The organism is Geobacillus sp. LEMMY01 (assembly GCF_002042905.1).
Lineage (GTDB): Bacteria > Bacillota > Bacilli > Bacillales > Anoxybacillaceae > Geobacillus > Geobacillus proteiniphilus.
This window is the reverse complement of the sequence record NZ_MVKA01000004.1, coordinates 45,001-97,773: the sequence shown is the minus strand read 5'-3', so window position 1 is coordinate 97,773 and position 52,773 is coordinate 45,001. Positions and strand designations below refer to the sequence as shown.

Below are 52,773 nucleotides of genomic sequence, written 5' to 3'. Positions count from 1 at the left end.
GGACGCACCGCTGGTGTACCAGTTGTCCCGCCAGGGGCACCGCTGGGTAGCTATGTGCGGACGGGATAAGCGCTGAAAGCATCTAAGCGTGAAGCCCCCCTCAAGATGAGATTTCCCACCGCGCAAAGCGGGTAAGATCCCTCGAAGATGACGAGGTCGATAGGTCCGAGGTGGAAGCGTGGCGACACGTGGAGCTGACGGATACTAATCGATCGAGGGCTTGACCTATGAGCGGCTTCTTCCGACGGTTATCTAGTTTTGAAGGAATGAATTTCCTTCTTGACATTGTTTATTTTTCAAGTATAATAAATGATGTCAAAATCCAAACGCTTGCCTAGTGGCTATGGCGGAGGGGAAACACCCGTTCCCATCCCGAACACGGAAGTTAAGCCCTCCAGCGCCGATGGTAGTTGGGGCCAGCGCCCCTGCAAGAGTAGGTCGCTGCTAGGCAATAAACGAGCAGCCAGTTGCATTGGTGCAATTGGCTGCTTTCGTTTTTTGAGGAAAAAACGATAAGGACCCGCTCAATGTCTCTCTTCCTTTCATCTACTAGTATAGAATGTTAGCAATGTGGGAAACATAGAGGATGGGAGGTGGAGAGCGTGAGGACATCAATAGCAGACCGGAATCAACGCGAACATGTATGCATCGTTTGTGAACAGGAAAAAAAGGAAGGGATTTTCCTTTTTGGCCATTTTCTTTGTTTGGACTGCAATCGGGCGATTGTGCAAACGAATACGGATGACCCGAACTACTCGATTTATGTGCGGCAGTTGCGCAAAATGTTTACATCGAAAATTCACTCGTAATCAGGGCCTGCATTTGGGCCTGTTTTTATTTGCGATTGACGCGACTCGTGCGTTTTTTCGGGCGTTTGTGATACTATATGTTTGATGTTTCTCCTGTATATCCCATGCATTTCGGCAGTCTGCCCGGATGATGGCCGTTCTTGGACAGACAGCAAGGAAAGAGGATGATGATGGATCAAACGAAAACTCCTTTATATGACGCCCTCGTGCACCATTGGGCGCGCCGCCCGGTTTCGTTTCACGTGCCGGGACATAAATACGGCGCTTTGTTTTCGGAACGAGGGAGAGATATGTTTGCGCCGCTGTTGGCGTTGGATGCGACGGAAATTTCCGGTTTGGATGACTTGCATCATCCTGAGTCGGTGATTGCCGAGGCGCAGGCGCTGGCGGCGGAGCTGTATGGCGTTAGGGAGACGTTTTTCCTTGTGAACGGTTCGACGGCAGGGAATTTGGCAATGATCGCCGCCGTGTGTGATGGAAAGAGGAAGAAAGTGATTGTGCAACGCAATTGCCATAAATCGGTGATGCATGCATTGCAACTCATGGGGGCCACTGCTGTTCTACTTGCCCCCGAGTTTGATCGTGATGTGTGTGTCGCTTCGCACATTCGTCCTGAAGCGGTCAAAGAGGCGTTGGCGCTTCATGGTGATGTTGCTGCGGTTGTATTGACGAACCCAAATTATTATGGAATGGCCGCCGATTTGACAGAAATCGTCCGTCTAGTTCATGAACATGGCATTCCGGTGCTGGTTGATGAGGCGCATGGCGCCCATTTCGTTGTCGGTCCCCCGTTTCCGACATCGGCGCTTCGCTATGGCGCCGATGTCGTCGTGCAGTCGGCGCATAAAACGTTGCCGGCGATGACGATGGGAGCGTTTTTGCATGTGAACAGCGAGCGGGTTGATCTTGAACGATTGAAGTATTTTTTGCAGTTGTTTCAGTCAAGCAGCCCGTCTTACCCGATTATGGCGTCGCTCGATTTGGCGCGGAGTTATGTCGCCCAGCTTTCAAAAAGCGATGCGGCGGCGATCGTGGCAGAAATTGAGGAGTTTAAAGCAGCCCTGGCGGATATTGACGGGGTGGCAGTCGTTTGTTCCCGCCATTTTGGCGTACAGACCGACCCGCTGAAAGTAACGGTGCAGACGCGCTGTTCCTTGACCGGGTATGAACTGCAGCGTCGGCTTGAGCGCGAAGGGGTGTTTGTCGAGCTCGTTGATCGAATGAACGTGCTTTTCGTTTGCCCGCTGGCGGTAACCGGGCGGCTTCAGGAAGCGGCGGAGAAAATCAAACGAGCGTGGCGCGATTTGCCAGATGGCGAGGCGCCGGTGTGTGACGCTTCGCCTTTTCTCGGCCCGCCGCTATCGGTTTTAGTCCCGTATGATGAATTGCGCCATTTGCGGACAAAAGCTGTGGCGCTCGAGGAAGCTGAAGGACATATAGCGGCGGAAACGGTTATTCCATATCCGCCTGGGGTGCCGCTCGTGTGGATCGGAGAACGGATCGGCCGCAGCCATATTGAACAGATCCGCCAGCTTCTTTGTCAGCGGGCGCACATACAAGGCGGAAGCCGGCTGAAAGATGGTCAATTGGTTGTATACGAATAGGGAGGATGGAAAGGATGCCGCGAGTGATGAACGGATGCTTTTTTTCGTTTGAAGGGCCGGAAGGAGCGGGCAAAACGACGATGATCAGCAAATTGGAGTCGTTGTTGCGTGAGCGGGGGATTGACGTCGTGGCGACGAGGGAACCGGGCGGAGTGCGCATTGCCGAGGCGATTCGCTCAATCATTTTAAACCGCGATTATACGGAGATGGACGGGCGGACGGAGGCGCTTTTGTATGCGGCGGCGCGCCGACAGCATTTGCTTGAGAAAATCGTGCCGGCGCTTGAGGCTGGGTGCGTCGTCCTTTGCGACCGGTTTGTTGATAGCTCCCTCGCCTACCAGGGATTTGCCCGCGGGCTTGGCATTGAAGAAGTATGGAAAATTAATGAGTTCGCTATTGATGGGTATATGCCGTCGCTGACGATTTATTTTGATATCGATCCGCAAATTGGGCTTGAACGAATCCGGCGAAATCGCGGCCGGGAAGTGAATCGGCTTGACCTTGAAACGTTGTCTTTTCATGAGAAGGTGCGAGAAGGGTATCGGGAACTCGCCAGACGGTTTGCCGACCGCATTGTCGTCATCGACGCGAACCGCCCGCTTGATGATGTATTCGCCGAAACAACGGCCGCGGTGCTTTCCCGCTTGAAAGGAAGATGACAGCGCCATTTCCATGAATCCGACCGTGATGATTCCTAGCGGACATGATAGAATAGAAATAAGAAATAAGGAAGAGTGATGGCGATGCGATGGGAACAGCTAGCGAAACGCCAGCCGGTGGTGGCGAAAATGCTGCAAAGCGGCTTGGAAAAAGGGCGGATTTCTCATGCGTACTTGTTTGAGGGGCAGCGGGGGACGGGCAAAAAAGCGGCCAGTTTGTTGTTGGCGAAACGTTTGTTTTGTCTGTCCCCAATCGGAGTTTCCCCGTGTCTAGAGTGCCGCAACTGCCGGCGCATCGACTCCGGCAACCACCCCGACGTCCGGATGATCGGCCCGGATGGAGGATCAATCAAAAAGGAACAAATCGAATGGCTGCAGCAAGAGTTCTCGAAAACAGCGGTCGAGTCGGATAAAAAAATGTACATCGTTGAGCACGCCGATCAAATGACGACAAGCGCTGCCAACAGCCTTCTGAAATTTTTGGAAGAGCCGCATCCGGGGACGGTGGCGGTATTGCTGACTGAGCAATACCACCGCCTGCTAGGGACGATCGTTTCCCGCTGTCAAGTGCTTTCGTTCCGGCCGTTGCCGCCGGCAGAGCTCGCCCAGGGACTTGTCGAGGAGCACGTGCCGTTGCCGTTGGCGCTGTTGGCTGCCCATTTGACAAACAGCTTCGAGGAAGCACTGGCGCTTGCCCAAGATAGTTGGTTTGCCGAGGCGCGAACATTAGTGCTACAATGGTATGAGATGCTGGGCAAGCCGGAGCTGCAGCTTTTGTTTTTCATCCACGACCGCTTGTTTCCGCATTTTTTGGAAAACCATCAGCTTGACCTTGGACTTGATTTGCTTTTATATTTATACCGCGATTTGTTGCATATTCAAACCGGGCAAATGGACGGCGTGTTATACCGCGATCAGCTGAACCGCCTGCAACGATGGGCGCTTGCTTGCCCGCAGCGGCGGATTGTGGCTGGCATGGAAGCGATTTTACAAGCGAAAACGCGTTTAAATACAACGAATATGAGCACGGCGTTGCTTGTTGAGCAGCTCGTTCTTCAATTAAAGCGGTAAAGGAGGGAGAGCCGTTGTATACGGTAGTCGGCGTTCGTTTTAAAAAAGCAGGGAAAATTTATTATTTTGACCCTGGCGATGCCGTTATTCCCGTCGGCGAATTCGTCATTGTTGAGACGGCGCGCGGCATTGAGTACGGAAAAGTCGTCATCGCCAATAAACAAGTCGACGAAAACGACATCGTGATGCCGCTCAAAAAAGTGATCCGTGTGGCGAATGAGAAAGATAAATGGGTTGTGGAAGAAAACAAAAAGGCGGCGCGCGAGGCGTATGACATTTGCTTGCGCAAAGTGGAGGAGCACGGGCTCGAAATGAAGCTCGTCGATGTGGAATATACGTTTGACCGCAATAAAGTGATCTTTTATTTCACTGCCGATGGGCGCGTCGATTTCCGCGAGCTTGTGAAGGACTTAGCGTCGATTTTCCGCACGCGCATTGAGCTGCGGCAAATCGGGGTGCGCGACGAGGCGAAAATGCTTGGCGGCATCGGGCCGTGCGGCCGCATGCTTTGTTGTTCGACGTTTTTAGGCGATTTTGAACCGGTGTCGATCAAAATGGCGAAAGATCAAAACTTGTCGCTCAATCCGACGAAGATTTCCGGGCTGTGCGGCCGGCTGATGTGTTGCCTGAAATATGAAAACGAAGAGTATGAGACGGCGAAAGAACAACTCCCGGATTTAGGGGAATATGTCGAAACACCGCACGGCTTCGGCAAAGTCGTCGGCTTGAACATTTTAGAGCGGGTGCTGCAAATCGAGCTTCCAGAATTCGGACGGGTCGTCGAATATACACTCGATGAGCTGATGAAAAACGGGACGTTGTCCATTCGCGTCGCAGATTAATTTGGGGTGGGGCCAGTGGAAAAAGTAGATAAAAAAGAAGTGTTTCGATCAGTGGCCAATATGGAAGAGCAACTTAGTTATTTTTACCGCGAGCTGGTGCAGCTGAAACAGCGCGTAACGGAGCTGTTAGAAGAGAATCACCAGCTGCAAATCGAAAATGCTCATTTGCGCCGTCGGCTTGAACAATTGTCAGAAGCATGGGAAGAAGGCAAACGAAAAGGGGACAAACATGGCAAAAAACTCATCGACATTGGCGAAGGGTATGACAATTTAGCCCGCCTTTACCAAGAAGGGTTTCATATTTGTCACATCCATTACGGAAGCGTTCGCACCGAGGGCGATTGTTTGTTTTGCTTGTCGTTTTTGAACAAAAACTAAAGGCAGCGCCACCCTTTCCGTTTCGGAAAGGTTATTTTTTTCAATGGAGGATCGTGCGTCATGGTGAAATTGTACGAGGATGAACGGCTCGATTATTTGTTTAACGAAGAGCTCCGCATCATTCAAAGTCCATCTGTATTTTCGTTTTCCCTTGATGCCGTGCTCCTTGCTCATTTTGCCTATATGCCGATTCAAAAGGGGCAGATTGTTGATTTGTGCACGGGCAACGGGGTGATTCCCCTCTTGTTGAGCCGGCGAACAAAAGGGACGATCATCGGCATTGAAATTCAAGAACGGCTTTGCGACATGGCGAGGCGAAGCGTGCAATACAACGGGCTTGAAGGACAAATCGAGATTATACACGGCGACATTAAAGAAGCGCCGCAACGGATCGGTTACAGCCGGTACGATGTCGTCACGTGCAACCCCCCGTATTTTCCGGCAGTCGGCAAAGACGAACTGAGCAAAAATGAACATATCGCCATCGCCCGCCATGAAATTTATTGCACCCTAGAGGATGTGATTCGCGTCAGCAGCCAGCTGTTGAAGCAAGGAGGGAAGGCGGCGTTCGTCCACCGGCCCGGGCGGCTGCTTGACCTTGTGACGCTCATGCGCCAATACCGTCTTGAGCCGAAACGGCTCCGCTTTGTGTACCCGAAAGCGGGCAAAGAGGCGAACATGATTTTAATTGAAGGGACAAAAGATGCAAGCCCGGACTTAAAAGTGTTGCCTCCGCTTGTCGTGTATGATGAGAATAACGAATATACCGAGGAGACGAAGCGGATCTTATATGGCATTATTTCATCTTAAAGGGGCGGAACAAGGATGCTTTGGCAGCAAAAAAGTTTTACCGAACAAACGGAACAAGGGACACTGTACATCGTGCCGACGCCGATCGGCAATTTGGAGGATATGACGTTTCGTGCGGTTAGGACGCTTCAGGAAGCTGACGTCATCGCCGCCGAAGACACAAGGCAGACGAAAAAGCTGCTCGCTCATTTCGACATCCATACGCCGCTCGTCAGCTACCATGAGCATAATAAATACGCGAGCGGCCGGCAGCTTGTCGAATGGCTGAAGGAAGGAAAAACGGTGGCATTGGTGAGCGACGCCGGGATGCCCGGCATTTCCGATCCGGGCTATGAGCTTATTGCTGCGGCGCTTGCCGAGCGCTGCCGCGTCGTCCCTCTTCCTGGAGCGAACGCGGCATTGACAGCGCTTGTCGCCTCCGGGCTGCCCACGGACCGCTTTTTGTTTGTCGGCTTTTTGGAACGGGCGAAAAAAGAGAAAAAAGAGCAGTTGCTGTCGTTAAAAACAGCGGCGGAGACGTTAATTTTTTATGAGGCGCCCCACCGCCTGAAAGAAACGCTCGCTCTCATGTATGATATATTCGGCAATCGGCGCATCGCTCTTGGCCGCGAGCTGACGAAACGGTTTGAGGAGTTCATCCGTGGCGATTTAAGTGATGTGGTCGCCTGGGCGGAAGAACATGACATCCGCGGCGAATTTTGCCTCATTGTCGAAGGGGCGCGAGACGGGAATAAACAAGAGCAAGAGGGAGAGGAATGGTGGCAGCCGCTTTCGCTTGTCGAACATGTCGATTATTATATTCGCGAGCACAGCCTTTCCGTCAAGGAGGCGGTGAAACAGGCGGCCAGTGATCGAAATATGTCGAAACGCGACGTTTATCGGCAGTATCATCAACAGCAAGAAGAAGAAAAAAAAGAGTTTCTCTGAAGCCAGAGAAACTTTTTTATTCTTTTTCTTTGTCCGCTGCTGCTTCTAGATGCTGTTGGATCTCCTGCAGCAAAATTTCCGCGCCTTCGCGGCTTAAAATGATTTTGCCGCCGGCCAGTTTGAAGTTGTCGTCCGACACTTCGCCGGTGACGACACACGTCATGTTCGGCTTATACTTTTTCAAAATGATGCGGTCATCGTCAACATAAATTTCCAACGCATCTTTTTCGTTAATATCCAACGTACGTCGCAGCTCAATCGGAATGACGACGCGGCCTAACTCATCGACTTTACGCACGATCCCTGTCGATTTCATCGTCGATTCTCCTCTCCGCAAAAAAGTTTTTTGTCGTTTATTCGTCAATATTCGACAAATTTCCTACAACCTAATCATATCAGTGTTTCCATTAAGCGTCAATCCTTTAATATGTAAAATTTTAAAAAAATGTATATTGTTATTTCAAAAAAAAGTTTGTTTAGAAAGAAAGGAGAAAACGAATAAATTTGCCTATCTAAACTCTATCCTTATATAATAAATTCGCAGCGAAGGTTGAAAATGCAGCGGTATTTTTGCTGGTTTGGGTATATTTTTTCAGCCCACGAGAAATAGATGTTTTTGTAGAATGAAAAAATTATGTAAAATAGAAGTAACGCCGCTCTCGTCGCCGGACGAGGGCTTTTGTGCTCAACAGTACGAGGGAGGGCCTAACCGATGGAGAAAAAAACGTTTTATTTGACGACGCCGATTTATTACCCGAGTGACCGCCTGCATATCGGTCATGCTTACACAACGGTGGCGGGGGACGCCATGGCTCGCTATAAACGGCTGCGCGGCTACGATGTCATGTATTTGACCGGCACCGATGAGCATGGGCAAAAAATTCAGCGCAAGGCGGAAGAAAAAGGAATAACGCCGCAGCAATACGTCGACGAGATCGTCGCTGGCATTCAGGAGCTATGGAAGAAGCTCGACATTTCCTACGACGATTTTATTCGCACAACGCAGGAGCGGCATAAAAAAGTCGTCGAACAAATTTTCGCCCGTCTTGTCGAACAAGGCGATATTTATTTAGGCGAATATGAGGGCTGGTATTGTACGCCGTGCGAATCGTTTTACACCGAGCGGCAGCTTGTGGACGGCAACTGTCCGGACTGCGGCCGGCCTGTTGAGAAAGTGAAAGAAGAGTCTTATTTCTTTCGGATGAGCAAATACGTCGACCGCTTGTTGCAATATTACGAAGAAAACCCCGATTTTATCCAACCGGAATCGCGGAAAAATGAGATGATCAACAACTTCATTAAGCCGGGGCTTGAGGATTTGGCCGTGTCGCGGACGACGTTCGATTGGGGCATTAAAGTGCCAGGCAATCCGAAACATGTCATCTATGTCTGGATCGACGCGCTCGCCAATTACATCACAGCGCTCGGCTACGGCACGGACAACGATGAAAAGTTCCGCAAATATTGGCCGGCCGACGTCCATTTGGTCGGCAAAGAAATTGTCCGTTTCCATACAATTTATTGGCCGATTATGCTGATGGCGCTCGGCTTGCCGTTGCCGAAAAAAGTATTCGGCCATGGCTGGTTGCTGATGAAGGATGGAAAAATGTCCAAATCGAAAGGCAATGTCGTCGACCCAGTGACGCTCATCGACCGGTATGGGCTTGATGCGCTCCGCTATTATTTGCTGCGGGAAGTGCCGTTCGGCGCTGATGGCGTGTTTACGCCGGAAGGATTTATTGAGCGCATCAACTATGACTTAGCCAACGACTTAGGCAACTTGTTGCACCGTACCGTAGCGATGATCGAGAAATATTTCAACGGTGTTATTCCGCCATACCGCGGGCCGAAAACACCGTTTGACCAAGAGTTGGCGCAAACGGCGCGCGAAGTGGTGCGTCAATACGAAGAAGCGATGGAGGGGATGGAGTTTTCCGTCGCTCTCGCCGCTGTTTGGCAGTTGATTAGCCGGACGAACAAATACATCGATGAAACGCAGCCATGGGTGTTGGCGAAAGACGAACAGAAACGGGATGAGCTTGCCGCCGTCATGACCCACTTGGCTGAATCCCTTCGCCATACGGCGGTGCTGCTTCAGCCATTTTTGACGCGCACGCCGGAGCGCATCTTCGCCCAGCTCGGCATCACGGACCGTTCGTTGAAAGAGTGGGACAGCTTATACGATTTCGGCCTCATTCCGGAAGGGACAAAGGTGCAAAAAGGAGAACCGCTCTTCCCACGCCTCGACATCGAAGCGGAAGTGGAGTACATTAAGGCGCATATGCAAGGGGGCAAACCGGCCGCCGAGCCGGTAAAAGAGGAAAAAAAAGCAGCGGAGGCGGCGGAAATTTCGATTGACGAGTTTGCCAAAATCGATTTGCGCGTCGCTGAAGTCATCCATGCCGAACGGATGAAAAACGCCGATAAGCTGTTGAAGCTTCAGCTTGACCTTGGCGGCGAGAAGCGGCAAGTGATCTCCGGCATTGCTGAGTTTTACAAGCCAGAAGAACTCGTCGGCAAAAAAGTCATTTGCGTCGCCAATTTAAAACCAGCCAAGCTTCGCGGCGAATGGTCGGAAGGCATGATTCTAGCCGGAGGCAGCGGCGGGGAGTTTTCGCTGGCGACGGTTGATCAATACGTGCCGAATGGAACGAAAATCAAATAATCGTTTGCTTGGCAGGGGGGTGTTGCGCTTGACACCTCCTTGTCGCTATTTTGTAATGGAAATGTTAACGAATTGTGACGTATGTAACCAATTTCTATGCTACACTTAACATCAAGGTGGAAAAGAGGGCATTGGTATGCTGTTTGATACGCACGCACATTTGAATGCGGTCCAATACGAAGAAGATTTGGAACAAGTCATTGAACGCGCTCGCGATGAAGGGGTTTCACACATTGTCGTCGTCGGATTTGACCGTCCGACGATCGATCGGGCGATCGAGCTGGCCGAGCGGTATCCGTTTATTTATGCGGCGGTTGGCTGGCATCCGGTCGATGCGATCGAGATGACGGACGATGACTTGCAGATGATTGAACAGCTCGCCGCCCACCCGAAAGTCGTGGCGCTCGGCGAGATGGGGCTTGACTACCATTGGGATAAATCGCCGAAAGACGTGCAACAAGAGGTGTTTCGGCAGCAAATCCGGCTGGCTAAAAAGGTGAAGTTGCCGATCATCATTCATAACCGTGAGGCGACGGCGGATATTTTAAAAATTTTGCAGGAGGAAAACGCCGCCGAAGTCGGCGGGATTATGCATTGCTTCAGCGGCAGCGTCGAGGTGGCCAAACAGTGCATGGACATGAATTTTCTCATTTCCCTTGGCGGACCGGTCACGTTTAAAAACGCGAAAAAACCGAAGGAAGTGGCGAAGGAGATTCCGCTCAGCCATTTATTGATCGAAACCGACTGTCCATATTTAACGCCTCACCCTTTCCGCGGCAAACGAAACGAGCCGAGCTATGTCAAATACGTTGCCGAAGCGATCGCACAGATCAAAAACATTTCTTTTGCCGAAGTAGCGGAAACAACGGCGGAAAATGCCAAAAAATTGTTCGCCATCGACCGCTAAAATTAGGCGTCGGATCATCGGGAGGCTTGTCGAAAAAGCGGCGAAAACGAAAAAGTTCTACAAATTCGGCGAAAATGAGCTAATTGTCTGTCGACAAGTCTTCCTTCCTTTTTCACTGAATTTTCTGCATAATAGAGTATGCTTGTGCGTACATGTTAAAGGGAGAGGGGAATTCCAGAGGAAAAGGAGGCGTTTCTTCTGATGTTGCCGAATAGGAGGAAATGGATGGACTTATGGAGGAAAAACGTGACCGTCACAGCGGGTGGGTTTCTCGCCATCTCCGCGACGACAGGGGTTGCCGGATATGAGATGGCCAAAGATGATGTGACGCTGATCAAAAACGGAAACAAACAAGAAATTCGCACTCATGCGAAAACGGTGAAAGAACTGCTTGCGGAGCAAAACATTCAACCGCGCAAAGAAGATTATATTTATCCGTCTCTGCATTCGCCGATCACCGACGATCTCCATATCATTTGGGAAGCGAGCAAAGAAGTGACGCTGACGGTCAATGGGAAAAAGAAAAAGATATGGACGACGGCCGATACAGTCGCGGAGTTGCTCCGTTCGCAGCACGTGGCGGTCGGGCCGCATGACAAAGTGGCGCCGGCGCTTTCGGCGAAAATTCAAAAAGGTATGGACATCGGCGTTGAAAAGGCGTTTCCAGTCCACGTCAATGTCGGCGGTAAACAACAGCAGGCATGGACGACTTCGACTACGGTCGCTGACTTTTTGAAGCAGCAAGGGATTCAGCTAGGTCAACTCGATCGGATAGAGCCCTCCTTGCAGGAAACGGTCAAAGAACAGATGACCATTCGCGTAATCCGAGTAAAAAAAGTCACCGATGTAGTGGAAGAACCCGTCGACTTTGCCGTGGTGACAAAACGGGACGACTCATTGCCGAAAGGAGAGCGGCGCGTCATTCAGCCTGGGGAAAAAGGAACGGTTCAAAAAATGTATGAGGTGACGTTGGAAAACGGCAAAGAAACGGCGCGCAAACTGATCGCTACGAAAACGTTAAAAGAAAGCAAGGCGCGCATTGTCGCCATCGGCACGAAAACTGTGCGCCCGGCTGCCGCGCCCGACCGCCCGTCCTCGCGCGGCTCGGACCATGCCGCGAAGGAATTTTACGTCACCGCCACCGCCTACACCGCTTATTGTGCAGGCTGTTCAGGCATAACAAGCACAGGCATCAACTTGCGCAAAAATCCTTCCGCTAAAGTGATTGCGGTCGACCCGTCCATCATCCCCCTTGGGTCGAAAGTGTATGTGGAAGGATACGGATATGCCATTGCCGCTGACACCGGCTCAGGCATCCGTGGATATAAAATTGATGTGTTTTTCCCGGAACGGTCGGATGCGTTTCGTTGGGGCAGAAAGCGCGTGAAAATACGGGTATTGCCATAGAGATGCGATAGGAGAACGAAGCGGAGGGTTTTTTCCCTCTGCTTTTTTTCGCTATAATGGCATTGTGCCGCGACAGTGCGCGCCGTTTCTGCTAAATTAGACGGCGCAAACGGAAAAAAAGTTTCAGCGAAATTCAAAAAATAATAAAAGGAATAAAGCGGCTTTCGGCGATGATCCGCCTTACTTTTGATTTTACCGGAAAGGAGGCATTGCAGAAATAGGAAAAAGGGACGATTCCGTTGTTTCTGCAATGGGAGGATGAAGATCAAAGAAGTGATCGTTGTGGAAGGAAAAGATGATACGGCGGCGATCCGGCGCGCCGTCGATGCTGATACAATCGAGACAAACGGAGCAGCGGTGGGCGCGGATGTCATTGAGCGGATCAAGCTGGCGAAAGAGCGCCGCGGCGTAATCATTTTTACCGATCCCGATTTTCCCGGCGAAAAAATTCGCCGCACGATTGCCGAACAGGTGCCGGGGTGCAAGCATGCCTTTTTGCCGCGCGAGGCGGCCAAAGCGAAAAACGGCAAAGGCATCGGGGTTGAGCACGCGTCCCCTGACGAAATCCGTCAGGCGCTCGCCAACGTGTATGAAGAGGCGTCGGATTGGAAGGAAGAAATTACGTTTGCTGAACTGATCGAGGCTGGGTTGATCGGCGGCGCGATGGCGCGCCAGCGGCGGCAGCGTCTCGGGGAGGAGCTGAAAATCGGCTATGCGAACGGTCGGCAGTTTCATAAGCGGCTGCAAGTGTTCCGCATTTCCCGTGATGCTTTTTATGCCGCGTTAGCGCGCGTGATGCAGGAGGAGGCGGACGATGTATAAAGATATTGCAACACCGGGGCGGACGAAAGAAATTTTGGATCGATATGGCTTTTCGTTTAAAAAGAGCCTTGGGCAAAACTTTTTGATCGATGCGAACATTTTGCGGAAAATCGTGGATGTTGCCGACATCTCCCCTGATACAGGAGCGATTGAAATCGGACCGGGCATCGGAGCGTTGACGGAACAATTGGCGCGGCGGGCGAAAAAAGTCGTCGCTTTCGAAATCGACGGCCGACTGTTGCCCATTTTGGCCGACACGCTGTCTCCTTATGACAATGTGCGCATCTTTCACCAAGATGTATTAAAGGCCGACTTGCATGCCGTCATCGCCGAGGAATTGGCTGATGTAAGCGACCGGATGGTCGTCGCCAACTTACCTTATTATGTGACGACACCGATCATTATGAAGCTGCTAACCGAGCGGTTGCCGATCCGCGGCATGGTCGTCATGCTGCAAAAAGAAGTCGCCGACCGTCTTGCCGCCAAGCCGGGGACGAAAGATTACGGCTCGCTGACGATCGCTGTGCAGTATTATACTGAAGCGGAAGTCGTCATGACGGTGCCGCGCACCGTCTTTATGCCGCAGCCGAACGTTGATTCTGCTGTCATCCGGCTCGTAAAGCGGCAGCGTCCGCCTGTTGTTGTCGACGATGAGGGCGTGTTTTTCCAAGTGGTGCGGGCAAGCTTCGCCCAGCGCCGCAAAACGCTGTTCAACAACTTAACAAACAATTTGCCGGGAGGAAAAGAGAACAAAGAGCAAATTGAACGAGCGCTCGCTGCTTTGGGCATTGACCCGCGCCGCCGCGGAGAGACGCTTGACATCGCTGAGTTTGCTTCATTAAGCAACGCGTTGGCGCCGCTTTTCGGCAAGTGAAGGAGTCGCAAAGAAAGCGCTCCTCTGGGGGGCAGCGGTCTTTTCGTCAAGCAAAGCCATTCAAACAGGCGTCTATCACCTATTGTCCGCACGTGCATATCGTATGGATGACAACGATTATGCAATGGAGTGAGCGGTGATGGACGTCATTAAAATCGGCGATATTGTCGCCCGCAAGTCTTACCAATGTGATTTATTGTTCCGAGTCATTGATATGAAAGAGAAAAACGGCGAGTGGGAAGCGATTTTGTATGGTGAAGATGTGCGCCTCGTCGCGGACGCTCCGTGCAGTGATTTAGTCGTCATCGATGAGCGGGAGCAGCAGGAACGGAAAAAGCGGGAAATCGAGCTGATCGAACAATCGTATCGGCTTTTTCGCCAAGATTATCAGGCGATCAAGCAAAAAGTCGAATATCGGGCGACCGGCGGATACCGGGTGGAGAAAGATTTTTTTCAAATTCCGGGGCGCGTCCTCCATTTGGATGGCGACCCGTTATATTTGCGCAAATGCATGGATTTGTATGAACGGATCGGCGTGCCGGTGCACGGCATTTACTGCGAGGAAAGCGAAATGCCGGAAAAAGTCGGCTACTGGATTGAGCAGTTTCGCCCTGATATTTTAGTCATCACCGGGCATGATTCGTATTCGAAGTCGAAAGGAAAGGTGCATGAGTTAAAAGCGTACCGCCATTCGCGCCATTTTGTGCAAACGGTGAAAGAGGCGCGCAAAAAAGTGCCCCATTTGGATCAACTGATCATTTTCGCCGGCGCCTGCCAGTCGCACTTTGAATCGCTCATCCGCGCTGGAGCAAATTTTGCCAGTTCGCCGGCGCGGGTGAACATTCATGCTCTTGACCCCGTCTACATTGTGTCGCGCCTCAGCTTCACCCCGTTCACCGAAACGGTCGACGTATGGGATGTGCTGCGCAACACGTTAACCGGGGAAAAGGGGCTTGGTGGGGTGGAAACGAAAGGCGTGCTCCGCACCGGGATGCCGTTTCGCCTTGTTGAGGATCGAGAGGAAAACCGCCGCAGTTGATGGGCGGTTTTTTCTATACGTCCGTCGCATTTTTTTACAAAAAAGTTCCACATCACACATAAAAAGAAGGATATTGTAGAAAAATATACATTGACAGAAATAAAAATGCCCTGATATAATCTTTATTTTTTGACTTTAGACGCCATCTTTGTTATAATTGCAAATAGTGAGGTGGATGATGAATGCCAAAGACTTTATCCGATATTAAAAAAACGCTGGATTCGAATATCGGGAAACGGTTGACGCTGCGGGCCAACGGCGGACGCAGAAAAATGATTGAGCGTTGTGGTATTTTGGCGGAAACATATCCATCCGTATTTGTCATTGAGCTGGATCAAAAAGAGAATTCGTTTGAACGCGTATCGTTCAGTTACGCCGACGTATTGACAGAGACGGTAAAGTTGACGTTTTGGGATGATGAGCAAGCAGGGGGGCAGTAGACAGATTTGTTTGCTGCTTTTTGTTTTTTCATAAAACCGCCCCCTTTATTTCATACTAAAACTGCCGCAGCCGCCTTTTGCCTTGACAAATGCAAAGCCGGCTTGTTGATGCGCCGGCGGGTTGCCAAACGTTTCATGCCATAGCGCCAATGAACATGGAAAGGGGTTGCTGACATTGGGTCGACGCCGCGGGGTTATGTCGCAACGCTTGAAAGAAGAGCTGGCGAAAGAGTTGGGCTTTTACGATGTCGTGCAACGTGAGGGATGGGGCGCCATCCGCGCGAAAGACGCAGGGAACATGGTCAGATTGGCGATTGAACGGGCGGAACGGCAGCTGGCCGGAACAACGGAATAGCGCCGGCAGCGGGGCGTGTTGCGGCGAGGGTGTCCCGAACGGGGCGCCCTTTTTTGCATACATATATTGTTTGGCGTCGTCGCCAGAACATGGTAATATGATAAAATGGGTTGACGAAAGAAAGGCGGATGAGACGGGGCAAAGACGGCGGAGACGGAAAGCAGCCGATGGATGCCGATCCGCTTATTCATGATTGCGCGTGGAAGTAGGTGAGGATGAGTGAGGTTGTCGATAAAAGCGCCGGCGAAAATCAATTTATCACTCGACGTTCTTTATAAGCGCCCGGATGGTTACCATGAAGTGAAAATGGTGATGACGACGATCGATTTGGCCGATCGCATTGAGCTTGTCGCGCTGCCGGAGGAAGATGCGATCCGCATCGTTTCGCAAAACCGCTTTGTGCCGGATGATTGCCGCAACTTGGCGTATCAGGCGGCGAAGCTTCTTAAAGAGACGTTTTCGATCCGCCAAGGGGTGGCCATTTCGATTACGAAGCATATTCCGGTGGCTGCCGGATTGGCGGGAGGAAGCAGCGATGCAGCGGCGACGCTGCGCGGGTTGAACAAGCTTTGGCAACTTGGATTAACGATGGATGAACTGGCAGAGCTCGGGGCGAAAATCGGTTCGGATGTCGCTTTTTGCGTCTACGGCGGAACCGCCTTGGCGACGGGGCGCGGGGAAATCATCACTCCGATCGCTTCACCGCCGCCGTGCTGGGTTGTGCTGGCCAAGCCCCCGATCGGTGTATCGACGGCGGAAGTGTACCGAAACTTGGAACTTGAGCGTGTCAGCCATCCGGACGTCGATGCGATGGTGAGAGCGATCGAGCGGCAAGATTATGCGGCGATCTGCCGGTTGGTCGGCAATGTTCTTGAGGAAGTGACGTTGAAAAAATATCCGGAAGTCGCGCATATTAAAGAACAAATGAAGCGGTTTGGCGCTGATGCGGTGCTGATGAGCGGCAGCGGGCCGACCGTGTTTGGACTGATCGAGCACGATTCCAGAATGCAACGGGTATACAATGGGCTGCGCGGCTTTTGCGACCAAGTGTTTGTGGTGAGAATGTTAGGAGAACGGCATTCTCTTGATTAAACACGTACATTTTTGTTAAAATATATTTATAATATTCGGTTTCGGGAGGTCGGCTATGAAGCTAAGACGAAGCGGCCGTTTAGTCGATATGACGCATTATCTTCTTGAACGGCCACATCAGCTCATTCCGCTGACATTTTTTGCGGAGCGGTACGAATCGGCCAAATCGTCGATCAGCGAAGATTTGGCCATCATTAAGCAGACGTTCGAGCAGCAAGGAATCGGAACCGTTCGGACGCTGCCCGGCGCTGCTGGCGGCGTGCAATACATTCCAAAAATGGCTGCCGAGGAAGCAGACGAAGTGGTTGCGTATTTGTGTGAACAACTGTCGCGCCCCGATCGGCTTCTTCCCGGCGGATATTTGTATATGACCGACATTCTTGGCGATCCCCGTATTATGAACAAAATCGGCCGCCTTTATGCGTCGATGTTTGCCGACCGTCCGGTGGATGTCGTCATGACGATCGCCACCAATGGGATTCCGTTCGCGTATGCCATCGCCAACTTTTTGTATGTGCCCGTTGTCATCGTTCGCCATGACAATAAAGTGACAGAAGGACCGATGGTGAGCATCAATTACGTATCCGGTTCGTCCAAGCGCATCCAAACGATGGTCCTATCGAAGCGCAGTTTAGCGGAAGGAGCCAATGTGCTCATCGTTGACGACTTTATGAAGGCGGGGGGCACAATCAACGGCATGATCAGCTTGCTGCAGGAGTTTAACGGCAATGTCTCCGGCATCGGCGTGCTCGTCGAGTCAGAGGAGGCGAAAGAACGGTTGGTCGACGAATACATTTCGCTCGTCAAACTGTCCGAGGTAGATGTGAAAGAAAAGCGGATCGCTGTCAAAGAAGGCAATTACAAAGCGTTTTTATAGCAGCTTGCTGCTTGACATAAAAATCAAGAAAGGAGACTGGCTAATGAGAAAGGTAGAGACAACGAAGGCGCCGCAAGCGATCGGCCCATATTCGCAAGGGATCATCGTCAACAACATGTTTTACAGCTCGGGGCAAATCCCGCTCACTCCAGAAGGGGAATTGGTGAAAGGCGACATTCAGGCGCAGACGCATCAAGTGTTTCAAAACTTGAAAGCCGTATTGGAAGCGGCCGGCGCTTCGCTCGATACGGTGGTGAAAACGACCGTATTTCTGAAAAGTATGGATGATTTTGCGGCCATGAACGAAGTGTACAGCCAATACTTCCCGAACCATAAGCCGGCGCGCTCGTGCGTGGAAGTAGCCCGGCTGCCGAAAGACGTCCTTGTCGAAATTGAAGTCGTTGCCCTCGTTCCGTAATGATCAGACCCACTTTTTCCCTACATAAAAATTTATAAAAAATTTTTCGAAAAAAAGAAGGAAATGACTCGAGCACGTGGAATTAATTACATCGAGTCTCATATAGGGAAAAAGGTGGTGAGCAAAATGGAAGTGACAGACGTAAGATTACGCCGCGTCAATACCGAAGGACGGATGAAAGCGATCGCCTCCATTACGTTGGACAACGAGTTCGTCGTCCATGACATCCGCGTCATCGACGGAAACAATGGGCTGTTCGTCGCGATGCCGAGCAAGCGCACACCAGATGGGGAGTTCCGTGATATCGCTCATCCGATCAATTCCGCCACGCGCGGGAAAATCCAGGAGGCGATCCTCGCTGAATATCACCGCCTCGGGAAGTTGGAAGAAGAACTTGAAGAAGCTGGCGCTTCGTAAACATATGAAAGGGAGCTTGGGTGAAATTCACCAAGCTCTCTATTTTTTGGCAACCGCATTGTTTCCTTGAAAAGTGCCACTGATTCATATATATTCAATTATGGATAAAAGGGTAATTGGAGGCCTTTCACATGAAGCGATATGCGGTCATTTTGGCGGCCGGACAAGGAACGCGGATGAAATCAAAGTGGTATAAAGTTCTTCATCCCGTTTGCGGCAAGCCAATGGTTCAGCACGTCATCGACCAAGTGTCGAAGCTTGGGGTGGAAAAAACGATTGCGGTAGTGGGATTTGGGGCGGAACAAGTGAAAGAACAGCTCGGCTCCCAGTGTGAATATGCCCTGCAGGAGGAGCAACTCGGGACGGCGCATGCGGTAATGCAGGCGGCTCCGCATTTGCGCGGCCTTGAAGGAGTGACGATTGTCGTCTGTGGGGATACGCCGCTCATCACCGCTGAGACGATGGAGACGCTCGTCGAGCATCATATGGCCGCCAAGGCGAAGGCGACCGTATTGACGGCCATCGCTGATGATCCGTCCGGATATGGCCGCATTGTCCGCAACCAGGCTGGCCATGTCGAGAAAATTGTCGAACATAAGGATGCGAGCGAGCAAGAGCGGAACATCCGCGAGATTAACACGGGAATCTATTGCTTTGACAACCAGACATTGTTTCAAGCGCTTACAAAAGTGACCAACCACAACGCTCAAGGTGAATATTATTTAACGGATGTGATTGAAATTATCAAAGCGGACGGCGGCGTTGTATCCGCCTATCAGGCGCCGTCGTTTGAGGAAACGATCGGCGTAAACGACCGCATCGCCCTCGCCGAAGCGGAGGGGATCATGCGCGGTCGCATTTGCCGTTATCATATGAAAAACGGGGTCACGATCATCGATCCGGCTTCCACCTATATTTCCGCCGAGGCGGTGATCGGGCGCGACACGGTCATTTATCCCGGCACGGTGATTGAAGGCGAGACGGTGATCGGTGAAGACTGTGTCATTGGACCAAATTCGGAAATTAAAAATTGCTATATCGGCCATCGCACATCGATTCGCCATTCGGTCGCCCATGACAGCGAGATTGGTTCGGATGTGACGATCGGCCCGTTCGCCCATATTCGACCGCTGTCAAAAATCGACGATGAGGTGCGGATCGGCAATTTCGTCGAGGTGAAAAAATCGACGTTCGGCAAAGGAAGCAAGGCGTCGCACTTGAGTTATATCGGCGATGCTGAAGTCGGCGCCGATGTCAATCTCGGCTGCGGGTCGATTACGGTCAACTACGACGGCGTGAATAAGCATATGACCAAAATCGAAGACGGGGCGTTTATCGGTTGCAATGTCAATTTGATTGCACCGGTTACGGTTGGACAAGGCGCTTACGTCGCCGCCGGATCGACGATCACGAATGACGTCCCCGGTCGCGCGCTCGCCATTGCCCGCGCCCGGCAAGTCAATAAAGAAAATTATGTCGATCGCCTGCCAGGCAAGAAAAAATCTTAGCGGAGGTCTACCATGTCTGACTGTCAGCATCAATTAAAATTGTTCGCTCTGAACTCGAACATGAAGTTGGCGAAGGAAATTGCAGAAGTCCTGGGAATCGAGCTCGGCAAATGTTCCGTTTCCCGTTTCAGCGACGGGGAAATTCAAATCAACATTGAAGAAAGCATCCGCGGCGACGATGTGTTCGTCATCCAATCGACGAGCGTGCCGGTCAATGAGCATTTGATGGAGCTGCTCATTATGATCGACGCGTTAAAGCGTGCCTCGGCCCGCACGATCAATATCGTGATGCCGTATTACGGCTATGCCCGCCAAGACCGGAAAGCGCGTTCGCGCGAGCCGATTACGGCGAAGCTGGTCGCCAACTTGCTCGAGACGGCCGGAGCGTCGCGCGTCATCACGCTTGATTTGCATGCCCCGCAAATTCAAGGATTTTTCGATATTCCAATCGATCATTTGATGGGTGTGCCCATTTTGGCGGATTATTTCAAAAGTAAACAGTTGGAAGATATTGTCGTCGTCTCCCCGGACCATGGCGGTGTCACAAGGGCGCGCAAGCTCGCCGACCGCTTGAAAGCGCCGATTGCCATTATCGATAAGCGCCGGCCGAAGCCGAACGTGGCGGAAGTGATGAACATTGTCGGGCAAGTGGCGGGGAAAACGGCCATTTTGATTGACGATATTATCGATACCGCCGGCACGATTACGCTCGCGGCCAACGCTCTGGCGGAAAGCGGAGCGAAGGAAGTGTACGCGTGCTGCACCCATCCGGTGCTGTCCGGTCCAGCGATCGAGCGCATTCAAAGTTCCAAAATTAAGAAACTGGTCGTCACCAATTCAATTGCCTTGCCAGAAGAGAAGAAAATTGATAAAATTGTAGAGCTGTCGGTGGCTCCGCTTATTGCTGAAGCGATTACGCGCGTGTATGAAATGAAGTCTGTCAGCGTCCTGTTCGACTAACGCAAGAAAACATGTTTAGCCCTTCTTGTTTTAGGATAAAGTAGTCAATAGATTCTAATTCAGGAAGGTGGAGAAACATGGCGATTGTGTTGGAAGCGAAAGAACGCACAGACAAAAAACGTTCGACATTGCGGCGTATTCGTTCACAAGGTGGCATTCCAGCGATTTTGTACGGCAAAAAAGTCGAAAACAAAATGATTTTCGTCAGCGCCGCTGAGCTGGAGAAAGTGCTTCGTGAAGGCGGACGTACAAGCTTGCTGACGCTGAAAGTCGGCGGCGAGGACTACTCGGTGTTGTTGCGCGAGATGCAGCGCGATCCGTTGCGTGGCGAGTTGCTTCACGCCGATTTTCAAGCGGTTGATTTATCGACAGAAGTCGATATTGACGTTGAAGTTCGCTTAGTGGGTGAGGCGCCTGGCGTGAAGGAGGGCGGCGTGTTGCAGCAAAACTTGCATGAGCTGTCCATCCGCGTCCTGCCGGCGAACATTCCGTCAGTGATCGAAGTGGACATTTCTGGACTGCAAGTCGGTGATACCGTCACCGTTGGCGACGTGCAAACGGATGGCAAATTTGAAATCAATCATGAACCTTCCGAAGTGATCGCCACGATCTTGCCGCCGCAACAAGAGGCAGAAATCGATAGCGGCGAACAGCAAGAGGCAGGGCAGCCTGACGCTGAGAAAGGAAGAGAAACGACGTCAGAAGAGTGACAGACGTAACCGTTTCGGTTACGTCTTTTGTAGTATCATCCAAAGAGAGGAGCGCGAGGATTGAAGCTGTTTGTCGGGCTCGGCAATCCGGGCAAGGAGTATGAGCAAACAAGGCACAATGTCGGCTTTTTCGTCATCGACGAGCTGGCGAGGCGCTGGAATGTATCGTTAAAAACTGCTAAATTTCGCGGCTTGTTCGGAACGGCGTCCGTTTCTGGCGAAAAAGTGGCATTATGCAAGCCGTTGACATATATGAATTTATCAGGAGAATGTGTTCGCCCACTTATGGATTACTACGACATTGTCGTCGATGATGTTATCGTCATTTACGATGACCTCGATCTCCCGCCAGGGAAAATCCGCCTTCGCTTAAAAGGGAGCTCCGGCGGCCATAACGGCGTCAAATCGATCATTCACCACCTTGGCACCGAGCAGTTTAAGCGCATCCGCATCGGCATCGGCCGGCCGACCGGCGGCCAACCGGTTACGGACTACGTGCTCGGCCGCTTCACAGAAGAGGAGAAACCGGCGGTGGACAAAGCGGTGCTGCGGGCTGCCGATGCGTGCGAACAGGCGGTGAGCGCACCATTTATTCAAGTGATGAATGACTTTAACGAATGAATATTTTCCTCTGAACTGGTGCAGAATGTGAGTACGGAAGGCGGCCGAAGCGTTGGCTTTGTCTGCCTTGCGGACGGGAACAGCCCAGTGAGGAGGTTGGCTTGGATGGCGTTGCATTACTATTGCCGCCATTGCGGCGCAAAAGTCGGAACAATTGAGCAAATGCCGATCTACAGCGAAAAACTAGGATTCCACCACTTAACGGAAGAGGAACGGCTCGAGATGATTTCATATGAGCCGAACGGCGACATTCATGTGAAAACGATTTGCGAAGACTGCCAAGAGGCGCTGGCGCGAAACCCGGAATGGCATCAATACGAAAAATTCATCCATTGAGGGCAGCTTTGGGCGACCAAAGCGTTTTTGCGTTTGCGCTAGGCCAGGGGAACGGAAAGAAACTGGCGTTGAGAGGAGGGAGAATAGGGTGCTTTCGTTGCATCGCTATTTAGCTGAAAACCAAGATGTGCGTACAATCATCGAGGGGATCCATGTCCGCTTGAAGGAACAGCTTGTCGCCGGGCTGTCGGGGTCGGCCCGGTCTGTTTTTATTTCCACGCTTTACAAGGAGACAGGCCGGCCGCTGTTAGTCGTCTCTCACAATTTGTTTCAAGCGCAAAAAATGTATGACGACCTCGTTTCGTTGCTCGGGCCGGAAGACGTGTTCCTTTACTCAGTGAACGAAGTGATCGCCGCTGAGATGGCGGTCGCCAGTCCGGAGCTGAAGGCACAGCGCCTGGAGATTATGAACCATTGGGCGCAAGGCGGAAAAGGGGTCGTCGTCTGCCCGGTCGCCGGCTTGCGGCGTTTGTTGCCGCCGCCGTCGCTTTGGAAGCAGTATTTGTTCACCTTCTCCGTTGGACAAGAGTTCGATGTAGAACGTTGTAAACAGAAGTTTGTGCAAATGGGGTACAAACGGGTCGGCACCGTTTCCGCCCCCGGAGAGTTCAGCGTCCGCGGCGGCATCATCGACATTTATCCATTGACCGCTGAGCTTCCGTACCGCATCGAGCTGTTTGATACGGAAATCGAATCGATTCGGACGTTCACCCCTGACGACCAACGTTCGCAAGGGCAAATTGAGCGCATCATGATCGGGCCGGCCGATGAAATCATTCTCGATGAACAGACGCGGCGCCGAGGAATCGAGCGGATTGAAGCGGGGCTTGCGTCGAGTTTGGAGACGATGAAAGATGAGGCCGCCAAACAGCGGATGTATGAACATATTCACGCTGAGCTTGAGCAATTGCGCGAGGGGCAGGAAATCGAGCAACAATATAAATATATGTCCCTTTTTTATGAAAAGGTTGCGAGTTTGCTAGATTACCTGCCAGAAGACGGCGTGCTGCTCATGGATGAAATGAGCCGGCTGCAAGAGGCGGCGGAACGGTTGGATCGCGAAGAGGCGGAATGGTATACGAGTTTGCTTGACGGCGGGAAAATGATTCATGGCGTACCGCTTTCGCATTCGTTTTCTGAATTATTGCAAAAACATCGGTTCCAGCGGGTATACTTATCGTTGTTTTTGCGCCATGTTCCGTATACCCACCCACAAAACGTCGTCAATATTACGTGCAAACAAATGCAAAACTTCCATGGGCAAATGGCGCTTCTTCAATCCGAAGTCGAGCGGTGGAAAAAGGCAAACTATGCGGTCGTCTTTTTGGCGCCGAATGCCGATCGGGTGAAAAAGCTGCAATCATTGCTTCAAGATTATGAGATTGACGCGCTGCCGCTCGCGCGCGATGCGGCTTTGCTGCATGGCAAATGCCAGCTCCTTGAAGGCGATTTAAATACCGGGTTTGAATTGCCGTTGCAAAAAATTGCAGTCATCACAGAAGAAGAGCTGTTCAAAAAACGGGCCAAACGCCCGGTGCGCCGGCAAAAGCTGTCCAACGCCGAGCGGATCAAAAGCTACGCCGAATTGCAAGTCGGCGACTACGTCGTCCATGTGAACCATGGCATCGGGAGATATTTAGGCATCGAGACGTTAGAAATCAACGGGGTGCATAAAGACTATATCCATATCCAGTACCAAGGCGGCGATACGCTGTATGTTCCGGTCGACCAAATGGATCAAGTGCAAAAATACGTCGGCTCGGAAGGAAAAGAGCCAAAAATTTACAAACTCGGCGGTTCGGAATGGAAAAAGGTCAAAAAGAAAGTGGAATCATCCGTCCAGGATATCGCTGAAGATTTAATCAAGCTGTACGCCGAGCGCGAGGCAAGCAAAGGATATGCGTTTTCGCCGGACACCGAGATGCAGCGTGAATTTGAAGCGGCGTTTCCGTATCAAGAGACGGAAGATCAGCTTCGGTCGATTGAGGAAATTAAGCGTGATATGGAGAGCGATAAACCGATGGACCGCCTCCTTTGCGGCGACGTCGGCTACGGGAAGACGGAAGTGGCGTTGCGGGCGGCGTTTAAAGCCATTATGGACGGCAAACAAGTGGCCTTTCTTGTGCCGACAACGATTTTGGCCCAGCAGCATTACGAAACGGTGCGCGAACGGTTTCAAGGGTTCCCGATCAACGTCGGACTGTTGAACCGCTTCCGGACGAAAAAGCAACAAGCCGAGACGATCAAAGGGCTAAAAGATGGGACGATCGATATGGTCATCGGCACGCACCGGCTGCTGTCGAAAGACGTGAAGTTTAAAGATTTAGGCTTGCTCATTATCGACGAGGAGCAGCGGTTTGGCGTGGCGCATAAGGAAAAAATCAAGCAGCTGAAGGCGAACATCGACGTGCTCACCTTAACGGCGACGCCGATTCCGCGCACGTTGCATATGTCGATGATCGGGGTGCGCGATTTGTCGATCATCGAGACGCCGCCTGAAAATCGGTTCCCGGTGCAAACGTATGTCATGGAATATACGCCCGAACTCGTCAAAGAGGCGATTGAACGTGAGCTCGCCCGCGATGGGCAGGTGTTTTTCCTTTACAACCATATTGAAGATATCGACTTGAAAGCGGAAGAAATCGCCCAGCTTGTCCCAGAAGCGCGCGTCACTTACGTGCATGGCCGCATGTCGGAAACGGAGCTCGAATCGACGATTTTGGCGTTTTTGGAAGGGCAATACGATGTGCTGGTGACGACGACGATCATCGAAACGGGCATCGATATTCCGAATGTCAACACGCTCATCGTCTATGATGCCGACCGGATGGGATTGTCGCAGCTGTACCAGCTGCGCGGGCGCGTCGGCCGCTCAAACCGCGTCGCTTATGCGTATTTCACCTATCGGAAAGATAAAGTGCTCAATGAAGCGGCGGAAAAGCGGCTGCAAGCCATTAAAGAGTTTACCGAGCTCGGCTCCGGTTTTAAAATTGCCATGCGCGATTTGTCGATCCGCGGCGCGGGCAACATTCTCGGTGCCGAACAGCACGGCTTTATCGACTCGGTCGGATTCGATTTGTATTCGCAAATGTTGAAAGAAGCGATTGAAAAACGGCGCGGCATCAAGCGGGAAGACGAGCAGCCGGATGTCGTCATCGATGTCGAAGTCGACGCCTATATTCCGAGCACATACATTGCGGACGAGTTGCAAAAGATCGAGATGTACAAGCGATTTAAGGCAGCGGAGACGCTCGAAGACGTTGAGGCGCTGCGCGAGGAAATGGTCGACCGCTTCGGCGATTATCCAGATGAAGTCGCGTATTTGTTCCAAATTGCTGAGTTGAAGGTGTTGGCCAAGCAGCTTGGCGTCGAATCGATGAAGCAACATAAGCAGCAAATTGACATCTTGTTTACTGAGCAGGCATCGAAAGCGGTGGAAATCCAGCGTCTATCTGACATCGGCCATCGGCATGGCCGCTTGTTCGGGTTTGGCATGGACGGAGCGAAGCTGAAGATTGTGCTCTATATCAAGGAAATGAAGCCGCACGAGTGGCTGATGATTTTAGAGGAGATGCTGCGGCGGCTGTCCGGGGTGGAAAATGAGAAGTCGGTGACGGCATAATCAGGAAAAAATTTTATGATGTTTATCGTTTCCTGCATGTGGCGATAATGAAGGATGGGCAATTTTATCTAAAATGGCCAAAATCACTTTCATCACGTATAGAACGTGGATTGTGAAGGATACTAATGACAACAATGGTGAATTCCCCATTACAAGGGTTCATCGGAGTATCCTTCAAATCCTAGATGAAAGTGAGGGTATACAAGGTATGAAAGCAACCGGTATTGTTCGTCGCATCGATGATTTAGGAAGAGTTGTCATTCCGAAGGAAATTCGCAGAACGTTGCGCATTCGTGAAGGAGATCCGCTCGAAATATTTGTTGACCGCGATGGAGAAGTCATTTTGAAAAAATATTCGCCGATCAGTGAATTAGGCGACTTTGCCAAAGAGTACGCCGAAGCGCTGTTTGACAGCCTCGGCCAGCCTGTGCTCATTTGCGACCGCGATGTATACATCGCTGTCGCCGGCGTTTCGAAAAAAGAGTATATGAACAAAAGCGTCAGCCCGTTGGTGGAAAAAACGATGGAAGAACGCAATTCCATCCTCCATACGGAGGAAGGGGAAGTCGAGCTCGTTGACGGGATGACGGAAACGTTGAAGTCGTATACGATCGGCCCGATTGTCGCCAACGGCGATCCGATCGGAGCAGTCATCATTTTATCGCGCGAGAAAATGCTCGGTGAAGTGGAGCATAAAGCAGTAGAAACAGCCGCCAGCTTTTTGGCTCGACAAATGGAACAATAGGCGAAACGACAAGGCAGCTTCACAGGCTGCCTTTTTTTCCGCCCGGCAAATGGGGCGTCAGATGTCTTGGATCCCGGAATCGCTTCACATCCTGCTTTTTTCGTCCGCCTGGCTTGCGGAACAGCGCATGAAGCCGTGCGAATCGACTATCGCCTTTGTCCAACAGGCGGAAGTTGCGCTATAATATCGAGCGTAGCCATAATGGCGCTTGGCGGCTTCTATCGCCCCCCGGCGTCTAGGTTGAGTGGGTTGTCTATGCGAGGGGAGAAACTGGATGGGAAACGTATGGAAAGGGGCGGCGATCTTAACGGCCGCCGCTTTGGCCGCGAAACTATTAAGCGCTTTGTACCGTGTTCCGTATCAAAATATGGTCGGGGACATTGGTTTTTATATTTACCAACAAGTGTACCCGATTTATGGCATCGTCGTCGCACTCTCGCTGACCGGCTACCCGGTTGCCGTCTCGAAGCTTGTCGCCGAGCGGTTGGCGGGACAGGATGAAGCGGGTGCTGCCGCCGCCGTGCGCGTCGCCTTGTTGGTGTTAAGCGTCCTTGGCGTCATTCTGTTTGCCTCGCTGTATCTAGGGGCGGGGGTGATTGCCTCGGCGATGGGCGACGGACGGCTTACGCCGCTCGTGCGCTTGCTTTCGTTTTCGTTTTTGCTGTTTCCGCCCATCGCGTTGTTGCGTGGCTATTTCCAAGGGCGGCATGATATGACGCCGACGGCGGCGTCCCAAGTTGGCGAGCAATTCGTCCGGGTGACGGCGATTTTAGGGCTGTCGTATGGAGCGGTGCAGCGCGGCGCCGACGTCTATGCTTGCGGCATGGCAGCGGTCGCAGGGACGCTAGTAGGCATGGCGGCGGCGCTTCTCATTTTGCTTTTCTGTCTGTCTCGGCGCCGGCGGCTAAAAACGGTGGGCCGCACGCCGCCAGCTTGGGATCGACAGGTGGGCCGGCGTTTATTGACGGCGGGGACGGTCATTTGCTTGACGAATATGGCGTTGACGCTGATTCCACTCGTCGATTCATTTTTATTCGTTCCGCTTCTACAGGAAGCGGGGGCAAGGCTCGACGAGGTGCAGCGGCTAAAAGGAGTGTACGACCGCGGTCAGCCGCTCATTCAGCTCGGCACGGTCGTCGGCACGTCGTTTTCATTGGCGCTTGTTCCACTTCTTTCCGGAGCGCGCCGCCAAGGTGCCGTTTTCGCCTATGGAGCGCTGTCCATCCGGCTCGCCGTTGTCATCGGGCTTGGTGCTTCGTTAGGGCTCATTTGCCTCATTCGACCGATCAATGCGATGTTGTTCGAGAATGACTACGGTTCGTCGGTTCTCGCCGTCTTGTCCTCCTCTGTCTTTTTTACTACGATTGCGTTGACCGCCTCTGCATTATTGCAAGGAATGGGGAGGGAATGGACGGCCGCTGCCGGCGTGGCGTTGGCAGTGGCGGGGAAGGCCGCGCTTATGCATTGGCTTGCTCCGCGGTTTGGAGCGCTTGGCGCCGCCGCGGCGACGACGGGTGCTTATGCGCTCATGGCAGGCTTTTTATACGCCTTTTTGCCGCGTGAATATCGGGCGACGGGCCGGAAATACATGTACCCAACCGTGAAGGCGGCCGCTATGATGGTCGTCGTATTGCATGGGTATAGGTGGCTGATGGACAGCTCGAGCGAGGGTCGCCTATGGGCGGCTGTCGAGGCGTTTGGCGGCGTTGCCATCGGTGCTGTCGTTTACCTTGCGTGTATTGTGAAAGGACATGTTTTTTCTGAACAGGAGTTAGCTGCTTTCCCATTGGCTAATAAATTCCGTCTACGATTAGGAGGCAGGTGATCGGCGATGAATACGATTTATGTGTTCGGCCTCGGCGCCGGAGATGTAAAACAGCTGCCGATTGGCGTGTACCGAAAGCTAAAGCGGGCGCATCCGCTCTTTTTGCGGACGAAAGAACACCCGGTGGTCAAATGGCTTACGGAGGAAGGGATTGCGTTTACATCATTTGATGAAGTGTATGAAAAACACGAGCAGTTTGCTGATGTGTACGCTGACATCGTCGATCGATTGACGGAACAGGCGAAGCACGGCGATGTGTTTTACGCTGTTCCCGGCCATCCGCTTGTTGCCGAGCGGACGGTGCAGCTTCTTTTCGAAGCTGAGCGGCGCGGCGTCTGCCGAATCGTTATCGAAGGTGGTCAAAGCTTTTTGGATGCGCTGTTTACGGCGGTGCGCATCGATCCAATTGAAGGGTTTCAGTTGCTTGATGCGACGACTTTTCGAGGAGAAGAATGGTCGCCTTCACTGCATGCTGTTTTTTGTCAAGTGTACGATTCGTTTGTGGCCTCGAACGTGAAGCTTTCTTTGATGGAACAGCTTCCCGACGATTACCCGGTCTACATTGTCACCGCGGCAGGCACGAAGGACGAGCAAGTAAAGCGCGTGCCGCTTTATGAGTTGGACCACGAGACGGGGCTTGACAACTTGACAAGCGTCTACGTGCCGCCGGTGAAGGACGAGCCGTTGCTTTACCACCGGTTTGAGACGCTGCGCCGCGTCATCGCCACGCTGAGAGGACCGAACGGCTGTCCATGGGATCGGAAGCAGACGCATGCGTCGCTGAAGCGCTATTTGCTTGAGGAGGCGTATGAGTTGCTCGAGGCGATTGACGAGGGCGACGATGATCATATGGTCGAGGAGCTCGGCGATGTATTGCTGCAAGTGATGCTCCATGCGCAAATCGGCGCCGACCGAGGGTTGTTTTCGATCGACGACGTCATCCGCACGCTGACGGCGAAAATGATTCGACGCCACCCGCATGTGTTTGGCGATGTCACGGCCGAGACGGCCGAACAAGTCGTTGCCAACTGGGAGAAGATCAAGGAGAAAGAAAAAGGAGGCGGGCTTTCGGAATCGATTCTTGCCGACATTCCGAAAAGTTTGCCAGGGACCATGCGGGCGTACGAGCTGCAGAAACGAGCGGCGAAAGTCGGGTTTGACTGGGATGATGCCCCGCCGATATGGCAAAAAGTCGAAGAAGAAATGGCCGAGTTTCGAGCCGAAACGTCCGGCGGCCGTCGCGATCGGCTTGTCGGCGAGTTTGGCGATCTATTGTTCGCGCTCATCAACCTCGCCCGTTATTACGGGATTCAACCGGAAGAAGCGCTGCAAATGGCTAACGACAAATTTGCCCGCCGTTTCGCTTATATCGAGGAACAAGTGCGAAAAAGCGGCCGGTCGATCACCTCGTTTTCGCTTGCCGAACTCGATCGTTTTTGGGAAGAAGCCAAAGAAAACGAACGGTAAGGGGGATCATGCAATGCGCCTTGATAAATTTTTAAAAGTGTCTCGCCTCATCAAACGCCGCACACTGGCGAAGGAAATCGCCGATCAAGGGAGAGTGTGGATCAACGGCCATGTCGCCAAAGCGAGCTCCGATGTGAAAGTCGGCGATGAATTGACGATTCAATTTGGGCAAAAGCGGGTAACGGTAAAAGTGACGGATCTAAAAGAAACAACGAAAAAAGAGGAGGCGGCCGGGCTGTACGAATTGATCCGCGAAGAACGGACCGCCCCGGCGCCGGAACAAGACGACGTCTAATTTGTCCTGCAGGCTTGTTCTAAACCATCCCCCGCTGACATACATATGGTACAAACAACGGATGAGAAAAGGCGGTTGGCCTTGCCGGCTTTCTATACTAAATGGAAATGCGGGGGATGAACATGAGTCGACACGATGAATTTGGCGGAAGCACGAACAAAGGTCCGGTCCAAGAACATGATGTGATCATGCGCGGCCGGCGCCTTCTTGACATCACCGGGGTGAAACAAGTCGAGAGCTTTGACAACGAGGAGTTTTTGCTTGAGACGGTCATGGGCTTTTTGGCCATCCGCGGGCAAAACTTGCAAATGAAAAACTTAGATGTCGACAAAGGCGTTGTTTCGATTAAAGGGCGCATTTTCGACCTCGTTTATTTAGATGACCATCAGGAGAAGGCTAAAGGATTCTTTAGCAAGTTGTTCAAATGAATGTCAGCATACAGCTGTACACCATGCTGGCGATGATTGGCATGGGCGGTTGGCTTGGCTTGGCGTGGGATACGTACAGCCGGATGTTGAAACGGCATGAGCGGGCGCACTGGCTCGTCTTTGTGAATGACGTGCTGTTTTGGGCGGTGCAGGCGCTCATCGTGTTTTATGTGCTTCTGCTCGTCAATGAAGGCGAGCTTCGCTTTTATTTGTTTCTCGCGCTTTTATGCGGATATGCCGCTTATCAAAGCTTGCTCCGCTCCTGGTATGTTCGGGTGCTCGAGTGGCTCATTGGGCTGGCGGTAAGACTCGGACAGACGCTCGCTCAGCTGTTCCGCCTCATGGTCATGCGCCCGCTCATCCTCCTTGGGCAAATGGCGCTGGCACTTCTATTGTTTGCTTGGCGGCTTTTGTTGTGGATCGCCCGATTTTGGCTGCTGGCTGTTTGGAAGATGATCCGCCTTTTGCTTGCCCCGCTGCGTTGGACGGGCATCATCATTTGGCGGCGGATGCCGCCGCAAAGGCAAGCCGGGGTGGAAAAATTTTTTCACCGTTTAAAAGGATTTGCTGGACAAATCAAGAATACAAAAGAGAAAATAAGGATGTGGTTTGCGAAATGGCGCGAGTAAAAGAGGTGTAAACGCGATGAACGTGCCCCGGAGAACGAATGTGACGAAGCTGTCGTCGACGTACATAGCGGAGCATGAGGAGAAAAAGCAGAAGGCGGCGAGAAGACGGCGGGCTGTCGCTGTCCGTTTGGTTGTCTGGTCGTTGTTGTTTGCGATGTTCGCCTCTGCTCTTGTCTACACCTTGCACTCGCAAGCGAAGGCAATCGATGCAAAAACGGCGGAACAGCAAAAGCTGAAAGAGCAGCTTGCGGAGCTTGAACGGAAGGAAAAGCAGTTGAAAGAGGAAATGAAAAAGTTGCATGATGATGACTATATCGCCGAGCTGGCGCGGAAAAAATATTACTTATCGAAAGATGGGGAAATTATTTTCGTCTTGCCGGAAAAATAATTTTGCCTGCGAATGCCCATTTTCTACGGGCATTCGTCATATTGACACGCATTTTTCCCATTCGCTATAATGAAAAAAACACCATCTTTAAAGCGTTTTAAGGAGGAGCACTTTTTTTATGTCGATTGAAGTAGGCAGCAAGTTACAAGGCAAGGTCACGGGCATTACGAAATTTGGGGCGTTTGTGGAGCTGCCGGAGGGGGTCACAGGACTCGTTCACATTAGCGAGGTAGCCGATAACTATGTCAAAGACATCAACGATCATCTGAAAGTCGGCGATATGGTGTATGTCAAAGTCATCAACGTCGGTCAAGATGGAAAAATCGGTTTATCCATTCGCAAAGCAAAAGACACGCCTTCTTCGCAGCGGCCGCGCCATCGGACAAACGACCGCTCCGCGGCGGACAGCTTAGAACAAAAAATCAGCCGATTCTTAAAAGAGAGTGAAGACCGATTGGCATCGCTGCGCCGTCATACGGAGTCGAAGCGGGGAGGTCGTGGAGCGAGACGAGGGTAACTTGCTGCTGAAAGATTGTTTGAAGGATGACAAATTAGGAAACAAGCATCCGTCGCTATGGATGCTTTTTTTGTTTCTGTAAGGAATAAGAGGATATATTTTCCCTCTGCATTTTCCGCCTATATGTATTGACAATCGTCATCTCCTCCGTTATGATATAAACTGTTGCCACACGGCGGTGTAGCTCAGCTGGCTAGAGCGTACGGTTCATACCCGTGAGGTCGGGGGTTCGATCCCCTCCACCGCCACCAACAATCAAAAATGGCCCGTTGGTCAAGTGGTTAAGACACCGCCCTTTCACGGCGGTAACACGGGTTCGAATCCCGTACGGGTCATCGCAAACGAGCATGCGCCATCAAGCGGCATGCTCGTTTTTCTTTTTTGTCTCTTTCTGTCGGAACAAGCCTGTTGACCGCGTTTTGCCGTGGAAAACGTCGAACGATTTTTTATTTTTCTTTGTTGTTTTGACAAATTTCTGACAATTAAAGCGATATAATAGGGGGCAATAGAAAGGCAAAGGAGAGGATCGGGAATGGAAAGAGTAGAAAGAGGGACGGTGCGCCGCAGCATTTCGGAAGTGCCGATTCATGACACGCAAGCAACGGTGTCGCGCTGGATGCGCCATGTGAAGCTGCGCCTTGGTCATCTGTTCATCCATCAAGGCTTTTTGCTTCTTCTTGTTGGCTTTTTGCTTGGACGAGCGTTGATTTTGTCGAAGCTGACCCCGTTCGCTTTGCCATTTTTCGTTTCGGTCTATATGCTGCGCCGCGACAAGGCCGCTTTTGCGTTGATCTCGCTGTTGGCCGGTGCTTTGACGCTGTCGCTTGATGTGGCGCTGTTTGTCGGCGTTTCCATTTTTGGCTTTCTCTTTATTTACGGATGGGTGCGGAGAGTGATCAGTGAGTCACTGAAAATCGTTCCATTTGTTGTGTTTGTGCTCTCTCTTTCCGCCAAATGGCTGATCTCCTATTATTGGCTCGGAGAGCGGTCGGTCTACGGCGCCGCCATGGCGGTCGTCGAAGCCGGGCTGTCGCTTGTATTGACGTTGATTTTTATGCAAAGCATCCCGTTGTTGACAGTGCAGAAGCATAAACATGCGTTGCGAGCGGAAGAGATCATTTCGTTGATCATTTTGCTCGCCTCGATGTTGACCGGGATGATCGGCTGGGCTGTGTACGGTTTGTCGCTTGAGCATGTGATGTCGCGCTACCTCGTTTTGTTGTTCGCGTTTGTCGCCGGGGCGGCGACCGGCTCCACCGTCGGCGTTGTCACCGGGCTTGTACTGAGCTTGGCAAATGTCGGCAACTTGTCGGAAATGAGCTTGCTTGCTTTCGCCGGGCTGCTTGGCGGGTTGCTGAGGGAAGGGAAAAAACTTGGGGTGGCGTTCGGCCTCCTCGTCGCGACGCTGCTGCTTGGTTTATACGGTGAAGGGAAGAGTGAGCTTGCACCGACGCTGCTTGAATCCGGCATCGCTATTATGCTGTTTTTTGGTACATCCCGTTCACTGACGGAGAAAATCGCCAAATACATTCCCGGCACGGCAGAATATATAAATGAGCAACAACAATACGTCCGGAAAATCCGCGATATGACGGTGCAACGCGTCTCGCAGTTTTCCAACGTCTTTCAGGCGCTGGCGGAAAGCTTTTCGCCCGAACCGCTTCCGGATGCCAATGAATACAGCGACCGTGAAGTCGACTATTTTTTGAGCGACATCACGGAAAAAACGTGCCAAACGTGCTTTAAGAAGGCGCAATGCTGGGCGGACAACTTTCGTACAACCTATGCGTACATGAAGCAAATGATGGGCGAGGCGGATGAAAAAACATTGGCGCAAAACCATCCGTTGCTGCGCGAGTGGGAGCGGTATTGCGTCAAGGCCGGCAAAGTCGTCGATGCGATTGAAAAAGAGATGGTTGCTTATCAAGCAAACCGCAAGCTCAAACGGCAAATCCACGAAAGCCGGAAACTTGTCGCTGAACAGCTGTTGGGCGTTTCGCAAGTGATGGACGATTTCGCCAAAGAAATGCAGAAAGAACAGGAAAACCATTATTTGCAGGAAGAACAAATTTACCATGCGCTGCAAGAGTTTGGCATCGAAGTGGGCCATGTCGACATTTACAGTTTGGAAAAAGGAAATATCGATATTGAAATGAGCATTCCTTACTGCGAAGGGCGAGGTGAATGCGAAAAACTGATCGCGCCGATGCTGTCGGACATTTTAGGGGAGACGATCGTCGTTAAGCGCGAAGAATGCGCCGCCTATCCGAACAGCTACTGCCGCGTCGCTTTCGGCTCGACGAAAGCATTCGTCGTCGAAACGGGCGTCGCGTTTGCCGCCAAAGGAGGGGGATTTATTTCTGGCGACAGTTATGCAACGATTGAACTTGCTACCGGCAAGTACGCCGTTGCCATCAGCGATGGCATGGGCAATGGGGAGCGGGCGCATGACGAAAGCCGCGAGACGCTGCGCCTGTTGCAAAAGATTTTGCAGACGGGAATGGACGAGTCGATTGCCATCAAATCGATCAATTCGATTTTGGCATTGCGGACGACAGAAGACATGTATGCGACGCTGGATTTGGCCATCATCGACTTGCAAAACGCGGCGACGAAGTTTTTGAAAATCGGATCGACGCCAAGCTTTATTAAGCGCGGTGATAAGGTGATGAAAGTGGAAGCGAGCAACTTGCCGATGGGCATCATTAAAGAAGTGGAATTTGACGTTGTCACCGAGCAGCTGAAATCGGGCGACTTGCTCATTATGATGAGCGATGGTGTGTTTGAAGGGCCGATGAACGTCGAAAACCATGATGTTTGGATGAAGCGGAAAATTCAAGAATTAAAGACGAACGACCCGCAAGAAGTCGCCGATTTGATCATGGAGGAAGTGATCCGCCAATGCGGCGGCGAGATTGAAGACGATATGACCGTCGTTGTCGCCAAAGTTCGGCACAACACGCCGAAATGGGCGACGATTCCGGCATACATGTATATGAAAAAGGCGCAATAGCTAGCGTATAAAAACGTTCCCCAGCGGCGATGATGGTAATACATTCGCCAAGGAGGGGAACGAACATGCGAACAGGAACGCTGCGGCAAATTTTGCTTATCACTGATGGGTGCTCCAATCATGGCGAGGATCCGGCCGCCATGGCGGCACTAGCCCGTGAGCAAGGCATTACGGTGAACGTGATCGGCGTCTTGGACCAAGACGCGATGGATGAAAACGGACGGCGGGAAATTGAAGCGATCGCCGCGGCTGGCGGCGGGATGAGCCAAGTCGTGTACGCGAAACAGCTGTCGCAAACGGTGCAAATGGTGACGCGCCAAGCGATGACTCAGACGTTGCAAGGGCTCGTCAATCGCGAGTTGAAACAAATCTTTGGTTCTGACGTTTCGCTTGAGGACTTGCCGCCGGACAAGCGCGGCCAAGTGATGGAAGTCGTCGATGAACTCGGGGAAACGGTTGCCCTTGATGTGCTCATTTTGATCGATACGAGCGGGAGCATGAAAACAAAACTGCCGACCGTCAAAGAGGCGCTCATCGATTTATCGCTCAGCTTAAATGCGCGCATGGGCGAAAACCGCTTTTCGGTGTTCATCTTCCCGGGAAAACGGGCGCACGCCGAAAAAATGATCGACTGGACGCCAAGGATTGAAGAGTTGTCCACCATCTTTCCGAAATTGGCGTCGGGCGGGCTGACGCCGACCGGACCGGCGCTCGGCGAGGCAATCGCCTATTTTGAGCGCAAACGGTCGTTAAGGAGCTGGATCGGCGATGGCGATGAGCCATACATCGAAGAATCGTCTTTGTAATTTGCCGCCTGGTACGGTCATCATTGGGAAATGGCACGGCCATTCCTACCGGCTGCTGCGGCGGCTTGGCAGCGGGGCGAACGGCGTTGTCTATTTGGCGGAGAACGGCCGGACTCGCGTCGCCGTCAAGTTGAGCGATGACTATGCGTCATTGGCATCGGAAATGAATATATTGCGCCGTTTTGCTAAGGTCCAGGGAGCCGCCCTCGGGCCTTCTTTGCTGGAAGCCGATGACTGGCAAAGCCCATTTGCGCGGGAGACGGTCCCATTTTATGTGATGGAGTATATTGAAGGGGAGAATTTCGCTGCTTTCATCCGCCGCCGTGGAAAAGAATGGGCGCCCGTGCTCGTGATGCAGCTGTTGTCGGTGCTCGATCGGCTTCATCAAGAAGGATGGATATTTGGGGATTTAAAGCCGGACAATTTGATTGTTACTGGGCCGCCGCCGTCGGTTCGACTGCTTGATGTGGGCGGGACGACGCTGCAAGGAAGGGCGGTGAAAGAGTTTACCGAGCTGTATGACCGCGGCTATTGGGGGCTTGGGTCGCGCAAAGCGGAGCCATCTTACGACCTGTTTGCGGCGGCGATGGTGATGATTTCTTCTTGCTGCCCGGGGCCGATTGAGAAAAAGGGCGACGGGCGGGCGCAGCTGTTGTCCATCATCGAAGCGGACCGCTTTTTAACCCAATACAAGGATGTGTTGCAAAAGGCGCTTGACGGCCGATATGCAAAGGCGGCCGATATGCGTCGCGACTTATTGGCCGCCTCTTCCCGCCATACATCGGCGAAAAACGAAAGAAAGGCAGCGCCAAGCCGCCGGTCGGGGCGGCAGGTGAAACGGCGCCGCCAAGCGAGAGGGATTGTCGAAACGGTGGTCATCGCCGCCGCATTGCTTGGTGCCTATGCCCTTTATATATACTGGCAGCTGGCGATGTAATTTTTTTTGAGAAAACAGGGCAGACGTGTTACGATGAAGCTGAAAGACACGCAAAGAGGTTGGCTCGGATGATCGACAAAGTGCGCGCCTTTATCGACAGGCATCAGCTGCTTTCAGAAGGAGCGGCCGTCATCGTTGGCGTCTCCGGAGGGCCGGATTCGCTTGCGTTGCTGCACGTTTTTTTGTCGCTGCGCGACGAATGGAAGCTTCAGGTCATAGCCGCCCATGTTGACCATATGTTTCGCGGGCGGGAGTCAGAAGAAGAGATGGAGTTTGTGAAACGTTTTTGCGTGGAGCGCCGTATTTTATGTGAGACCGCGCAAATCGACGTCCCGGCCTTTCAGCGCCGCACGGGCCTCGGTGCCCAAGAGGCGGCGCGGATCTGCCGCTACCGCTTTTTTGCCGAACTGATGGAAAAGCATCAAGCGGGGTACGTCGCCGTAGGCCATCATGGCGACGATCAAGTTGAGACGATTTTAATGCGGCTTGTGCGCGGCAGCACAAGCAAAGGATACGCTGGCATTCCCGTCAAACGGCCGTTTCACGGCGGCTATCTCATCCGTCCGTTTTTGGCTGTCAGCCGGGCGGAGATTGAAGCGTATTGCCAGCAGATGGGGCTCTCTCCGCGCCGCGATCCGAGCAATGAAAAAGACGATTATACGCGCAACCGGTTCCGCCATCATATCGTCCCGTTGCTACGGCAGGAAAATCCGCGCCTGCACGAGCGGTTTCAGCAATACAGCGAAATGATGGCGGAAGATGAGCAATTTTTGGAGGAATTAGCCGCGGACGCGCTGAATAAAGTAATGGAAAAACAACATCGCGATGCGGCGCTTTCCATCGGACCATTTTTGGCGCTGCCGCGACCGCTGCAGCGCCGGGTGCTGCAGCGGTTGCTTCTCCGTCTTTATGGCGGCGTTCCGCCGACATTGACTTCCGTACATATCGGCCATATACTGATGCTTTGTGAGCGCGGCCGCCCTTCCGGAATGATCGATTTGCCAAAAGGGCTCAAAGTGATTCGCTCGTACGACCGCTGTTTGTTTACTTTTGGCGCAGAAAGCGGCGAGAAAGGCTATTGGTTTGAACTGCCGGTTCCGGCGCTATTGCCCCTCCCAAACGGCTATGCAATCATCAGTGAATTTGGGGAACACTATCCAAGAAAGCAGGCCGGGAATGATTGGTTCGTCGTGGATCCTGCTTCCGTCTCCTTGCCGCTTCGCGTGCGGACGCGTCGGCGCGGCGACCGGATGGTGCTCAAGGGGACGGGAGGCACGAAAAAATTGAAAGAAATTTTCATTGAAGCAAAAATTCCGCGGATGGAAAGGGATCGCTGGCCGATTGTCGAAGATGCCGACGGCCGTATCCTTTGGGTGCCCGGCTTGAAAAAATCGGCTTTGGAAGCGCAAAACCGTGGGCAAGCCCGCTATATTTTGCTGCACTATCAGGCGATGAACAGCTAGGAGGAAAAAAGATGGGGATGAAAGACGATATTCAAAAAGTGTTGATCACTGAAGAGGAAATTCAGGCAAAAGTCAAAGAACTCGGCGGTTTGTTAACGAAAGAATATGAAGGCCGTTTTCCGCTCGCTGTCGGCGTCCTCAAAGGGGCGATGCCGTTTATGGCCGACTTGCTCAAACATATTGATACATATTTGGAAATGGATTTTATGGACGTATCAAGCTATGGCAATGCGACCGTTTCATCCGGCGAAGTGAAAATCGTCAAAGACTTGAACACATCCGTCGAAGGACGGGATATTTTGATCATTGAGGATATTATTGACAGCGGGCTGACGCTCAGCTATTTGGTCGACTTGTTTCGCTACCGGAAGGCGAATTCGATCAAAATCGTCACGCTTCTTGACAAGCCGTCTGGGCGGAAGGCGGACATTCAAGCCGATTACACCGGATTTACCGTCCCGGATGAATTCGTCGTCGGCTACGGGCTCGATTACGCGGAAAAATACCGCAACCTCCCGTTTATCGGCGTCTTAAAGCCGGAAGTGTACCAAAAGTAGAACGGTTGCTGGGCGACGGCCGAATTGTTTGTATTTAAACAAATTTCTATGATAGTATTGAGTATAGTGTGTTTCATATGGGAGGAGGCAAGAAATGAACCGGATTTTCCGCAATACCATCTTTTATTTGCTGATTTTCCTCGTCGTGATCGGCGTCGTCAGCTTTTTTAACGGCACGAACCAGCGAACGGAGCCGATGACGTACGATGCGTTCATTACTCATCTGGAAAACGGGGATGTCAAGTCGTTTTCCATTAAGCCGGAGCGCGGCGTATATGAAATCAAAGGCCAGTTGAAAACATATAGCGAAGGGCAGTACTTTTCCACCTACGTCATGAACAGTGACAAAGTGCTTGACCGCATCGATGCGGCGGCGGCGCGGACGCGGGTGGAAGTCGTGCCAGCGGACGAAACGAGCGGATGGGTGACGTTTTTCACTTCTATCATCCCGTTTGTTATTATTTTTATTTTGTTCTTCTTCCTTTTGAACCAGGCACAGGGCGGCGGCAGCCGGGTGATGAATTTCGGCAAAAGCCGGGCGCGGCTGTATACGGATGACAAGCGGAAAGTCCGCTTCCGCGATGTGGCTGGGGCGGATGAGGAAAAGGAAGAGTTGGTGGAAATCGTCGAGTTTTTAAAAGATCCGCGCAAGTTTGCAGAACTTGGCGCCCGCATTCCGAAAGGGGTATTGCTCGTTGGGCCGCCCGGAACCGGGAAAACGTTGTTGGCGCGCGCGGTTGCCGGAGAAGCGGGCGTGCCGTTTTTCTCGATCAGCGGGTCGGATTTCGTGGAAATGTTCGTCGGGGTCGGGGCATCGCGGGTGCGCGACTTGTTTGAGACGGCGAAAAAAAATGCCCCGTGCATCATCTTCATTGATGAGATCGACGCCGTCGGCCGCCAGCGCGGCGCCGGCCTTGGCGGTGGCCATGACGAGCGTGAGCAGACGCTCAACCAACTGCTTGTCGAAATGGACGGCTTTAACGGCAACGAAGGGATCATTATTATCGCGGCCACCAACCGGCCGGACATTTTAGACCCGGCGCTGTTGCGCCCGGGTCGCTTCGACCGGCAAATCACCGTCGACCGCCCGGACGTCAAAGGGCGTGAAGCGGTGCTGCGCGTGCATGCCCGCAACAAGCCGCTCGATGAATCGGTTGACTTGAAGACGATCGCGATGCGGACGCCTGGATTTTCCGGCGCCGACTTGGAAAACTTGCTGAATGAGGCGGCGCTCGTTGCGGCGCGCCGCAACAAAAAGAAAATTGATATGAGCGACATCGACGAGGCGACGGACCGGGTGATTGCCGGACCGGCGAAAAAAAGCCGCGTCATTTCGGAAAAAGAACGGCGCATCGTCGCGTTTCACGAAGCTGGGCATACGGTCATCGGCATGGTGCTCGCCGATGCGGAAATGGTGCATAAAGTGACGATTGTGCCGCGCGGCCAAGCCGGGGGTTATGCGGTCATGCTGCCGAAAGAAGACCGCTACTTTATGACGAAAGCCGAACTGATGGATAAAATCACCGGACTGCTCGGCGGGCGCGTTGCCGAGGAAATCGTGTTCAATGAAGTGAGTACAGGGGCCCATAACGATTTTCAGCGGGCGACAAACATCGCGCGCCGGATGGTGACGGAGTTTGGCATGAGCGAAAAGCTTGGTCCGCTTCAATTCGGCCAACCGAGCGGGCAAGTGTTTTTAGGACGTGACTTACACAACGAGCAAAACTACAGCGACAAAATCGCTTATGAAATTGACTTAGAGATTCAGCGCATCATTAAAGAGTGCTATGAAAAAGCGAAACAAATTTTGACCCAACATCGGGACAAATTGGATTTGATCGCCAACACGCTGTTAGAAGTCGAGACGCTCGATGCGGAGCAAATTAAACATTTGTTCGAACATGGCACGCTGCCCAAAGACCGGAACGGGCGCGAGGAGGCCGGCAAAAGCGACGGCGATGTGAAAATCAACATCCAAAAGAAAGAGGAGTAATCGATGTCTCTGTTCGGAGGCATCTTTTTTTTTTGCCGGCGGCCCAGGGAAAGAAGGACAGTTTTTTTCCCGTAAGTATGATATGATAAAGAATGGGAATTTATCGAGGAAAAGCGAGGAATGAAGCGATGATTTTTGTATTGGACGTCGGCAATACAAACACGGTGTTAGGGGTGTATGACGGGGACGAACTGAAACATCATTGGCGCATTGAAACGAGCCGGGGGAAAACGGAAGACGAATACGGCATGATGATCAAAGCGCTCTTGAACCATGTCGGCTTGCAGTTTTCCGACATTCGAGGCATCATCATTTCCTCGGTCGTGCCGCCGATTATGTTTGCTCTTGAACGCATGTGTCTAAAATATTTCCATATCAAACCGCTCATCGTCGGTCCGGGCATTAAAACCGGGCTCGACATCAAATATGACAATCCGCGTGAGGTGGGTGCCGACCGGATTGTCAACGCGGTCGCCGGCATCCATTTGTACGGCAGTCCGCTGATTATCGTCGATTTTGGCACGGCGACGACGTATTGTTATATTAATGAACATAAACAATATATGGGAGGGGCCATTGCCCCGGGAATTATGATCTCGACAGAGGCTCTGTTTGCGCGGGCGGCGAAATTGCCGCGCATTGAAATCGCCCGCCCGGATGATATCATCGGCAAAAATACGGTCAGCGCCATGCAAGCCGGTATTTTATACGGTTATGTCGGACAAGTGGAAGGCATCGTGTCGCGAATGAAGGCGAAAAGCAAAATCCCGCCGAAGGTGATTGCCACCGGCGGCCTAGCTCCACTCATTGCCAGCGAATCGGACATCATCGATGTCGTTGATCCGTTTTTGACGCTGACTGGCTTAAAATTGTTGTACGAGAAAAACACCGAGAAAAAAGGATGAAAGGCTTGATGAAGATGGGAGACTACTTAGTCAAAGCACTCGCTTACAATGGACAAGTGAGAGCGTATGCCGCAAGAACGACGGAAACTGTCGCCGAGGCGCAACGCCGCCACCAAACATGGCCGACCGCCTCAGCGGCCCTTGGTCGAGCGTTGACCGCCGGTGTTATGATGGGAGCGATGCTGAAAGGCGAGGAAACGTTGACGATTAAAATTGACGGCGGCGGCCCGATCGGCGTCATTTTGGTCGACAGCAACGCCAGAGGGGAAGTGCGTGGCTATGTAACGAATCCGCATGTGCATTTTGAGCTGAACGAGCACGGGAAACTTGATGTGGCACGGGCGGTCGGCAAAAATGGGATGTTGACGGTTGTGAAGGATCTTGGGCTGCGCGACTTTTTCACCGGACAAGTGCCGCTTATCTCCGGGGAGCTTGGCGATGATTTTACGTATTATTTTGCTTCGTCCGAACAAATTCCGTCATCGGTTGGCGTCGGGGTGCTCGTCAATCCCGACCATACCATCCGAGCCGCCGGAGGATTTATTATCCAGTTGATGCCCGGGACGGAGGAGAACACGATCACTCGCATTGAAGAGCGGCTGAAACAAATTCCGCCCGTGTCGCGCATGATCGAAAGAGGGCTCAGCCCGGAACAGCTGCTCGAACAACTGTTGGGAGATGGAGGCGTCCGTGTGCTCGAGACGATGCCGGTGTCATTCGTCTGCCGCTGTTCGCGCGAGCGGATCGCTGATGCCCTTATCAGCCTAGGGCCCGAGGAAATCCAAGACATCATCGACAAAGAAGGGCAGGCGGAAGCTTCGTGCCATTTTTGCAATGAAACGTACCATTTCGACAAAGCGGAGCTGGAACAGTTGAAACGATTAGCGAAAAAAGAATGAAAACAGTAAAATGATTGACAATTACGCCAATAGTTGATACATTGGAGACAAAGTCGATAAAATTAATGGGGATTAGAGGTGGAACAATGGCACGCACAGTCAACTCGATAACCGAATTGATCGGCGATACGCCGGCCGTGAAACTGAACCGCATCGTTGATGAAGACAGCGCGGATGTGTATTTGAAACTGGAATTTATGAACCCGGGCAGCAGCGTCAAAGACCGGATTGCGTTGGCGATGATTGAAGCGGCGGAAAAAGCGGGCAAGCTGAAGCCGGGCGACACGATCGTTGAGCCGACAAGCGGCAACACTGGGATCGGATTGGCGATGGTCGCAGCAGCGAAAGGGTATAAGGCGGTATTAGTCATGCCGGATACGATGAGCTTGGAGCGCCGCAACCTGCTGCGGGCGTATGGAGCCGAGCTTGTGCTCACACCGGGTGCACAAGGGATGCGCGGAGCAATCGCAAAGGCGGAAGAGCTCGTCCGCGAGCACGGCTACTTTATGCCGCAGCAATTTAAAAACGAGGCGAACCCGGAAATCCATCGCTTGACGACCGGGAAAGAGATCGTGGAGCAAATGGGCGACCAGCTTGATGCGTTTGTTGCCGGCGTTGGCACGGGCGGAACGATCACCGGAGCAGGCAAAGTGTTGCGCGAAGCTTACCCAAACATTAAAATTTACGCCGTTGAACCGGCCGATTCCCCAGTCTTGTCGGGAGGAAAACCGGGCCCGCACAAAATCCAAGGGATCGGCGCTGGCTTTGTTCCAGATATTTTGGATACGAGCATTTACGATGGGGTTATTACGGTAACGACGGAAGAAGCGTTTGCGGCGGCCCGCCGCGCGGCTCGCGAGGAAGGCATTCTCGGCGGCATTTCGTCCGGCGCTGCGATTCATGCGGCATTGAAAGTGGCGAAAGAGCTCGGCAAAGGGAAAAAAGTGCTCGCCATCATCCCGAGCAACGGCGAACGTTATTTGAGCACGCCTCTTTACCAATTTGAAGACTAAGCAGACTTTTTCGGCAGGGGCAACCCTGTCGAATTTTTTTACGAGGATGGTGACCCAGACGGACAATCATTGTACAATAAAAGTAACTATGGACATCGTAAGGAGCTGACGAGGATGGAACAGCGGCGCAGGCGACTGAAACGAACTATCGATTATCGCGGACGGGATTGGTTCCGCCAGTACGAACAGCTGGCCTATAGCCGGCCTCATCATGTGTTGCTTGAGAGCGGCCAAGGGGGAAGGTACAGCATTATCGGCCTTGACCCGATCGGAGTGATCCGCGCTGACGAGCGGCGGCTCATCATCAAGCAGCGCGGGGTTGAAACGGTGCTTGATGGCTCGCCGCTCGAAGGGCTCCGGCAATGGCTTCGGTGTTTCGCCGTGCCGGATGAGGGGGAGTCGTTGCCTTGCCAAGGCGGGCTGATCGGTTTCATTAGCTATGATGCGGTTCGCTATTTGGAACGGCTCCCGGTGCTCGCGCAAGATGATTTGCGGCTGCCGCTCATGTATTTTTTCCTCTTTGACGACGTAGCGATTTATGATCACCAAACTGAACAGCTTCATTTGCTTGCCTACGCGAATGAAGGGGAGGAAAGCGAGGCAAACCGGCGGCTTGCGCGGCATGCACGGATGTGGCTCGAGGATCGGAATGAAGCGCTGGTCTGGCCGCTTGCTGCCTCGACAGCTGCGCCGTCTGTTTCAATGACAAAAGAGAGGTTTATGGATGCGGTTCGCCGCGTGCAACGCTATATTGCGGCGGGCGATGTGTTCCAAGTCAATTTGTCGGTGCGCCAGTCGCAGCCGCTTTTGACACACCCATTTGCCGTCTACAAACAGTTGCGGGCCCTTAATCCATCACCCTATATGGCGTATTTGCATACCCCGGAATTTCAAGTTGTCAGCGGCTCGCCGGAGCTGCTCGTCCGCAAGCGGGGATGGCGTCTTGAGACGCGGCCGATTGCCGGCACACGTTCGCGCGGTCGGACGGCGGCAGAGGATGAACAAATTGCTCGTAAGTTGCTTGCGAGTGAAAAGGAGCGGGCCGAGCACGCCATGCTCGTTGATCTTGAACGGAATGACCTTGGGCGCGTCTGTGCATACGGGACGGTTCGAGTTGACGAATGGATGACCGTAGAAAAGTATTCTCATGTGATGCATATCGTTTCTCACGTATCCGGCACCATGGCGCCGGAGCACGATGCGTTTTCCGTCATTCGCGCCATGTTTCCCGGCGGGACGATCACCGGCGCCCCGAAAGTGCGAACAATGGAAATTATTGAAGAGTTGGAACCGGTCCGCCGCGGCTTGTACACGGGCTCGATCGGTTGGATCGATTTTCAAGGAAACATGGAGCTAAACATCGCCATTCGAACGATGGTCGTCAAAGACGGATTGGCGCATGTACAGGCTGGAGCGGGCATCGTCATCGATTCCAACCCAGAGCATGAGTACAAGGAATGTTTAAAGAAAGCGGCTGCCCTTTGGAAAGCGAAAGAGCTGAGCGAAGCAGAGGCATTATTTCCGAGCATGAGGTGAGAATGATGATCGTCATGATTGATAACTACGATTCATTTACGTACAATTTAGTGCAATATTTGGGCGTGTTGGGAGAAGAGCTGATTGTCAAACGGAATGATGAAATTACGGTGGCTGAAATCGAACGACTCCGCCCCGATTTTATTATGATTTCCCCCGGTCCGTGCACACCGAATGAGGCAGGGGTCAGCCTGGAAGTCATCGATCGCTTTGCCGGCCAAATTCCGATTTTCGGCGTCTGCCTCGGGCATCAAGCCATCGCCCAGGCGTTCGGCGGCCGCGTTGTCCGCGCTCCAAGGCTGATGCACGGGAAAACATCGTCCGTCTACCATGATGGGGAGACGATTTTCCGCGGCGTGCCGAACCCGTTTACGGCAACGCGCTACCATTCCCTTATCGTCGAGAAAGAGACGCTTCCGGACTGTTTCGTCGTGTCGGCTTGGACGGAAGAGGATGAAGTGATGGCGATTCGCCATAAAACGCTGCCGGTGGAAGGCGTGCAGTTTCACCCGGAATCGATTATGACAAGCCATGGGATGCAGCTGTTGAAAAACTTTATCGACATGTATAAAAAGGCGTGACGATCATGTACGTGTATATCAACGGCGCGGTCGTTCCGCGCGAAGAAGCGCAGTTATCAGCGTTTGATCACGGCTTTTTATATGGGCTCGGCTTATTTGAAACATTTCGCACGTATAGCGGCCACCCTTTTTTGCTTGACGATCATTTGGCCCGATTGAACAAAGGGCTGTCTGAGCTTCACATCGAAAGGCAGTTCGGCCGCGCCGAAGCGGTGGCGATCATCGAGCAGTTGCTCGAGGCCAATGGCTTGCGCGACGCTTATGTGCGCTTCAATGTATCGGCCGGGGTCGGCGATCTCGGCTTGCCGATCGAACGTTACCGAAACCCGACCGTCATCGTCTATATGAAGCCGCTTCCGCCGCCCGTCCCTCCGGAAGGAAAAGAAGGGGTGGTGCTCGCGGCAAGGCGAAACAGCCCGGAAGGCAATGAGCGACTAAAGTCGCACCATTATTTAAACAATATGATTGGGAAATGGGAGCTCGGACATCGACCTCATGCGGAAGGAATTTTTTTGAATTCAGATGGTGCGGTAGCGGAGGGGATCGTTTCCAATATTTTTTGGGTGAAAGACGGCATCGTCTACACGCCAGCGCCGGCTGTCGGCATATTAAACGGCATCACAAGACAATTCATCATTGCCTTGCTCAAGCAGTTGCGCATCCCAGTTGAAGAAGGGGTATATCCGCTGTCCCATTTGTTGCAGGCTGATGAAGCATTTATCACCAACTCTGTGCAGGAAATTGTACCCCTTTGCCGCATTGGCCATTGCGTTTACCAAGGAAAAAATGGTCCGGTGGTCCGGGCCTTGCAGCACCATTACCGACGCTTGACCCATCGGTTATGGACGAGGAACGAATTGGCAGAAAGGATGAACGACTGATGACAACATCGATGCGCCCTCTTCGGCTTCAATGCCGCGGGCATGAGCTTGACTTAAACAAAAAAACGTTGATCATGGGCATTGTCAACGTCACGCCCGATTCGTTTTCCGACGGCGGCCGGTTTTACGACGTGGAAAACGCGGTCAAGCACGCGAAGCGGCTCGTGGCGGAAGGGGCGGACATCATTGACATCGGCGGTGAATCGACTCGTCCGGGAGCGGAGCCAGTGCCGCTTGATGAAGAATTGCGGCGCGTCATCCCGGCGGTCAAAGCGATCGCCGAGGCGGTGAACGTACCCATTTCCATTGACACTTACAAGGCAGAGGTCGCCCGGCAAGCGATCGAAGCCGGAGCGCACATCATCAACGACATTTGGGGAGCAAAAGCCGATCCCGATATGGCCCGCGTCGCCGCCACGTACGGCGCACCGATCATTTTAATGCATAACCGTCGCGATATGGCGTATTGCGATTTGATTTCCGACATGATCGCTGATTTGAAGGAAAGCATTCGCATTGCCAAAGAAGCCGGTGTGAAAGATGAAAACATTATTTTAGACCCAGGGATCGGCTTCGCCAAGACGGTCGAGCATAACTTGGAAGTGATGCGGCGTCTTGACGAATTTGCCGCTCTTGGCTATCCGCTTTTGCTCGGTACATCGCGCAAACGGTTTATCGGCCATGTGCTCAATGTCCCGGTTGAGGAGCGGGTGGAAGGGACGGGAGCGACCGTTTGCCTCGGCATCGTCAAAGGAGTGCATATCGTTCGCGTCCATGATGTATTGCCGATTGCCCGCATGGCGAAAATGATGGATGCTATGCTTGGGAAGGGAGAGAGCGGCCATCGATAAAATCTACGTACACGGCATGGAATTTTACGGCTACCATGGGGTGCTTCGCGAAGAAAACATCCTCGGCCAGCGGTTTTTGGTTGATGTAACGTTGGAGCTCGATTTGCAGCCCGCCGGGCGGAGCGATCGTTTAGAACATACTGTCAACTACGCCGATGTGTACGAGCGCTGCCGGGCGATTGTGGAGGAGCGGACATTCTCCTTGATCGAGGCAGTCGCTGAGGCGATTGCTGCCGATTTGCTTGCCGCCTTCCCCTCCGTTCAGCGGTGCCTGGTCAAAGTGACGAAACCGAATCCGCCGATTCGCGGCCATTATCGACATGTCGCAGTCGAAATTGACAGGGGGCGTTAAATGGGAAACATCGCATATATCGCGTTAGGCTCGAACATGGGAGATCGTGTTTCTTATTTGCGGGCTGCCATTGAAGCGCTCCATCATCATCAGGAAATTTTTATCACATCGAGCTCATCGATTTATGAAACCGATCCGGTCGGCTATGTCAACCAAGGCAAGTTTTTAAACATGGTGATCGAGGTGGCGACCACGTTGTCGCCGTTTGCCTTGCTTGACGTGACCCAGCAAATCGAACGACTACTTGGAAGAAAAAGGGAAATTCGCTGGGGACCACGGACGTTAGACCTTGACATTTTGCTGTATAATCATGAAAATATTGAAACAGAGCAGCTGACGATCCCGCATCCGCGCATGGCGGAGCGGGCGTTCGTGCTCATCCCGTTGTTGGAAGTCAACGCCCATGTGACAGTACCGACTCTTTCTGAACCGTTAATCGACATCATTGGCCGACTACCTGACAAAAAAGGAGTTCATGTATGGAAGCGGAAAGATGGGGAAGACGTATTCGCGCTTTTCGAAAGTTGAAAGGATATACGCAAGAAAGACTGGCGAAAGAACTAGGCATTTCCGTATCGATCCTTGGTGAAATTGAACGGGGGAACCGGATGCCGTCCGATTCGCTCGTTGGACAAATCGCCGAACGGCTGAATATATCGGTGGAAGAACTGGCGCCGCCGAAACTCGAATCGAACAAGTAGAAAGGAGGCATCTGCGATGTTTCGCATTGGCGATGTCGAAATTAAAAACCGCGTCGTGCTCGCTCCGATGGCAGGCGTATGCAACTCCGCGTTCCGCCTGACCGTCAAAGAATTCGGCGCCGGGCTTGTATGCGCCGAGATGGTAAGCGACAAAGGAATCGTATACAACAACGAAAAGACGTTAAACATGTTATATATTGATGAACGGGAAAAGCCGATCAGCTTGCAAATTTTCGGCGGCGAGAAAGAAACGCTCGTCAAAGCGGCGAAATTTGTCGATAAAAATACGAATGCAGATATCATCGACATCAACATGGGTTGCCCAGTGCCGAAAATTACGAATTGCGACGCTGGAGCGAAATGGCTGCTTGACCCGAATAAAATCTATGATGTCGTTGCCGCGATCGTCGATGCCGTTGAAAAACCGGTCACGGTGAAAATGCGGATCGGTTGGGATGAAAAGCACATTTACGCCGTCGAAAACGCTCAAGCCGTTGAGCGCGCCGGCGGGAAGGCCGTCGCCGTCCACGGACGGACAAGGGTGCAAATGTATGAAGGAAAAGCGGACTGGAACATCATCAAGCAAGTGAAAGAAGCCGTCAACATCCCGGTTATCGGCAACGGAGATGTTAAAACGCCTCAAGATGCAAAGCGGATGCTTGAAGAAACAGGGGTCGACGGCGTCATGATCGGACGGGCGGCGCTTGGAAACCCTTGGATGATCTATCGCACTGTCCGTTATTTAGAAACTGGAGAGCTCATCCCGGAACCGACGCCGAGGGAAAAAATCGATGTCTGCCTGCTGCATTTAGACCGATTAATTGCCTTAAAAGGCGAGTATATCGCCGTCAAAGAAATGCGTAAACACGCTGCTTGGTATTTAAAAGGCATTCGCGGCGCAGCGAAAATCCGCAACGCCATCAATGAATGTGAAACGCGGGACGAACTGGCCGCACTGTTGCTTCGCGTGGCGGAGGAAGCGGAAGTCCAAGCAGCGGCGAACGCCGAAGCCGTTTAAACAACGGAGATGACGTTCATGCAGCGGAGGACTGCCAGCGAGCGCTGGCAGTATTTTTCGTAAAAAATCGCTAAATGGAGTGAATGAGGTATGAGTCATGAAGAATTGAACGACCAACTGCGCGTCCGCAGGGAAAAGCTGAAAAAAATTGAGGAATTGGGTGTCGACCCGTTTGGCAAACGGTTCGAGCGCACTCATAAAGCGCAAGAACTGTTCGAACTGTACGGCGATTTGTCGAAAGAGGAACTTGAAGAAAAGCAAATTGAAGTCGCCGTCGCCGGCCGCATCATGACAAAGCGCGGCAAAGGAAAAGCCGGGTTCGCCCATATCCAGGATGTCACCGGGCAGATTCAAATTTACGTCCGCCAAGACGATGTTGGCGAACAGCAGTACGAACTGTTTAAAATCTCTGACCTTGGCGATATCGTCGGCGTGCGCGGCACAATGTTTAAAACAAAAGTCGGTGAACTTTCCATCAAAGTGTCGTCGTACGAATTTTTGACGAAAGCGCTGCGTCCGCTGCCGGAAAAATACCATGGTTTGAAAGACATAGAGCAACGCTATCGCCAGCGTTATCTCGATTTAATTATGAATCCGGAGAGCAAAAAGACGTTCATCACCCGCAGTTTAATCATCCAATCGATGCGGCGGTATCTCGACAGCCATGGCTATTTGGAAGTTGAAACGCCGATGATGCACGCCGTTGCTGGCGGCGCTGCGGCGCGCCCATTCATTACGCATCATAACGCATTGGATATGACCCTTTATATGCGAATCGCCATCGAGCTCCATTTAAAACGGCTCATCGTCGGCGGTTTGGAAAAAGTGTATGAAATCGGCCGCGTTTTCCGGAACGAAGGCATTTCCACCCGTCATAATCCGGAGTTTACGATGCTCGAATTGTACGAGGCGTACGCCGATTTCCGCGACATCATGAAACTGACCGAAAATTTGATCGCCCACATTGCCACTGAAGTGCTTGGAACGACGAAAATTCAATACGGCGAGCATGTCGTCGACTTAACGCCCGAGTGGCGGCGCCTCCATATGGTCGATGCGATCAAGGAATATGTCGGCGTCGACTTCTGGCGGCAGATGAGCGACGAAGAGGCGCGGGAGCTGGCGAAAGAACATGGAGTGGAAGTTGCTCCACATATGACGTTTGGCCATATTGTCAACGAATTTTTTGAACAAAAAGTCGAGTCTCACCTCATTCAGCCGACGTTCATTTATGGCCATCCGGTTGAAATTTCACCGTTGGCCAAGAAAAATCCGGACGACCCGCGTTTTACCGACCGATTTGAGCTGTTTATCGTCGGGCGCGAACATGCCAACGCCTTTACCGAATTGAATGATCCGATCGATCAGCGCCAACGCTTTGAGGCGCAGCTGAAAGAGCGTGAACAAGGAAACGATGAAGCACATGAAATGGACGAAGACTTCCTTGAAGCGCTCGAGTACGGCATGCCGCCAACAGGCGGGCTTGGCATCGGCGTCGACCGTCTGGTCATGCTGCTGACGAACTCGCCGTCGATCCGCGACGTGCTGCTTTTCCCGCAAATGCGTCATAGATAAATTTGATCGCTCCCTGTAAAGACAAGCAGCAGGGGGCGATTTTTTTTAAGTAGTAAAAATAGTCGTCGTTGTTTTGTTGAAAAACAAACATAGGAAGTTGAGTTGACAAACCATTCCCAACGTGTTATATTATGATAGCGCATTGAAATGACAGCACTAATCAAAAACAAGGACCTATTGACAAATAAATAAATTTAATTATAATATAACTTGTCTGTTGATTGTCTAGTGATGATAGCGGAGGGGAAACACCCGTTCCCATCCCGAACACGGAAGTTAAGCCCTCCAGCGCCGATGGTAGTTGGGGCCAGCGCCCCTGCAAGAGTAGGTCGTCGCTAGGCAATCCCGTGGAGGATTAGCTCAGCTGGGAGAGCACTTGCCTTACAAGCAAGGGGTCGGCGGTTCGATCCCGTCATCCTCCACCATCACCTATTATGAGCCATTAGCTCAGTAACGAGCGTTACATCGTCGAATAGGCATCGAGTTGTCCCGACGCATTCGGCTTCTTTGAATCAGCTGGCAGAGGAAGGGACATCGTTGTCTCGGAGTGTTATCTAACCCATGAGCCATTAGCTCAGTAACGGGCGTTACATCGTGGAATAGGCATCGAGTTGCCCCGACGCATCTAGCTTCCTTGAACAGACTGGCAGAGGAAGGGGCAGGTAGAGCTAGATAATTACTTGGGGTGTTTTCCAAACTATGAGCCATTAGCTCAGTAGGTAGAGCATCTGACTTTTAATCAGAGGGTCGGAGGTTCGAGTCCTCCATGGCTCACCACAATTGATTTGCGGGTGTGGCGGAATTGGCAGACGCGCTAGATTCAGGGTCTAGTGCCCTTTACGGGCGTGGGGGTTCGAGTCCCTTCACCCGCATGTTGATTCGAGCGGAAGTAGTTCAGCGGTAGAACACCACCTTGCCAAGGTGGGGGTCGCGGGTTCGAGTCCCGTCTTCCGCTCCATTTATTTGCCCATTTAGCCGGGGTGGCGGAATTGGCAGACGCACAGGACTTAAAATCCTGGGGTAGGTAACTACCGTGCCGGTTCGAGTCCGGCCCTCGGCACTTGCGCTCGTAGCTCAATTGGATAGAGCATCTGACTACGGATCAGAAGGTTAGGGGTTCGAATCCTCTCGAGCGCGTTGGCGGGAAGTAGCTCAGTTTGGCAGAGCACATGGTTTGGGACCATGGGGTCGCAGGTTCAAATCCTGTCTTCCCGATAGCGGACATATG

53 protein-coding genes, 10 tRNA genes and 3 rRNA genes (1 of these 66 only partly in view) are annotated in these 52,773 nt (G+C 52.3%); 65 read left to right on the top strand and 1 reads right to left on the bottom strand.

The genetic code is table 11. From position 1 onward, the window contains the following. The 10 genes from B1A75_RS03740 to rsmI all read left to right on the top strand — a co-directional run. Positions 1–228, top strand: a 23S ribosomal RNA gene (locus B1A75_RS03740); the annotation flags it as partial. Positions 229–333: 105 nt separating this feature from the next. Continuing rightward, positions 334–450 (top strand): 5S ribosomal RNA (rrf, locus tag B1A75_RS03735). A gap of 152 nt (positions 451–602) precedes the next feature. Continuing rightward, the gene (locus B1A75_RS03730) at positions 603–809 is read left to right on the top strand and encodes a sigma factor G inhibitor Gin (protein WP_074043771.1); all 207 of its coding nucleotides are present in this window, start codon (positions 603–605) and stop codon (positions 807–809) included. A gap of 170 nt (positions 810–979) precedes the next feature. Next, the gene (locus B1A75_RS03725) at positions 980–2,413 is read left to right on the top strand and encodes an aminotransferase class I/II-fold pyridoxal phosphate-dependent enzyme (protein WP_074043772.1); all 1,434 of its coding nucleotides are present in this window, start codon (positions 980–982) and stop codon (positions 2,411–2,413) included. A gap of 26 nt (positions 2,414–2,439) precedes the next feature. Beyond that, positions 2,440–3,072 (top strand): dTMP kinase, encoded by a 633-nt coding sequence (gene tmk / locus B1A75_RS03720; protein WP_041467722.1) that lies wholly within the window; start codon positions 2,440–2,442, stop codon positions 3,070–3,072. A gap of 78 nt (positions 3,073–3,150) precedes the next feature. Beyond that, entirely contained in the window at positions 3,151–4,143 is a 993-nt protein-coding gene (gene holB, locus B1A75_RS03715) for a DNA polymerase III subunit delta' (RefSeq protein ID WP_074043770.1), read from the top strand. Positions 4,144–4,157: 14 nt separating this feature from the next. Continuing rightward, positions 4,158–4,985: a PSP1 domain-containing protein gene (locus tag B1A75_RS03710; RefSeq protein WP_074043769.1), complete on the top strand. Its 828-nt coding sequence runs from the start codon at positions 4,158–4,160 to the stop codon at positions 4,983–4,985. Positions 4,986–5,000: 15 nt separating this feature from the next. Continuing rightward, complete coding sequence (gene yabA, locus B1A75_RS03705; RefSeq protein WP_074043768.1) at positions 5,001–5,363, top strand: DNA replication initiation control protein YabA; 363 nt, start codon at positions 5,001–5,003, stop codon at positions 5,361–5,363. A gap of 60 nt (positions 5,364–5,423) precedes the next feature. Further along, positions 5,424–6,173 (top strand): tRNA1(Val) (adenine(37)-N6)-methyltransferase, encoded by a 750-nt coding sequence (locus tag B1A75_RS03700; RefSeq protein WP_074043767.1) that lies wholly within the window; start codon positions 5,424–5,426, stop codon positions 6,171–6,173. Between the two features lie 15 nt (positions 6,174–6,188). Next, positions 6,189–7,100, top strand: coding sequence for a 16S rRNA (cytidine(1402)-2'-O)-methyltransferase (gene rsmI / locus B1A75_RS03695; RefSeq protein WP_074043766.1), 912 nt, complete (start codon positions 6,189–6,191; stop codon positions 7,098–7,100). 16 nt (positions 7,101–7,116) lie between these two features. Here rsmI and B1A75_RS03690 read toward each other — a convergent pair whose 3' ends face one another. Continuing rightward, on the bottom strand, positions 7,117–7,416 hold the full coding sequence (locus B1A75_RS03690) for a transition state genes transcriptional regulator AbrB (protein ID WP_021322629.1): 300 nt from the start codon (positions 7,414–7,416) through the stop codon (positions 7,117–7,119). Positions 7,417–7,812: 396 nt separating this feature from the next. On the opposite strand from B1A75_RS03690, the gene metG reads away from it, so the two are divergent. From metG to B1A75_RS03410, 55 genes are all read left to right on the top strand, one after another. Continuing rightward, entirely contained in the window at positions 7,813–9,765 is a 1,953-nt protein-coding gene (gene metG / locus B1A75_RS03685) for a methionine--tRNA ligase (protein WP_074043765.1), read from the top strand. Positions 9,766–9,901: 136 nt separating this feature from the next. Next, positions 9,902–10,672, top strand: a complete 771-nt coding sequence (locus B1A75_RS03680) for a TatD family hydrolase (protein ID WP_013143959.1) — start codon at positions 9,902–9,904, stop codon at positions 10,670–10,672. Between the two features lie 201 nt (positions 10,673–10,873). Next, entirely contained in the window at positions 10,874–12,079 is a 1,206-nt protein-coding gene (locus B1A75_RS03675; RefSeq protein ID WP_074043764.1) for a G5 and 3D domain-containing protein, read from the top strand. A gap of 258 nt (positions 12,080–12,337) precedes the next feature. Further along, entirely contained in the window at positions 12,338–12,901 is a 564-nt protein-coding gene (gene rnmV / locus B1A75_RS03670; protein WP_074043763.1) for a ribonuclease M5, read from the top strand. Next, a complete protein-coding gene (rsmA, locus tag B1A75_RS03665) occupies positions 12,894–13,775 on the top strand; it encodes a 16S rRNA (adenine(1518)-N(6)/adenine(1519)-N(6))-dimethyltransferase RsmA (RefSeq protein ID WP_074043762.1) in 882 nt (293 codons plus the stop codon). The genes rnmV and rsmA overlap by 8 nt, the downstream gene beginning before the upstream one ends. Before the next feature lie 139 nt (positions 13,776–13,914). Further along, entirely contained in the window at positions 13,915–14,814 is a 900-nt protein-coding gene (gene yabG / locus B1A75_RS03660; RefSeq protein ID WP_074043761.1) for a sporulation peptidase YabG, read from the top strand. A gap of 182 nt (positions 14,815–14,996) precedes the next feature. Beyond that, positions 14,997–15,254, top strand: coding sequence for a biofilm formation stimulator Veg (veg, locus tag B1A75_RS03655; RefSeq protein WP_011229553.1), 258 nt, complete (start codon positions 14,997–14,999; stop codon positions 15,252–15,254). Positions 15,255–15,429: 175 nt separating this feature from the next. Then, entirely contained in the window at positions 15,430–15,609 is a 180-nt protein-coding gene (locus B1A75_RS03650) for a small, acid-soluble spore protein, alpha/beta type (RefSeq protein WP_122983906.1), read from the top strand. Between the two features lie 219 nt (positions 15,610–15,828). Further along, the gene (gene ispE / locus B1A75_RS03640) at positions 15,829–16,701 is read left to right on the top strand and encodes a 4-(cytidine 5'-diphospho)-2-C-methyl-D-erythritol kinase (protein ID WP_079935764.1); all 873 of its coding nucleotides are present in this window, start codon (positions 15,829–15,831) and stop codon (positions 16,699–16,701) included. Between the two features lie 55 nt (positions 16,702–16,756). Further along, positions 16,757–17,578 (top strand): pur operon repressor, encoded by an 822-nt coding sequence (purR, locus tag B1A75_RS03635; RefSeq protein WP_079935761.1) that lies wholly within the window; start codon positions 16,757–16,759, stop codon positions 17,576–17,578. Between the two features lie 43 nt (positions 17,579–17,621). Next, a complete protein-coding gene (locus B1A75_RS03630) occupies positions 17,622–17,996 on the top strand; it encodes a RidA family protein (RefSeq protein ID WP_074043760.1) in 375 nt (124 codons plus the stop codon). A gap of 126 nt (positions 17,997–18,122) precedes the next feature. Next, positions 18,123–18,413 (top strand): septation regulator SpoVG, encoded by a 291-nt coding sequence (gene spoVG / locus B1A75_RS03625; RefSeq protein ID WP_003247437.1) that lies wholly within the window; start codon positions 18,123–18,125, stop codon positions 18,411–18,413. Positions 18,414–18,544: 131 nt separating this feature from the next. Beyond that, on the top strand, positions 18,545–19,921 hold the full coding sequence (glmU, locus tag B1A75_RS03620; protein ID WP_079935759.1) for a bifunctional UDP-N-acetylglucosamine diphosphorylase/glucosamine-1-phosphate N-acetyltransferase GlmU: 1,377 nt from the start codon (positions 18,545–18,547) through the stop codon (positions 19,919–19,921). Positions 19,922–19,933: 12 nt separating this feature from the next. Next, on the top strand, positions 19,934–20,881 hold the full coding sequence (locus tag B1A75_RS03615) for a ribose-phosphate diphosphokinase (RefSeq protein WP_074043759.1): 948 nt from the start codon (positions 19,934–19,936) through the stop codon (positions 20,879–20,881). Between the two features lie 77 nt (positions 20,882–20,958). Next, on the top strand, positions 20,959–21,591 hold the full coding sequence (locus tag B1A75_RS03610) for a 50S ribosomal protein L25/general stress protein Ctc (RefSeq protein WP_079935757.1): 633 nt from the start codon (positions 20,959–20,961) through the stop codon (positions 21,589–21,591). 60 nt (positions 21,592–21,651) lie between these two features. Then, a complete protein-coding gene (pth, locus tag B1A75_RS03605) occupies positions 21,652–22,212 on the top strand; it encodes an aminoacyl-tRNA hydrolase (RefSeq protein WP_079935755.1) in 561 nt (186 codons plus the stop codon). Positions 22,213–22,317: 105 nt separating this feature from the next. After that, positions 22,318–22,548: an anti-sigma-F factor Fin gene (gene fin, locus B1A75_RS03600; RefSeq protein WP_011229562.1), complete on the top strand. Its 231-nt coding sequence runs from the start codon at positions 22,318–22,320 to the stop codon at positions 22,546–22,548. An 88-nt stretch (positions 22,549–22,636) separates the two neighbouring features. Then, positions 22,637–26,170 carry a transcription-repair coupling factor gene (gene mfd / locus B1A75_RS03595; protein WP_079935754.1) on the top strand — a complete coding sequence of 1,178 codons (3,534 nt, stop codon included), beginning with the start codon at positions 22,637–22,639 and terminating at the stop codon, positions 26,168–26,170. Positions 26,171–26,378: 208 nt separating this feature from the next. Continuing rightward, the gene (gene spoVT, locus B1A75_RS03590) at positions 26,379–26,915 is read left to right on the top strand and encodes a stage V sporulation protein T (protein WP_079935753.1); all 537 of its coding nucleotides are present in this window, start codon (positions 26,379–26,381) and stop codon (positions 26,913–26,915) included. Between the two features lie 274 nt (positions 26,916–27,189). Beyond that, positions 27,190–28,740, top strand: a complete 1,551-nt coding sequence (locus B1A75_RS03585) for a putative polysaccharide biosynthesis protein (RefSeq protein ID WP_079935752.1) — start codon at positions 27,190–27,192, stop codon at positions 28,738–28,740. A gap of 6 nt (positions 28,741–28,746) precedes the next feature. Further along, positions 28,747–30,207 carry a bifunctional methyltransferase/pyrophosphohydrolase YabN gene (yabN, locus tag B1A75_RS03580; protein WP_079935751.1) on the top strand — a complete coding sequence of 487 codons (1,461 nt, stop codon included), beginning with the start codon at positions 28,747–28,749 and terminating at the stop codon, positions 30,205–30,207. A gap of 13 nt (positions 30,208–30,220) precedes the next feature. Continuing rightward, positions 30,221–30,502: an RNA-binding S4 domain-containing protein gene (locus tag B1A75_RS03575; RefSeq protein ID WP_079935749.1), complete on the top strand. Its 282-nt coding sequence runs from the start codon at positions 30,221–30,223 to the stop codon at positions 30,500–30,502. A gap of 122 nt (positions 30,503–30,624) precedes the next feature. After that, on the top strand, positions 30,625–30,930 hold the full coding sequence (gene yabP / locus B1A75_RS03570) for a sporulation protein YabP (RefSeq protein WP_012820452.1): 306 nt from the start codon (positions 30,625–30,627) through the stop codon (positions 30,928–30,930). Next, complete coding sequence (yabQ, locus tag B1A75_RS03565) at positions 30,927–31,559, top strand: spore cortex biosynthesis protein YabQ (protein ID WP_079935747.1); 633 nt, start codon at positions 30,927–30,929, stop codon at positions 31,557–31,559. The genes yabP and yabQ overlap by 4 nt, the downstream gene beginning before the upstream one ends. Before the next feature lie 16 nt (positions 31,560–31,575). Next, positions 31,576–31,947, top strand: coding sequence for an FtsB family cell division protein (locus tag B1A75_RS03560; RefSeq protein WP_079935746.1), 372 nt, complete (start codon positions 31,576–31,578; stop codon positions 31,945–31,947). Positions 31,948–32,065: 118 nt separating this feature from the next. Further along, entirely contained in the window at positions 32,066–32,464 is a 399-nt protein-coding gene (locus B1A75_RS03555; protein ID WP_011229571.1) for a S1 domain-containing RNA-binding protein, read from the top strand. A 174-nt stretch (positions 32,465–32,638) separates the two neighbouring features. Further along, positions 32,639–32,715, top strand: a tRNA-Met gene (locus B1A75_RS03550). Positions 32,716–32,727: 12 nt separating this feature from the next. After that, positions 32,728–32,799, top strand: a tRNA-Glu gene (locus tag B1A75_RS03545). A 197-nt stretch (positions 32,800–32,996) separates the two neighbouring features. After that, positions 32,997–35,477: a stage II sporulation protein E gene (gene spoIIE / locus B1A75_RS03540; protein WP_079935744.1), complete on the top strand. Its 2,481-nt coding sequence runs from the start codon at positions 32,997–32,999 to the stop codon at positions 35,475–35,477. A 29-nt stretch (positions 35,478–35,506) separates the two neighbouring features. After that, positions 35,507–36,283 carry a VWA domain-containing protein gene (locus B1A75_RS03535; protein WP_256380352.1) on the top strand — a complete coding sequence of 259 codons (777 nt, stop codon included), beginning with the start codon at positions 35,507–35,509 and terminating at the stop codon, positions 36,281–36,283. Continuing rightward, positions 36,246–37,220 carry a serine/threonine protein kinase gene (locus B1A75_RS03530; RefSeq protein WP_079935743.1) on the top strand — a complete coding sequence of 325 codons (975 nt, stop codon included), beginning with the start codon at positions 36,246–36,248 and terminating at the stop codon, positions 37,218–37,220. Before B1A75_RS03535 ends, B1A75_RS03530 begins: the two co-directional genes overlap by 38 nt. A 68-nt stretch (positions 37,221–37,288) precedes the next feature. After that, a complete protein-coding gene (gene tilS, locus B1A75_RS03525; RefSeq protein ID WP_079935742.1) occupies positions 37,289–38,683 on the top strand; it encodes a tRNA lysidine(34) synthetase TilS in 1,395 nt (464 codons plus the stop codon). 11 nt (positions 38,684–38,694) lie between these two features. After that, a complete protein-coding gene (gene hpt, locus B1A75_RS03520) occupies positions 38,695–39,240 on the top strand; it encodes a hypoxanthine phosphoribosyltransferase (protein ID WP_012820458.1) in 546 nt (181 codons plus the stop codon). 94 nt (positions 39,241–39,334) lie between these two features. Continuing rightward, on the top strand, positions 39,335–41,233 hold the full coding sequence (gene ftsH, locus B1A75_RS03515; RefSeq protein WP_012820459.1) for an ATP-dependent zinc metalloprotease FtsH: 1,899 nt from the start codon (positions 39,335–39,337) through the stop codon (positions 41,231–41,233). Positions 41,234–41,361: 128 nt separating this feature from the next. Beyond that, positions 41,362–42,138: a type III pantothenate kinase gene (locus B1A75_RS03510; RefSeq protein ID WP_074043756.1), complete on the top strand. Its 777-nt coding sequence runs from the start codon at positions 41,362–41,364 to the stop codon at positions 42,136–42,138. Between the two features lie 8 nt (positions 42,139–42,146). Next, positions 42,147–43,037 carry an Hsp33 family molecular chaperone HslO gene (gene hslO, locus B1A75_RS03505; protein WP_079935767.1) on the top strand — a complete coding sequence of 297 codons (891 nt, stop codon included), beginning with the start codon at positions 42,147–42,149 and terminating at the stop codon, positions 43,035–43,037. A gap of 86 nt (positions 43,038–43,123) precedes the next feature. Beyond that, positions 43,124–44,050 (top strand): cysteine synthase A, encoded by a 927-nt coding sequence (cysK, locus tag B1A75_RS03500; protein WP_011229580.1) that lies wholly within the window; start codon positions 43,124–43,126, stop codon positions 44,048–44,050. Between the two features lie 114 nt (positions 44,051–44,164). After that, entirely contained in the window at positions 44,165–45,586 is a 1,422-nt protein-coding gene (gene pabB, locus B1A75_RS03495; protein ID WP_021322647.1) for an aminodeoxychorismate synthase component I, read from the top strand. A 5-nt stretch (positions 45,587–45,591) separates the two neighbouring features. Further along, positions 45,592–46,167: an aminodeoxychorismate/anthranilate synthase component II gene (gene pabA / locus B1A75_RS03490; protein WP_021322648.1), complete on the top strand. Its 576-nt coding sequence runs from the start codon at positions 45,592–45,594 to the stop codon at positions 46,165–46,167. Positions 46,168–46,172: 5 nt separating this feature from the next. Next, entirely contained in the window at positions 46,173–47,048 is an 876-nt protein-coding gene (gene pabC / locus B1A75_RS03485) for an aminodeoxychorismate lyase (protein WP_011229583.1), read from the top strand. Next, a complete protein-coding gene (gene folP, locus B1A75_RS03480; protein ID WP_074043755.1) occupies positions 47,048–47,899 on the top strand; it encodes a dihydropteroate synthase in 852 nt (283 codons plus the stop codon). Before pabC ends, folP begins: the two co-directional genes overlap by 1 nt. Beyond that, positions 47,892–48,251, top strand: a complete 360-nt coding sequence (gene folB / locus B1A75_RS03475) for a dihydroneopterin aldolase (protein WP_303048383.1) — start codon at positions 47,892–47,894, stop codon at positions 48,249–48,251. The genes folP and folB overlap by 8 nt, the downstream gene beginning before the upstream one ends. Further along, positions 48,252–48,779, top strand: a complete 528-nt coding sequence (gene folK / locus B1A75_RS03470; protein WP_079935739.1) for a 2-amino-4-hydroxy-6-hydroxymethyldihydropteridine diphosphokinase — start codon at positions 48,252–48,254, stop codon at positions 48,777–48,779. Next, complete coding sequence (locus B1A75_RS03465; protein WP_011229587.1) at positions 48,731–48,952, top strand: helix-turn-helix domain-containing protein; 222 nt, start codon at positions 48,731–48,733, stop codon at positions 48,950–48,952. The genes folK and B1A75_RS03465 overlap by 49 nt, the downstream gene beginning before the upstream one ends. Positions 48,953–48,968: 16 nt before the next feature. Then, positions 48,969–49,970 carry a tRNA dihydrouridine synthase DusB gene (gene dusB / locus B1A75_RS03460; protein ID WP_011229588.1) on the top strand — a complete coding sequence of 334 codons (1,002 nt, stop codon included), beginning with the start codon at positions 48,969–48,971 and terminating at the stop codon, positions 49,968–49,970. Positions 49,971–50,060: 90 nt separating this feature from the next. Then, complete coding sequence (gene lysS, locus B1A75_RS03455; RefSeq protein ID WP_074043752.1) at positions 50,061–51,545, top strand: lysine--tRNA ligase; 1,485 nt, start codon at positions 50,061–50,063, stop codon at positions 51,543–51,545. A 224-nt stretch (positions 51,546–51,769) separates the two neighbouring features. Continuing rightward, positions 51,770–51,886 (top strand): 5S ribosomal RNA (gene rrf, locus B1A75_RS03450). Positions 51,887–51,894: 8 nt separating this feature from the next. Next, positions 51,895–51,970: transfer RNA gene (locus tag B1A75_RS03445), tRNA-Val, on the top strand. Between the two features lie 276 nt (positions 51,971–52,246). Further along, a tRNA-Lys gene (locus B1A75_RS03440) sits at positions 52,247–52,322 on the top strand. Positions 52,323–52,332: 10 nt separating this feature from the next. Then, positions 52,333–52,417 (top strand) — tRNA-Leu (locus B1A75_RS03435). Between the two features lie 11 nt (positions 52,418–52,428). Beyond that, positions 52,429–52,503, top strand: a tRNA-Gly gene (locus tag B1A75_RS03430). A 16-nt stretch (positions 52,504–52,519) separates the two neighbouring features. Then, positions 52,520–52,605 (top strand) — tRNA-Leu (locus B1A75_RS03425). Between the two features lie 3 nt (positions 52,606–52,608). Then, a tRNA-Arg gene (locus tag B1A75_RS03420) sits at positions 52,609–52,682 on the top strand. 4 nt (positions 52,683–52,686) lie between these two features. Continuing rightward, positions 52,687–52,760 (top strand) — tRNA-Pro (locus B1A75_RS03415). 12 nt (positions 52,761–52,772) lie between these two features. After that, a tRNA-Ala gene (locus B1A75_RS03410) sits at position 52,773 on the top strand (it continues 72 nt past the right edge of the window).

Bases quoted from the DNA above. Each gene is read 5' to 3' on its own strand.
- tilS (WP_079935742.1), top strand. From the start codon at position 37,289: ATGATCGACAAAGTGCGCGCCTTTATCGACAGGCATCAGCTGCTTTCA.
- B1A75_RS03465 (WP_011229587.1), top strand. From the start codon at position 48,731: ATGGAAGCGGAAAGATGGGGAAGACGTATTCGCGCTTTTCGAAAGTTG.
- veg (WP_011229553.1), top strand. From the start codon at position 14,997: ATGCCAAAGACTTTATCCGATATTAAAAAAACGCTGGATTCGAATATC.
- yabP (WP_012820452.1), top strand. From the start codon at position 30,625: ATGAGTCGACACGATGAATTTGGCGGAAGCACGAACAAAGGTCCGGTC.
- B1A75_RS03675 (WP_074043764.1), top strand. From the start codon at position 10,874: ATGTTGCCGAATAGGAGGAAATGGATGGACTTATGGAGGAAAAACGTG.
- yabG (WP_074043761.1), top strand. From the start codon at position 13,915: ATGGACGTCATTAAAATCGGCGATATTGTCGCCCGCAAGTCTTACCAA.
- rnmV (WP_074043763.1), top strand. From the start codon at position 12,338: ATGAAGATCAAAGAAGTGATCGTTGTGGAAGGAAAAGATGATACGGCG.
- B1A75_RS03510 (WP_074043756.1), top strand. From the start codon at position 41,362: ATGATTTTTGTATTGGACGTCGGCAATACAAACACGGTGTTAGGGGTG.
- fin (WP_011229562.1), top strand. From the start codon at position 22,318: ATGGCGTTGCATTACTATTGCCGCCATTGCGGCGCAAAAGTCGGAACA.
- rsmA (WP_074043762.1), top strand. From the start codon at position 12,894: ATGTATAAAGATATTGCAACACCGGGGCGGACGAAAGAAATTTTGGAT.
- pabC (WP_011229583.1), top strand. From the start codon at position 46,173: ATGTACGTGTATATCAACGGCGCGGTCGTTCCGCGCGAAGAAGCGCAG.
- lysS (WP_074043752.1), top strand. From the start codon at position 50,061: ATGAGTCATGAAGAATTGAACGACCAACTGCGCGTCCGCAGGGAAAAG.
- B1A75_RS03690 (WP_021322629.1), bottom strand. From the start codon at position 7,416: ATGAAATCGACAGGGATCGTGCGTAAAGTCGATGAGTTAGGCCGCGTC.
- folK (WP_079935739.1), top strand. From the start codon at position 48,252: ATGGGAAACATCGCATATATCGCGTTAGGCTCGAACATGGGAGATCGT.
- pabB (WP_021322647.1), top strand. From the start codon at position 44,165: ATGGAACAGCGGCGCAGGCGACTGAAACGAACTATCGATTATCGCGGA.
- B1A75_RS03725 (WP_074043772.1), top strand. From the start codon at position 980: ATGGATCAAACGAAAACTCCTTTATATGACGCCCTCGTGCACCATTGG.
- B1A75_RS03610 (WP_079935757.1), top strand. From the start codon at position 20,959: ATGGCGATTGTGTTGGAAGCGAAAGAACGCACAGACAAAAAACGTTCG.
- B1A75_RS03560 (WP_079935746.1), top strand. From the start codon at position 31,576: ATGAACGTGCCCCGGAGAACGAATGTGACGAAGCTGTCGTCGACGTAC.
- tmk (WP_041467722.1), top strand. From the start codon at position 2,440: ATGAACGGATGCTTTTTTTCGTTTGAAGGGCCGGAAGGAGCGGGCAAA.
- hpt (WP_012820458.1), top strand. From the start codon at position 38,695: ATGGGGATGAAAGACGATATTCAAAAAGTGTTGATCACTGAAGAGGAA.
- metG (WP_074043765.1), top strand. From the start codon at position 7,813: ATGGAGAAAAAAACGTTTTATTTGACGACGCCGATTTATTACCCGAGT.
- B1A75_RS03535 (WP_256380352.1), top strand. From the start codon at position 35,507: ATGATGGTAATACATTCGCCAAGGAGGGGAACGAACATGCGAACAGGA.
- dusB (WP_011229588.1), top strand. From the start codon at position 48,969: ATGTTTCGCATTGGCGATGTCGAAATTAAAAACCGCGTCGTGCTCGCT.
- ftsH (WP_012820459.1), top strand. From the start codon at position 39,335: ATGAACCGGATTTTCCGCAATACCATCTTTTATTTGCTGATTTTCCTC.
- B1A75_RS03585 (WP_079935752.1), top strand. From the start codon at position 27,190: ATGGGAAACGTATGGAAAGGGGCGGCGATCTTAACGGCCGCCGCTTTG.
- purR (WP_079935761.1), top strand. From the start codon at position 16,757: ATGAAGCTAAGACGAAGCGGCCGTTTAGTCGATATGACGCATTATCTT.
- B1A75_RS03700 (WP_074043767.1), top strand. From the start codon at position 5,424: ATGGTGAAATTGTACGAGGATGAACGGCTCGATTATTTGTTTAACGAA.
- B1A75_RS03575 (WP_079935749.1), top strand. From the start codon at position 30,221: ATGCGCCTTGATAAATTTTTAAAAGTGTCTCGCCTCATCAAACGCCGC.
- spoIIE (WP_079935744.1), top strand. From the start codon at position 32,997: ATGGAAAGAGTAGAAAGAGGGACGGTGCGCCGCAGCATTTCGGAAGTG.
- yabQ (WP_079935747.1), top strand. From the start codon at position 30,927: ATGAATGTCAGCATACAGCTGTACACCATGCTGGCGATGATTGGCATG.
- hslO (WP_079935767.1), top strand. From the start codon at position 42,147: ATGAAGATGGGAGACTACTTAGTCAAAGCACTCGCTTACAATGGACAA.
- glmU (WP_079935759.1), top strand. From the start codon at position 18,545: ATGAAGCGATATGCGGTCATTTTGGCGGCCGGACAAGGAACGCGGATG.
- holB (WP_074043770.1), top strand. From the start codon at position 3,151: ATGGCGATGCGATGGGAACAGCTAGCGAAACGCCAGCCGGTGGTGGCG.
- B1A75_RS03630 (WP_074043760.1), top strand. From the start codon at position 17,622: ATGAGAAAGGTAGAGACAACGAAGGCGCCGCAAGCGATCGGCCCATAT.
- rsmI (WP_074043766.1), top strand. From the start codon at position 6,189: ATGCTTTGGCAGCAAAAAAGTTTTACCGAACAAACGGAACAAGGGACA.
- B1A75_RS03530 (WP_079935743.1), top strand. From the start codon at position 36,246: ATGGCGATGAGCCATACATCGAAGAATCGTCTTTGTAATTTGCCGCCT.
- spoVG (WP_003247437.1), top strand. From the start codon at position 18,123: ATGGAAGTGACAGACGTAAGATTACGCCGCGTCAATACCGAAGGACGG.
- spoVT (WP_079935753.1), top strand. From the start codon at position 26,379: ATGAAAGCAACCGGTATTGTTCGTCGCATCGATGATTTAGGAAGAGTT.
- folP (WP_074043755.1), top strand. From the start codon at position 47,048: ATGACAACATCGATGCGCCCTCTTCGGCTTCAATGCCGCGGGCATGAG.
- yabN (WP_079935751.1), top strand. From the start codon at position 28,747: ATGAATACGATTTATGTGTTCGGCCTCGGCGCCGGAGATGTAAAACAG.
- B1A75_RS03615 (WP_074043759.1), top strand. From the start codon at position 19,934: ATGTCTGACTGTCAGCATCAATTAAAATTGTTCGCTCTGAACTCGAAC.
- pabA (WP_021322648.1), top strand. From the start codon at position 45,592: ATGATCGTCATGATTGATAACTACGATTCATTTACGTACAATTTAGTG.
- cysK (WP_011229580.1), top strand. From the start codon at position 43,124: ATGGCACGCACAGTCAACTCGATAACCGAATTGATCGGCGATACGCCG.
- B1A75_RS03555 (WP_011229571.1), top strand. From the start codon at position 32,066: ATGTCGATTGAAGTAGGCAGCAAGTTACAAGGCAAGGTCACGGGCATT.
- B1A75_RS03680 (WP_013143959.1), top strand. From the start codon at position 9,902: ATGCTGTTTGATACGCACGCACATTTGAATGCGGTCCAATACGAAGAA.